Here is a 57,671-nt window from a genome sequence, read left to right as displayed (position 1 = left end):
GACGAAGAAGAACGCAAAGATCCAGAAACTTTAATTTACATGAATAATGCCCTTTTGAAGGCCCAAAAAGCTGATTACTACACCCTGGCAGTTGCCGTTCCCATCAGCAACACCGAAGGAGGTACTGTCAATTCTGATTTGGCTAGAGAAATGTTGCGCGGCATTGCCCAGGCCCAAACAGAAGTCAACCTAGGACTGTTTAATTCCGATCGCAATAACTACTTTCCCGGTCAAGGTTTTTTAGCAGGGAAAGCCATTAATGGCAAGGGTATTAGAGTCATTATCGCTGACGATGCCAACCTCAAAACAGAAGCAAAAGCTAGGGCCTCTTCACTCGTGAAGCAAACCGAGATATTGGGCGTCGTCGGTCACTATACTAGCGAGATGACTGTGCATGCAGTCGATACTTATGACAAAAATCATTTAGTCTTAATTTCGCCTGGGACTACAACGGAACAATTAACAGAAAAACCTCGGAAGTTTTTCTTTCGCACTGTCCCTAGACATCAAATTACTGCTGAAAACTTCAAGAACTATCTGATTGAAAACGCAGGTCAGAAAAAAGCGGTGGGTTTCTACTGTCCGGAGATTCAAGCTACTTCTTCATTGTGGGAAGAATTCAGAAAACAGTTTAGACAAGCAGGAGGAAATATTTTAAGTATCACTGAATACAATGTGTGTAAGAAAAATTTCAACGTTGAACTAGCATTACAAGAAGTCGAACGAAGCGAGAAAACAGCGATCGTCTTAAGTACGAGTCATGTCCCGGATGCAGTCAAAAATGCGATGGCACTTATTAAAGCCAATGGCGCTCGCAATTGGGTAGTGGGAACCGGGGGCATCTACAGCCAGAAAACCTTAGAAACTGCCTCCCAGTTACCGTCTTTTGAGAAACTGGTGACATCATCCTCTTGGCATCCCTTAGCTGCTCCCAACCGCACATTTGCCGAAAACGCTCGAAAGCTTTGGGGAGGAAACGTCAACCACCGCACAGCTTTAACCTACGATGCAACTTGGACGCTAATTACAGCAATAGAAATGCAACAGCAACCGAGCCGCGAAGGGATGCAGAAAACTATTGCGAGTCCGAATTTTAGCGCCACAGGAGCAACAGGAACTATTGAGTTTGATGCGAACGGCGATCGCCAAAATTTTCAACCGGATTTAGTGCATATTGTCAAGTGTCGAAAAGAACAGTTCGGTGTAGCTTTTGTTCCCGTCAAATATCGGACGGCAAAATCGGCAGGTTTAAAGTGCGATTGAACTCGTTTTTGACGGTTTCTGTGCGTTATTCCTGACTTATTTACCTAATTCTTGAGAACGCAAACAAGCTGCTTTCACGGCTTCGATTAGCGCAGAACGAAAGCCGCTACTCTCTAATTTAGCAATTCCCGCAATAGTTGTACCGCCGGGACTCGTAACTTGATCTTTCAATTGTGCCGGGTGCATTCCCGTTTCTTGCATTAGCTTCGCTGTACCGAATACTGTTTGTAAAGCTAATTGAGAGGCGATCGCCCGTGGCAAACCTGCACAAACTCCGCCATCTGTCAAGGCCTCTATCAAAATTGCTACATAACCAGGCCCGGAACCCGAAAGCCCTGTCACCGCATCCAGCATACTCTCAGGCACTTCTACCACTTCTCCCACGGCCTGAAAGATGCGCTTTACTAATTCTAAATCAGCCGGTTGAACAAGTTTTCCCGGAGCGATCGCGCTCATTCCCGCCCCTACCGTTGCCGGAGTATTCGGCATCACCCGCAGCACTCCCCGCCCCGGAAAAGCTGGTTCGAGCTTGCTCAGTGGCACTCCTGCCAAAATCGACACTACCAGCGCTTGTGGCTGGGAATTAGCCGTTTCTCCATTATTTCCCTGTTGGCGATCGGCCGCCACCGCCAACTCCAAAGCTACCGTATCAAAAACTTGGGGTTTAATTGCCAAAAACAGCACTTCTGTAGCGGCAGCAACTTCTAGATTGCTGGCTGTTGTTCCAATCCCGTATTTCTCAGTCAAAAAATCGCGGCGCTTTACCCCAGGCTCGCTCACCAATATTTCTGAAGGCAAATAAACTTTTTCTGCTATTAAGCGGGATAAGAGAGCTTCTCCCATTACCCCGCCGCCGATCGTACCAAATTTTATGTTAGTCATCAGTCATTAGTCATTAGTCATTAGTCATCAATCCTCAGTCATCAGTCATCAGTCATCAGTCAACAGTCATCAGTCAACAGTCAACAGACTGATTACTAATGATGACTGCTGACAAATAACTACTGAGCTACTGGAGCTTGTTCTGCCGGCCAGACTGTCGGTGCAGGAGCAGCAGCACGAGGCCGTCCTTGGGCTGGAGGCACTTCGTGAACCACACCAGACTGAGTTCTCACCTGCACGCAGCTAGGCGTAAACAAGAAAATACTTTCGCCAATTCGCTCTTGATGACCGTCAAGGGCATAAGTACCGCCCGCCACAAAGTCCACAGCTCTTTGCGCTTGGTCTGGGTCCATCACCGTCAGGTTCAAAACCACAGACTTGCGTTCCTTAAGGGCTCGAATTGCTGCCGGCATCTCTTCAAAAGTGCGCGGCTCCATTACTACTACTTCCGAAATCCCGTTCATAGCTCCAGGCATTCCAATCACGTTATTCATTACTGACCCTACTCCGCCGGTTGGTGCAACGACATCCATACCTGTCGATCCTACTACTGACCGCTCTCGCATTCTACGATTTTGACGACGTTCTTCTTCTGCGGCTGCGACTGCAGCGGGGTTCGGTTCAGGCGCTTGGTAGAAGTTCTGATAGCGCTCCCCTTCCGTTTCGTCGTAAACGTCATCGTACTCAGGCTCATTGTTGATGCCTACAAAATCTCGCAGTTTAGAAAAAATATTCATGATTCACGCTCCTTCACGACTTGGCTGCCCCGACTATACTCGCGTTGCGCGTTAGTCGCGGGTAGCTCACTATTCTATATTTAACCCAAATTGTCTTTATCAGAAGATTTCAATTATTTATCCCCTCCTAGAGCCAAATAAGGTTTGTCCTAGCCGTACCATAGTAGCACCTGCTTGAATTGCCAAATGATAATCTCCCGACATCCCCATCGAGAGCTGCTGCATTTGAATGCAGGGCAAATTTTGGTGCTGGATTTTCTGTGCAAGTTCGCGAGTGCTGTTAAATAATTCGAGGATTTGCGAGTCATCTAATCCCAGCGGAGGAATTGTCATCAAACCTTGAATTTTGATATGCTGACATTTGTTGAGTTCTGGAAGGTCGGCCAGCAGTTCTGGAACGCTCCAGCCGTATTTGTCCGGGTCGGGCAACATTTTGACTTGCAGGCACACTTGTGGAGAGGAGGACATTTCCCCCGCCAAGCGCGAAAGTCGCTGAGCGAGTTTTAAATTGTCGAGAGAGTGAATCCACTGGAAAGGCTCTAGGGCTTTGGCGACTTTGTTAGCTTGCAAGTGGCCGATCAAGTGCCAGTTGATATCCGGTAAATCTTGCAGTTGGCTTTGTTTTTCGGCAGCCTCTTGAACCTTACTCTCGCCAAAATCCCGGATACCGGCGTCGTATGCTTCGCGGATAGCATCAGTCGGTACCTGTTTGGTAACGGCAATTAACCGCACTGAGTCCGGCAAGTGTTGGCGAATGCTTTTAATTCGAGAGGCTATGGTCATGGGTACTCAACGCTCTTGACGGGAGGGAAGGAAAATTAAGACAGTTACCAATTACCAAATTACTGATTTTCGTTATTGAAATGTGCGCTGGTGAATGGTCTGCAATTGGTCGTACTCGTGATATTGACCGCTGCGACGCAGGGTTCGCAGGCGAATTTCGACCATGAGGCGAGCGTCGGAGCGGCTAATTGGTTCAAATCTCAGCCCGCCAGGGCCGTTTGTCACCAAAAAAAACAGGCGCTGGGCGTATAGGGTGGTAAATAATTCTTGGCTGTCTTCAACCTGGGATACCCTGAAGAGGAGGCCAAAGTTTGGATGATTCAGGTAAGTTTCGGTAGTCATTCACGCTCACAATCGATCAATTTTAGATTAAAGATTTAGATTTTAGATTTTAGTTTCGCTCGATCGCCCGACGGTGTTGTTTGACGGCGGGCTACAAAGGGCGATAGCCGTAGCCGTGCAGTAGTCTCCGTCGTGGCTGAGGCTTAATTGCCACTGGCAATTTCCCCAAACAGAGGCTTGTGCTGCTGCGGTTCCGTGCAGTTGCACATTGGGAGCACCGTTTTCGGAGCGCCGAATTTCCACATCTGCATACCGTATTCCCCGCCATCCCGTGCCTAGAGCTTTGACAACGGCTTCTTTTGCTGCCCAGCGGCCCGCTAGTTGGTTGCAGGAAACTCGATTCATTTTACCTTTAATGCTGCTGTGTTGAGAATTTAGTTGCCCGCAATCCCTTTGTTCGGCGGGTGTGTAAACTTTTTCGAGGAAGCGATCGCCAAACCGATCTAATGCGGCTTGTATGCGCGGAACATATACAATATCTGTCCCAAGATAGATGTTCAAGGTCTTGGTTCTCTAAATATTTGTCTCCATTACTTTAGCAGGACTGTCGCGCACCAGACAAAACTTACTCAAATGTAAGTCGGTGTTCCAAACCCCGCTCGAATCAGTCATTCCCAATTCTTCAATATTATTCAATCTAAAATCTAAAATCTAAAATCTAAAATCTCAACTGTCCCAGCCCCAAACGAAGCGGGCGCTCCAGAGGACGAGCAAGCAGCCGAGGGCGATCCAGTCTCGGATTTTCAATTGCAACTGGTGCCATTCTACCCGGTGTCGATCGGGACTGGTGAAGCCGCGAACTTTCATGGCGCTGGCAATTTGTTCAGCTCGCAGGAGCAAGTTTTCTAACAGCCGCTCTGCTATCATCAACCACACTTGAGCTGCGCTGCGAAATCCGAGTTTTTTCCAGTTTATCGCTCTGGTTCTGACCGATCGCACTAAATTTTGTATTTCTTCCAATACTAGGGGAATGAATCGCAAAGATAAAGTTAATGTTAAGGCTATTTCGGTAATAGGCCAGTTCAAGCGGCGCAAGGGCTGCATTAAGTTTTCAAGGGCGGCGGTAATTTCTTCGCTGGCTGTGGTGAGGAGGTAGAGGTTGGTGCTGTAAATTACTGTGAAAAATAGGGTGCTGACGTTGATAGCTAAATCTAGGGATTTGCGAGTGATTTTAATCGGGCCTTGTTTGAATACAACATAACGGTAGTTTGTGGGTTGGGGGAGTTGATTTGGGCTTTGGGCTTTGGGATTGAGGATTGGGGAGTTTGAGCCTAAGTTAAAAGATTGGTACCAGGGTTTGGGCTTTTGAGGGGCCCGAAGAGTTGCCGGCTGTTGGGAAAAGGTTAATTCGTCGGCGGGGATGCGGGGCTGGTGTTCTGCGGGGAGTCCGTCGGGGGCGATCGCGCTGAGGCCAAATACTAATAAACAGAATAACAGCAGCAGTCCCATTTGCTGTTTCCAAACGCGCAAGGGAATTGCTGCTGTTAGTGTCAGTATGATTAACATTCCTACTAGCATCAACCGCCAGATGGGATTGGCGAGTATTGGTGCAATCAGAAATGTCATCAACCACGCTAGTTTAACGCGGGAGTCTAGCCTGTGAAGCCAGGTTACGGGTTGTTCTAGGTAGAGTCCAATGGGGAGCGATCGAAGTAAGTCCATCTTGGGATTTTAGATTTTAGATTTTAGATTTTAGATTTTAGATTTTTTGATTGGGGATTGTTTGATTGTTTGATTGGGAATTATTTGATTGTTTGATTAGGGATTTTTTGATTGCTTGATTGATTGCTTGATTGATTGTTTGTTTAATTGGTTGTTGGCAATTTTTGTTTGTGGGATTTGAAATTTTTTTATTTGCGATTGGCTGTTGGGTTTTTAGAAATTAAAGTTTTGATGGAGGCAACTGTCATCGCTAAAATTTCATTCGTTTCTGACATAATACTCCTCAAATTAGTGGCATCTACTAATTTAGCTTCAACTATCAGCTCCATCCAGTAAAGACATTCATCTGCTTCTTCTTCCACTATTCTGAGTTTGGCAATTAAGTCTGCTGTTGACCTAGCACGACAAGCTGCTCGATAGTTAGCCCCTACAGAGGTTCCTGAACGAATTAACTGCTTGCCAATTACCTAGGAAACGGTATTTTTTGGCAGTGAACTTACTAGCTTCATAACTCTTAATGCTAGCTGCTTGGTTCTTTCTTTAAAGTCTTGTTCGTTCATCCGATATTTAGATTTTAGATGAAAAAATTTGCTGTAATTGGCAAGCAATTATATCATCTAACCGCCTTTTTTCTTCAATCTAAAATCTAAAATCGAAAATCGAAAATTACTTGACGCGAAGTGCTCTGTTTGTTGTGCTCATTTCGGTGGCACGAACTTTTTTGCCTCTCCAAAGTAGCCGCATTGGTGTACCGGTAAAGCCGAGGTGTTTGCGGAATTGGCTTTCCATGTAGCGGCGGTAATTTTCGGTAAAGCGTTTGGGATCGTTGACGAATAGGGCGATTGTCGGTGGCTGCGATCGCACTTGAGTACCGTAATAGATTTTGCCTTGTTTTCCTTGGCGGGTAACTGGGGCTGAGTGCCAGGTTGTGGCTTCTTCTATGACTTCGTTAATGACGGCGGTAGGGACGCGACGTTTGTGCTCGTCGGAGGCTTTGTCTACTAATTCAATAATTTTTTCAACTCGCTGTCCACTCATGGCGCTAACAAAAATCATTTCTGCCCAGTCGAGGAAATAAAGTCGGGTTCTGACTTCTCTTTCGTACTCGTAGATGGTGTCGGAGTCTTTTTCTACGGCATCCCATTTGTTGACGACTATGATGCAGGCGCGACCTTCTTGGCTGATGCGATCGGCTAATTTTTGGTCTTGATCTGTAACGCCGTCTATTGCGTCAATTACTAACAGTATGACGTTGGCGCGGCGGATGGCTTTGAAAGCGCGGTTGATCCCGAAAAATTCTGCGCCGTATTCGACGTTTTTCTTTTTGCGAATTCCCGCTGTGTCAATCAGGCGGTAGGTTTTACCGTTCCGTTCTACTAAGGTGTCGATCGCGTCGCGGGTTGTGCCGGAAATCGGGCTGACTATGGCGCGATTTTCTCCGAGAAATGCGTTTAACAAACTCGATTTTCCGACGTTGGGACGACCGATAATTGCTACTTTAATTTCCTCAACTTCTGGTAATACTTCCGTGGGAAGGTAAGTTATTAATTTGTCTAGCAATTCGCCGGTGCCGTTGCCATGAATGCCGGAAACTGGGAAAGGTTCTCCGAGTCCCAATTGCCAAAAGTCGGCTGCTTGGGTGAGTCCTGTATTTTCCGATTCGCATTTGTTGACGGCGAGAATGACTGGGACTTTTTGCAGTCTCAGCCAAGATGCGATCGCTTCGTCGCCGCCAGTGAGTCCAGTTTTTCCGTCTACTACGAAAATGGCTGCGCTGGCTTCTGCGAGGGCCGCCATGGCTTGTTCGCGAATTAAAGGCAGAAATTCTGTCTCGTCGTCAAATACTAGCCCGCCGGTGTCTACGACTTGATATTCCCGATCGCCCCAGTATGCTGGTCTGTAAGTGCGATCGCGCGTGATTCCTGGTTCGTCGTGGACGATGGCGTCTTGGGAGTTGGCTAAACGGTTGACGATCGTCGATTTGCCTACATTGGGGCGTCCAATAATAGCAACTATAGGTAGAGACATAAAAGTAGCAGCAATGAGGCTGCGCCGTAATTTTGAGCTTTAGTCTTGTATTGTAAGCTAATCTGACGAGATTTTTATAGATTGAGGCTGTGTTTCTGTCTTTTCATGCTGTAAGCGGTGTTTTACCGATCGCCCGTTTAAACATCGAACCCTAAAAAATAGCCACAGCCTATGGATCTGCATTCCCAGCCCCACTCTGAGAATTAGAAATAAAACTTAAATAACTCAACAAATCATCTCATCTGTGGTAATTCTTTGATGATTATGAAGGTAGATATAGGATTTTAGCGATCGGCTATTATTGAAAAAAAGCAGGAGTTTAGTTTTTGACGAAAGCTTAAAACAGCAGCTTAAAAATGGAAACTAAATTTCCCTCAAAGCTCAAAACATTAGGTGGTAATATGGCTGTTCTGCAACTAGAAGACGGTAGAACATATACGGATATCCGGGGGATCGCGAGTCAACTGGCCGTTTTAAATATTGAGATCGATTCCCTGCCCACAAACAAAAATCCGGCGTTTCAGGAACTGCTAGTTCAAGACATTCTCAATGTTACAGAAAAACAGCAGATTCTCGGAGCATTTAATAGCGAGTTTGAAGAGTTTAAGCGCGCCAGCGGATATAAGTGGTGCGACTTGAAAGTGCTGCATCCAGGTTCGCAGCAGATTTACGCGCTGATGACTCAAAGCGATCGCACTCACACCCACACAGATGCAGAATTTCTTCACATTTTAGCTGGGGAATGCGTTTTTGGGTTTGTGTATTCTAACGGCTCTCAGGTACAATTAATGCTGCAAGCTGAAGAATACATTAAAGTGCCTGCCAATACCGAACATTGGTTTTATCTCACTCCGTCGCTGTACTTGAAAGCCTTGCAGTATTACACCAGTGCTCAAGGCTGGGTTCCTCAGTATACTAACAGGAAACTAAAAATTAAAAATTAAGAGCCAGAAGAAGAGGGGAAATTTGTAGAGGAGGAAGAAGAAGATGAAACAGAATTGGGTGACTTACTATCAAGCGGTGGAAGGTCGCCCGCCGCATGAAACTTTGCTGAAAGCTTTGTCAATTTTTGACACGGAACCGTTGCTAGATCGTCCTCGATTCGCTGTAGATTTAGGCTGTGGCGATGGACGAGATACGGTGGAACTCCTGCGTCGAGGCTGGCGGGTTTTAGCGATTGACAGGGAACAAAATGCCTTCGATCGCTTGCTGGATCGTCCGATTCAACGCGATCTGCTCCAAACTCAATTGATGCGTTTTGAAACCTTAACTTTGCCTCAATCGATCGATCTAATCAATGCCAGTTTTTGCCTTCCTTTTTGTCAGCCCGCCGATTTCCCCCATCTTTGGGAAACGATCGTGACATCGCTAAATCCAGGAGGATATTTCTGCGGTCAATTGTTTGGCGATCGCGACTCATGGGCTGTTTATCCCGATCGCACTCATCATACTCGCGAACAAATTCAAGTGCTGCTAAAGTCCTTGCAGATTGAGTGGTTTGATGAAGAAGAGCATCCTGGAGTAACGGCGCTAGGCGAGGAAAAACACCGGCATATTTTTCACATTGTTGCTCGTAAGAGAGATTAATATATAGTGCCGACTGCTTAAAGAAGTCGGCACTCTCTTGAAGTCGGAGTTCTGGAAAAGTTGCAGCTCGTTTTTACTGAATTTTTCGGAATTTACCGTTAAATTAGCTTCCTAATTGCTAAGGAATGAAAAATAAAGAAGGTGACTAATAGAGCAATAGTTTACCTTGGATCAAAGCTTCTGGGGTTTAATTGTGCAAGTTATTGATTTTTCATTTTTTAGTCTCGAACCTTTCTGATTTTTTAAATGCTCTCAGCTTCATTAGGTGTCGCCATTTCAATTTCTTCGCAACGCTGCAAAAGCGCTTCTATTTCCTGAGCTAAAAAAATTACTTCCGGCCAAGAAGAACCGTTAATTAAATCTTGAGCGTGAGCTAATTTGTTTCTCAATGCTTCTGCTGATTTTAAAAAACGCTCCCCGTAGCGTTTGGATTTGAGCCCCAGCCGATCGACTATTTCAGCCGAACTCAGGATTAAATCTCGCTTGTCGCAGAATTGCAGGTAATCGATTAAGTCAATTGCTTCATTTCGCGATCGCCCCAATTCCCAAAGGTATTTTGCGGCTAAGATGCGATCGCCCTTAAGCAATTTTTGCCAAGAATCTTGGGGAAAGTAAATCCGCAAGATCCGCAATAAATTCATTTCCAGAAGCGTCACCAATCCAAACAGCAGCATCCGCACCGGTGCTTTTTGCAAATCGCCGCAGGTAACAATCCCGTTGATCCTGTTGCTTTCTAATACAAATAATCTCGGTTTTTCTCGCAGCAGCGGCAGCAATTCCATTAAAGGAGTGGCAGCGGCAATTAATTGGGAGGGGTGAAAAATTTGCTGGTAGTCGCTGCACTTGCCTGTCTTTAAGTGCGATCGTTCTACATAGCCGCAAACCGTGCCATTTTCTTCAATACCCAGTACGTCAAAATCGCGGGCCTCCATCCACGATCGCAATGTGGCTGCGTCTTCGCAAGCGGGGACAGCTTTCAGCGGTTCCGCCAGGTATTTAACTGTAATGCTGTCTTTGAATAAATCCCGCAAGTCGGCGGAACTAGATTTTAAATGTTTCATCTCATGTCCGGTAATTTCATCGATCGTTGCGCGACAAGAGGACAATTCATATTGTAGCTGCAAGTGAAGACGCCGTATTACCGTGGGAGAATCTCAGTTTTGTAAAAAGGGTTTTTTAGAAGTGCGATCGTCCCCCTTGCACTCCTGTAAAATCCAAACTGAGATTTTCCCTTACCGTGTCCCTACAGATTTCATGATATTACTTACTGGCTAATTCCGGGCAATAATGATTGGCGGCAAGGGTGGTAATAATATCGGCATCGGCGAGAAAACTTTCTTTGGCCGTTGGGTTTTCGATACTGACAGCTTGCCCGATCGCTCTTAATTTAACTTCCGGCAGAGAAACTCCCGATTTTGCTTCCGCACACATTCTTTTAGCGGCCGCAATTTTTTGACCAGGGGCCCTTTGGATGGCTTGCAGTAAATTATCCGTTGCTTCGGGAGAGTAACTTTTTGCTAAGCGTTTGTAGTCTTCGAGAAATTTCCCATCGTTTCCTGTCAGCTTAATGTCGGATTCTTGAGGCGAGCACAACAAATTTAAGTTAATTACTTCTCCCACTGAATTAACAAGAAAACATCCTTCGCGTTCTTGGGCGATCGCGCTTTGGTTGCTGGGTACAAATTGTATAATAACGGCGGACATAACAGCAGTTAAGCGCGAGTAATTTAGCATGAAAATTATGTAATATATTGGCATTTTTAACCGCAGAATGCGGAGCAAGGCGGGTGTTTTTGAGTGAGAGCGTGTCTGGTAAATTAACCAAAATAATTGTAGGGTCTGGTTTCACCAACAATCTGTAATTCTAACTAAAAATCTACATAAGCCCGCCCTCCAAGCTGTCGGTAGTTCAACAAACATAATATCAGACGAGCATTTCGTTGTCTATGGAAGTTTTCATTAACAGCAAACATCCCCCTTGTGTGAGGGAGGAATGTATGGAACCGGGAACCGATCGAATGTAGTCGCCTTGATGGCAAATTTCCCCTTCTACAATTAAGTCTCCTTCTAATACAAACACTTCCTCCGAGGCAGCGTGTCGGTGCAGGGGAAATGTTACTCCCGGTTCAAGTCGCAGCAAGCAGGTAATTTGGCGATTTGTTTTGTCAATATAAAGCTTGCCCAATGAGACTCCCGCAACTCCATAAGATTTCCATTTGACATCATTCGATCGCACGATTAAAGATGGAGCATTGTTCTCTGTTGGGGAGGTAACAATTGGGTTGATATTTACTGATTCTGCCTGGGTTGGCGGCAGTTCGGCTATGCGCTGTAACAGGCGGTTTTTGAGGTCGGGGGCGACTGGAAATGGGGGGGCTGTGTAGGCGATCGCGGCAATTGTTGATTCCAAAGCAGCTAATTCACTTGTAAGTTCTGCGGACTCTTTCAATTTTTCTGCAAATGCGCCGCGTTCTGACTCGTCGAGGATATCGAGAGCTTGAAGGGCTGCAAGGATTTTATATTCCTCGTCTGGCATCATTTCCATCTGTTTTCCGCCATTAATTGTAATTCAGCCTAGGTTGATTTTAAACTGGAAATTGGTCTGCTGCCCTCGCACTCAAGATGGATGATTGGAGAGCCCATAATTTTAGATTGAGGTTAAACAACTTAAATTTTGTTTTTTGACCATCTAAAAAAAATGTTCGCTCAAAGCTTGACGCAATTTAGAAATACCCAACCGAATTCTGGTTTTAATTGTACCTGTCGGGATACCAGTTTTAGCTGATATCGCCGCGCAAGTCAGCCCTTGATAGTAGGCGAGTTCGATCGCCTCTTGCTGTTCCTTTGGCAGTTTTTCTAAGGCTGCTTTGACTTGTTCCCTGCGTTCTTTAAACATTGCATCTTCCATCGGTTCTGCAACGCTAGAGATGGGTATTTTAGCATCTTCCAGACAAGCTTCAGCAGCCCGGACTGTTCGCTGAATCGCTCGGAGCCGATCGAGGGAACGACTGCGGGTCAGCATGAACAACCACGTATCTGCTCGACTGCGAGAAGGATCGTAAGTTGCTGCTTTTTGCCAAATTTGGGAAAAAACATCGATTACCACTTCTTCAGCTTCTTCTACCGAACCCAGGATTTTGTAAGCGAGAGCGTAACTTGGGCGACCGTAGCGATCATAAAGTTTAGCTAATGCCGTTTGGTCTTTCCGGGCAATCTGCACTAAAAGCAGCGATTCATCGCCTGACTTCTGGCCTGTCATTTCAGTGTACCCAAAATTTTTGTTTTGACGGCACAGATCCAAAATTAACAATTCGGCGTATATCACTACAGAACATAATTGTAAGTTTGAAGTCGGGGGTACAAGCTGGAGGATGCCTTTTCAGGCTAATTTTGTCGTGCTTTGAATTGTAAAAATTCCAAGTCATCTTGGATTTTACCACCTAATTAGTGATTTTTTGGAGACTTACCAATCCGCTTTATGCAGAACGAAAAAATCCCTGAGCGTGAAGAGTCAAAACCGCGCCATTCACTCGTTCCCAAGCTTTGTTCGATCGCTCCCAAGAAGAGTCTGGAAACCCATATAAGCGATCCTCTGTTTCTTGTAGAGCGAGGGAGGATGTGTCTCCGATCCGGGCATTTCCAAGAATAGTCCGGGAACGAGTAAATCCTTAATTACCCACTTTTTTACATAAATTAGTCTGGCCGCACAGATCCAAAATTGCCAAACCTTCGTATACCACCAATAGGAGAAGGCTCAGCAATAGCGCAAAAGCCCGACAGGTTGACAGATTTCAACCTGTTGCTACAAAAGTAAAACCTGCGAATGCGGGTTATTTACCATTGATTTGTGCAAAAATTTCATTGAAATAAAGGTGCTAACTGTGAAGCTCACAAAAAAAATTCGCCGAACCATACTAGCTATTGAAGTAGCTCTAATTGCTCTATTAACTCCAGGGATAATTGTCGCTTCTGACCACGACGACGGCGAAGTAGATATCAAAGGTCGCGCGGTCAATTTAACTGACCTGTATGTATATCGCGAAAAAGACCAAAACTCCGGGGCAGCAGACGGGGATTTAGTATTTACCATGAATTCAAATCCCAGGTCTGTAGCCCGTTATCAATATTATTTCAGCACTACAGCCCTCTACCAATTTCACATCACGCAAGTAGGTGACGTGAATTCTACACCTACTGGACGTTCGGATATTATCTTGCGGTTTGCCTTCAGTCCGCCTAACAATCAAGGTATGCAAGCGGTAGCTGTAACTGTTGTTCGCAACGGCTCGGAGACAACTACTAAGGCTACAGTTAACGGCGGGCTAATTGCAACAACTCCGCTGAATTCTAATGCTGTTTTGAATACAGTACCTGTGGGCGGTTCTAACTTGACTGTATTTGCGGGTTTACGGGAAGACCCGTTTTTCTTTGATGTAGAACAATTTTTCCGAGTTCGCGCCGCAGCTTTGGGAACGGGGCCGCGCACTGCTTTTAAAGAACCGAGTCAAGCGATCGACTTTACTAAAGGTTACAACGTCAATACAATTGCTGTCCGCATTCCGAAAGCATTTTTGCAAGCAGGAAGTGGGGCGAATACTTTTGATGTTTGGTCAACTGTTTCTATCAGAGACGGAGCTGGCGGTTTCAAACAATTCGAGCGTTTGGCTAGGCCTGCAATTAATGAGGGTTTGATAGTTTCTCCCGCTTATCTGGAGGCATTTAATAATATTCCTCCGAGATTGGATTTGAGCGGTGCTGCTGCTCCGGTGCGGCAGGAAGCTGTTGCTACTTTGAATGCTGTCGATCTTTTGGACGGTCGGGATAATGTCGATCCAAATGCGATCGCCGGAGCTTTCTTACCCGATGTCATGCGGATTGATACCACAAAAACCAGCGGCTACGCTAGCGCTACAAATGCTCAAGGAAGCTTGATCGGAGGTCGTATGCTGATGGACGACGTTATTGATATTACTCTGGGAGCTTTGGTGGGTTCTCCGGTTGGCGATAATGTTTCATATAACGGAACTCCGGGGAATCCGGCTCAGGGACACAAACCTTTAGAACGGAATTTTCCTTATTTGGCTTTGCCTAATTAGTCAGTTGACAGTTGACAGTTGACAGCTCTATGAATGTAGGGTGCGTCGCTATGAGATTTTTAATGAAACTTGCAGATTATAGATGGCGACGCACCTTACCACAATAGAAAAGACTTTTTTTGACCGCAGATGAAGGCGGATTAACGCAGATGAACGCGGATGTATGAAAACTAAAACTAAACAGGAAATAAAATCGGATATTTTCTCGTGGGGGCTGCTGATAGTAGTTCCTTTTGTTGGGATTGTAGTAGTGAATTTACCTCCTAATTTGCGTTTTTTTTCAGAAAATTTTTCTAACAAAAACCCCGAAAATCTAGATACTAATTACCGCTATCATTTTTCGGAAACTTTGAGAAATAATCCCAATCAAAAGGAAGCAATTCAGCAAGAGATTGCTTTTTACCAGCAGCGGTTGGCTGTTGATTCCCGCAGCGGTTTGAACCGGGCGGCGCTGGCGGGATCTTATTTAAAAATGGCTCGCGCAACAGGGGAGGGAGGTTGGTTTTTATTGGCGGAACAGGCTGCTCAAAGGTCGATCGCCGATTTGCCTTTTGACAACAAAGGTGCGCTGTTAGTTTTAGCTCGGATTGCTGAGGCGAGACACGATTTTGCTACTGCTTTGCGCTTTGCTAAACAGGCGGGTTCTGATAATGAAGATGCGATCGCCCTTTCAGTTACATCTCACTTAGCGATGGGTAAAGTGAGCGAGGCAAATGCAGCCGCAGAAGCCTTAGTTAACCGGATTCCTAACTTGGGTTCTCTCACTTTGAGAGCTTTAGCGAGAGAGTCTCAGGGCCGAGATGCTGAGGTTTTGCAGGATTACCGGCAAGCAATGGCGGCGGAGGAACCGGGAGAGGTTGCTGGTTCGGCGCGGGCCCGATCGCTCTTGGGTCGATTTTACGCGCGTCGCGGGCAGTTTGTGCAGGCGAAAGCGCTGTTTTTGGAGGCGCTGCGGTTGGTGCCGCGATACCCGCTGGCGCTGATTTATTTGGCGGATTTGGAGACGCGGCAGGGCAATTATCGGGAGGCGGAGGGCTATTACAGCAAGGTTTCGGCCTATTCTGGCTCCGTTGCGACTGTGTTCGATCGCATTGTCGATCGCGGTATGGCGAGGGTGAAGGATTTGCAGGGAGATGCGATCGAATCCCGGCGACTTCGCGACAAAGCAGAAGCGGGGCTGCGACAGGAACAGGTTTCTGGATCTGGCGGTTTTGGGCACCGGCGCGATTTGGCAAGTTTGCTGCTGGAAAAAGGTCGATCGCAGGATGTTGCGGAAGCGCTGGCGTTAATGCAGGATGAGGTGAAAATTCGGCGGGATGCTGTGACGTTGGATACTTTGGCTTGGGCGCTTTCCGCCGCTGGGGAATGGCAAAAGGCCGATCGAGTGATGGCGGAAATAGTGCGATCGGGCATTCGGGATGCGGGTATGTTTTACCGGGCTGGTGCGATCGCCCGTACTTTAGGTAAGGATGCTGAATCTCGCGCTTATTTTCAAAAGTCCAAGGAAATTGACCCGAGTTTTGACGATCGATCTCGCCAAGCATTAGGTTTGGGAAGTTATGAATTTTGAGATTAGCTAATAGCAGCCATTCGGCAAAGTTCGCTATTCCGTCAATCCGCCAGGGGTTGAAACCTCTGGCTAAAAGCTTAAGTCCTATCAAGAGGACTAAAAGATTTCACTAAAAAGTAAAAAATCTTTTAGTCGGTTTCAACCGACTTTCGCTATGAGACAGGGGTTTCAACCCCTGGCGGACTGTGAGACTCACGAAAAGATTGATCGCCTCAAAAATCCCAACAAACACAAATAATTCACAAACAAATTACCTAAAAACGAAGGTATTTATGCACTATAAGTTGAACCAATTACTAAGGTTTTTCCTCCTATTCTTCCTGACACTTTCCTTGTTACTAACAACCTCAGCCAGACCAGTTTACTCGCACTGGTCAGACTTATCCGTAGCAGAAATAGTAGTCAAAGATTTGCAAACCGAAATAACATTAACTTTCCCAACCGGTTTAACAAACTTCGCCGACGACAATCGAGACAGCCAGCTACAACCTGCTGAAGTTCGCAAGCACCAAACACAGCTAGAAAAGTTTTTTAGCCAACAAATCCGCATCGCCAACAGTAGCAATATTCAAGGCTCCGTAGCAGTAAACCCGCTAGAAATAGCAGCTAAAACCGCCATTTCAATCCAGCAGCCGAATACCCACAGCACCTTAATTTTAGACTACACCTGGCCCGCACTTTCTCAAGATAAAACCCCCGCTTTGCCTGACTCAATTTCCATCTCCAAACCAGAGAAATTGCGGATTAATTACAATCTGTTTTTGCCCGAAGTTTCGACAGCTAGCTGCCAAGCCACGATTGTGCAAGCGGGTGCTGTAAAAAGCTTTGTATTTACGCCGCAAAACCGCGACTTTTTGTTAGCCGGAAATGAATCTCTCTGGGATTCAGGTTGGAGTTTTTTACTAGCAATAGCGGGAGCATTTGCTTGGGGATGCGTGCACGCGATGTCGCCCGGACACGGAAAAACCATAGTCGGCGCTTATTTAGTGGGTTCGCGGGCTACTCCCCTACACGCTTTATTTCTAGCAGCAACCACTACAATTACTCACACTGCCGGCGTGTTTGCGGTGGGCGGAATTACTTTGTTTGCTTCTAACTTAATTGATCCAGAAAAATTAGATCCTTGGCTGAGTTTAATCTCTGGTTTATTAGTAGCCTTCATCGGGCTAAATTTACTATTAAAAAAACTCAAGACTAGGTTAGTCGTGAAAACTGAATTTATCAAAAAATTTAAGACTAAATTTTTCAATAAAAACTGTTTTTTAAGAACGGAACTCCTTAATATAAACCGTGAGGAACCAGTAAACCTTTTAAATAGAGGAAGTTGGGAGAGAGAATTTACACCTGTAAAACCAGATATATCTCACCACTACCACCATCACGGAGACGGCCGGATTCATTCGCATTTGCCTCCCGGTGCTGACGGTTCTGCTATTACTTGGAAAAGCTTATTAGCTTTGGGGATTTCCGGCGGTTTGTTGCCTTGTCCTTCCGCTTTGGTGATGCTGTTGAGTGCATCGGCTTTGGGCAATGTTGCTTTGGGAATGACGTTAGTTGTAGCGTTTAGTGTGGGATTGGCTTTAGTGCTGAGTGCGATCGGATTAATTTTAGTTTATGCCAAACGAAATTTTGATAAACTGCCCAAACAGATCACAGCAGTCAAATTTATGCCGGCGATTAGCGCGATGTTTGTAATGTTATTGGGGTTGGGAATTACCGGACAGGCGATGTTGAAAATATTGGCTGCCAATCAATGGGTAGTTGGCAATGGATAAGCATAAAATTAGGACTCTCCCTCCTAACTACAAACTTACGAATAAATCTGATTTGAGATACCCGATTTCTTGAAGAAGCCGGGTATCTGGGTATTCTGTTTTTTAGCCGTTGCTCACTTATCAGGCCGCACTATGTTTATTAATAATTTCGGCTAAATCCGGTACTCCGTTTTCCACGTAAGTCTTAGCTGAGGGGCGGAGTTTGGCATAGGCACCTTTAACCATCGATCTTGTGCTTTTCTCGACCCTTTTGTCACTTATCTGGAGCAATTCGTCTGCTACTTCACCTTTTCTTTGGGCTAGATATTCTACTGGGTTGCCATTGTTTACGGCTTCAGTCCACATCGGATCGAGTGCGATCGAGATTTCTGGCAGAAGTTGATCGACGACTTGGGCGCAATAGTCAGCCCGTATCCCCTTGACAGTAGAGTAGGCAGCTTTCAGAGCCATACCACCCAATCCTGACGCTGCTGCAACTTGTTGGTCTATCAACTTTACACAGTCATCAACAAAAGTTTCTCTGTGGTTTTCATTCAAGAGAATATCGCTAAGTCCCATTTTCACTTTCCTTGATTTAATAGTCAATGTGCTTATTAGCTTTAAGCTTAATTTGACATCATATATCTATTTTGAGCCTTTACTCAAGGTTTCCCAAGTTTTTTAAGGTTTGAATGCCTCTATAAGACAGCCTGATGTTGAGATTAGTTTAGTATTTTATGGGGATTAATGTTCTATCTACTACTAATTATTGGCCTACGGTTTGTAGTAAAGGCTTTAGTCCTTATTAGGTGATATTAATGAGGACTAAAGCCCTGAGTACAAACTGATGAGTTGTGAACACTCACATAAAGAGAAGAACTCGAAAAAAATATTAGAAAGGCTCTGCCTAAGTCCGATCGCATTTGCACGTATGAGCTGGCACGTATCATTAGGATTGGACATTCGGCTGGATGCCTGCAGGTACTGCAACGATCGGAAGTTTCTGGGTTTGAGCCGGCCGATCGCTCGATCGCAATACCAAATTTTTCGGTAACGGCGCGGAAGTGCTTAGTCCGGGAAATATTTGAAGCGATAAGGTTAAGCCGGCAGCTAATAATAGTTTTTCTAACATGGCATTGTCTCCCATACATACGCCCTAGGGCATAATTCCTCTTACACCTACAACATATAAACATCCTCAGTCCCTTGGTGCGATCGCACGGGCATAGTTTAAGTGACATCTATCACCACTGAGCAGGGGGTGATGGGAATAGGGGGTGTGGGGATAGGAGGGTGATGGGAATAGGGGGTGTGGGGAAGATTGGGAAATCTTGACTCGCACTTCTGGCGTCAACATCCGTTGAACGTGTTAAATCCTATACACGGCGCATTGCCAAACTTCCCTAAAAATCAAGAATTGTCCTAGAGAAAGAAGCCGTTGAGTCTCTCTCAAAGGTAGAATTAGCGCGTAGAAGTTATTTGACACAGCGGAGGTACCGACAATATGCTTGCATACTTTCTGGCGTTAGCGGTCGGTCTAGGCAGCTTCAGTATTTACATGGCGGCCTTCTTTTTTCCAGAAGTACACCGCAAAAGTGATTTTACCTGGAGCGGGGTAGGGCTTTTTTATGCGTTAATTTTATGGGCTTGTGCGGGACGAATTACTGGTGCTCTCCTGCTTGGTCAAATGGCGGGCGTGGCGATGTTGGGCTGGTTTGCCTGGGAAACTCTGACTTTGCGCCGGCAGGTGACACCGGTTGCTGAGCAAACGCCGATTCCTGAGTCGGCGAATTTGGCTGCAGGAGGCGTGCCGTTTGCTGGCTTGTTTGCCAAGAAAAAAGAACCTGCAGCAGCGAAAAAACCTAAGTTTGTTCGATCGCCCAAACCGAAAACTGATGTGGTTCCACCACCCACTCTGGATAAGGGCGAGGTAAAGCTAGAGGAACAGCCGGCGATTGCCCCCATAGCTGAAAGTATTGCTGAAAGTTCGATCGCCCCAGACTTGAAAATTCCCGACTCGAAACCACCTGCAATTGCAGAAATACCAGTGTTTTCAGTCGAAACTCCTGCTGCTGAGACTTCACCAACACCAGCAGAATTAGCCAGCAGCTTCACTCCTCTACCTCTACCTCTAGAAATTTCAGAAATAGCCGTTGCACCAAGTGTGGAGCCAGCAGAGGCTCAGCCAGAACCTCCACAGCAGCCAGAAGCCGATGATTTTGACGAGGAAACAGAATGGAGGACAGCCGTTAAAGAGTCGCAGGCGGCAGCGGCAGCGGTGGCCCCAACTCCTTCTAAACCAGCTAAAAAATCCGGCGGTTTCGCAAGTCTGTTCGGCAATATCAAAAATAGTCTCGGCGGTATGTTGGGACTCGGTGCGGCTAAAAACAAGTCTGATGCAACTCCCCAGACGCCAAAACCCTCAGTGACTCCAGAATCGATCGCACCTAAATCTAAAATAACGGCAACTCCTGCACCGGGTATCGACCAAATTCTCGAATCCGAATTAGCCCAGGCGGCTGCGGAAGTGGCAGCCGAAACCAGCAACACTGCTGTCGAAACCAGCCTGGGAGTGCCTTTTCCCACCAATGTTGAAGCAATGGCCGCGTTGATGGCCACAGAAACCGCGAGTTCTGACAAAATAGGGGAAACTCCGATCGAAGATCGATCGTCCGCCCAAATCCAGACACCTCTGGCTGCAGTTGGTGAACCGGAATCAGCAGCAGACTTACCAGAAGCAGAAGCCCCTGGTGTATCTCTGGAAACTCAGACACCGCTGGCTGCAGTTGGTGAACCGGAAGCAGCAGCCCCTACTTTATCTCTCGAAGCCCAGACACCGCTGGCTGCAGTTGGTGAACCGGAAGCAGCAGGCGTACCAGAAGCAACAGCCCCTGCTGCATCGATAGAAATGACTGTGGTGGAAATGGCAGCGCCTGTAGAGATAGAAATACCGGGAGAACCTGGGTTGAGCGTGCAGGTGGAAACGGTTTCAGTATCAGTGATCTCGATCGAATCTACAGATAAAACACCATCTTCTGAGGGAGAACAACCGGAATTGATTCGCCCGAATCCCCTCCCTTCCACAGATAAAACACCATCTTCTGAGGGAGAACAACCGGAATTGATTCGCCCGAATCCACCCCCTTCGGAGCTAGTAGAAGCTGCTCGTGCGGCCGATGAATCCACGTCTGAGAATGTATCCGGCGAAGATAAGCCGTCATCTTAAGGCAGAAAGCAAAAGGTAGAAACCAGAATTTTTTTGATTCTGCCTTCTGCCTTCTTACTTTTTTCTTCTTACTTCTTACTTCTTACTTCTTACTTCTTACTTCTTACTTCTTACTTAATATTATGAAAGCAATTATGGTCGTGGGGACAACATCTCACGCAGGGAAATCTTTACTCGTGGCAGCTTTGTGTCGAATCTTTTCTCGGCGAGGCTGGCGGGTAACTCCGTTTAAAGGTCAGAATATGGCACTGAATTCCTATGTCACAGCGGCCGGCGGAGAGATTGGTTACGCTCAAGCAGTGCAAGCTTGGGCTGCGGGCGTCGCACCTTGGGTAGAAATGAATCCGATTTTGCTCAAGCCACAAGGAGACATGACTTCTCAACTGATTGTCAAGGGTCGGGCGATCGCTAATGTGCGAGCATCTCAATATTACGAGCAGTATTTCGATATCGGCTGGCAAGCTATTCGGGAATCTTTAGAATTTCTCAGCCAAGAATTTGACATGATTGTGTGTGAGGGAGCCGGCAGCCCTGCTGAGATTAATCTCAAACACCGCGATTTAACAAATATGCGGGTAGCTAAATATTTAAAGGCTCGAACTTTGCTAGTAGTTGATATCGATCGCGGCGGTGCTTTTGCTCACATTATCGGTACTTTGGAATTGCTCGATCCAGACGAACGAGCTTTAATTAAAGGATTCATTATTAATAAGTTCCGAGGACAAAAATCGATCTTAGATCCGGGCCTGACTTGGCTAGAAGAAAGGACGGGAATCCCGGTAGTTGGGGTGATTCCTTGGATAGACGAAGTGTTTCCCTCAGAAGATTCTCTCGATTTGCTCGATCGACGTTCTCCAAATTCTCAAACCGACATAAATATTTCGGTCATCCGCCTGCCCCGAATTTCCAATTTTACCGACTTTGACCCCCTGGAGTCGGAAACTACCGTCACAGTCAAATATGTCAGCCCAAAAGACCATTTAGGCCATCCAGACGCCGTGATTTTACCAGGCTCTAAAACTACAATTTCCGATTTGCAGGTGCTGCGCCAAACAGGTATGGCAAAAGCTATTCAAAATTATTTAGTAGCTGGCGGTACAGTCATGGGAGTTTGTGGCGGCTTTCAGATGCTGGGAGAAAGTATCACGGATAAAGAAGGCGTTGAGGGAGAGAGGGGAGAATTTCCAGGATTGGGGTTGCTGCCTTTGAAAACTGCGATGGCACCGAACAAAATTGCGCGCCAACGAATCGTAACATCTAATTATCCTCAACCGGGTTTGCCAGTTTCCGGTTACGAAATTCATCAAGGAAAAACGCAAATCCTAGAGTCAGATTTGACTCAACCGCTATTTGACGATGCTAGTTTAGGCATTGTCAATACTTCTCAATCAATTTGGGGTACATACCTGCACGGCATTTTTGACAACGGAGCTTGGCGGCGAGCTTGGTTAAATCACTTGCGGCAGCAGCGGGGACTCCGCGCATTGCCTACAGGTATTCCTAATTACCGAGAACACCGAGAAACTCTGTTAGACTCTCTAGCAGATACAGTGGAAAAGCATTTAGATATCAAGCATATTTTAGGTTAATTAGTTAACTGTTGACTGTTGACTGTTGACTGTTGATTATTGTTTATTAGAGTTGAGGTTCAAATTCAATGACAAAAGTTTGTTTTTTACCAGATAACGTGACAGTTGAAGCTGAACCTGGAGAGCTTTTGCTAGATGTAGCTAAACGTGCAGGGGTTTCTATTCCTACTGGCTGTCTCATGGGTTCTTGTCACGCTTGCGAAGTAGAAATTGATGGGGGAGATACAATTTGTGCTTGTATTTCCGGCATCCCTTCCGGGAAAAAGCAAGTGACAATTAATCTGTATGTTGACCCGACTTGGTAATTTGTCACTTAGCAGTTGGTTGTTGGTTGTTGGCATTAGTCATTAGTTAACAGTCAACAGTCAACAGTCAACAGTCAACACCTAATTTTTTTGCCATTCTTGCTGTTTCTTGCGAGCAGATTGCAGCCATTTTTGGGATTCGGGATAAACAGTTGTGCCGGGTTTGACGGATTCTAATTGATTGATAATTTCTTGCAATTGGCCGAGGGCGTAAGCGGGATTTTGACGGGGAGAATTTACATTATTTTGCAAGGAAGCAAACAAGCTCTTAGCCTGGTTCAAAGCTTCCACTGACTCTCTCTCTGCTGTCAGTCGAATCTTTGTAGTGCCTAAATTATTTTGATATTCAGCTAGTTTTGTTTGAGCGTCAAGATAGCCCGGATTATCAAATGTAATTTGGCTGAGTCTCTCAATGGCAGCTTGCCACAAATCTGCTATTTTTTGCCAAGTTTCTGCAGAATGGGGCGGTTTCTGGGATGCGACGGCGGCAGTTAAGGCAAATTCTTTTGCTGCTTCGATTAAGTTGTCCGCACGCACCGATCCGGTGGCTACACCGCCCATTGCTTTAAAATCTCTTTCTGCTGCTGTGAGTGTTTTCTTAGCCGTTTCTCCCGCGAGGGTTTCGGCGGGAATTTGATTGAGTTGGTCGATCGCACTTTGCCAATTTACTGTCGCTTTTTGTCTATCTGCAGCGGTTTTGGCTTCCTGATACTGCTGTTTCGCCGCGTTGAGAGTTTGTTCGACTTGATTTAACTGAGTAAAAGCATTTTTTTGCTGGAAAATCTGAGCCTCCATCCGCCCGACATTTTTGCGGGCAGCTTCAAATTCATCGAATGTAAACTGCCAACTGCAGCGGAAAAAAGAGCAGTACCTCTTTGGGTAATAGCCGAGGAACCACACCGGCAAGGCGTCGAGGTGTTTTTGCGCTTGTTTTGCTTTTATTTCGCCCAAGTCAAAATCAGCAACTGCAGTGGCTTTATTCACCAGTTGATCGGATTGTTCCACAAGGGCGATCGCCTGCCGGTAATTGTGATCCATACTGATAAAACTCGGCAGCAACAATATCGGCATTGTTTTGGCGACGGGCCAGCGAATCATGGGAAAAGGTAGGTTAATCAGCCAAATTATCCCCGCAGCACTTCCCAGCAAACTCCCAGCAAAGATGATTTTACCGAACAATCCGGGCGGGCGGTTGGCTTTGACGGCTGCTTTGAGAGCTTGTTCGCTGAAGTTGGGAAATTCGTCTTTGAATGTATCGCGGATTTCTTCTCTTGAGGCGAAAGTGCCGTTTTGCAAGCGTAACTTCTCCAACCGCTTGATTACCATCCGTCGGTAGACATCACCGGCTAGACTATCAGCCGCCGCGCACTTGTCAACTTCGGCCCGCAAAATTTCAAAAGCTCGATCGGTAAGACGCGCCATAAAACTCACCTATTCCCTTTTAATTATTTTACAGGTTCCCGTGTAAATAATTGTTAAAATATATAAAGCCCACATCAAATATCCGAATTAATTTCATGCCCACTGCTTTAATCACTGGTGCTTCTGGTGGAATTGGTGCAGCCTTTGCCGCCGAATTAGCGAAACGCCAGCACAATCTAATCTTGGTAGCTCGTTCCGAAGACAAATTGCAACAGTTAGCTGCTAAAATGCAACAGGAATTCAATATTTTAGTCGAAATTATCGTTCAAGATTTGACCGCAGCCGGAGCCACAAATGCTGTATTTGACGCGGTTGTTAAAAAAGGTTGGACGGTTGATTTGTTGGTGAACAATGCGGGTTTTGGCGATTACGGTGCTTTTGCCGATCGCCCGCTTGCGAAACAACTAACAATGGTGCAACTAAATATTGTAGCATTAGTTGAACTATCCCACTTGTTTTTGCAGGGAATGCGGCAGCGAAAATCAGGAAGTATTATCAATGTTGCCTCCATCGCAGCTTTTCAACCGATGCCGTACTTGTCAATGTATGCAGCTACTAAAGCCTTTGTTTTAAGTTTCAGTGAGGCACTTTGGGCAGAAAACAAAGATTTAGGAATTGGCGTTTTGTGCCTTTGTCCAGGGCCGACAGAATCGGACTTTTTCGCAGTAGCTGAATTTCCGAAAAGTTTGGCATCCAGCAGTGGACAAAAACTCGTTCCGGCAGCGGAAGTCGTGCGAGATGCTTTGAAAGCTTTAGAGAAAAATGAGTCTAATGTTGTAACAGGGGGAATTCCCAATCAAATCATCGCCAATCTGCCTCGATTAATGCCGCGAGAACTTTTGGTTAAGTCGGTAGAAAAGGTGTTTCGGCGTTAATTTTTTGCAGGAAAGGCCGCCCGGAACTCAAGTTACGGGCTAATAGCGAAAGTCGGTTGAAATTGAGATATTGCACCATTCTCAAGAACCTGTTTGAGCACAGGCAAGATGCCTGTGCCACTAAAAAAATTAGGTATTGTGGGGAGTAGGGGTTGGGCGTCCCGCCGGCCTTTGGAAACTTATTAGCAGTGGTGCAAAATATGAGTTATACCAATTCCCAGAATTACAAATATCGAGTTAACTGGACTCGATAGCGTTCCTTCTTAGTAACAGCAACTTCCCCAATTTCCAATCTTCCCTTGCCGGTAACAGCAATTAAATCTCCAGACTTGACATTATAACTAGCTTGAGTAACGTCTTTCCAGTTAACTCGCACGTCGCCGCTGCCAATTAAATCGGCCATTTTGCTGCGAGACATTGCGAATCCAGCCGAGGCGACAGCATCCAATCTCATGGATGCTTCAACGGTTGTCATTTCTTTCTTTTTGGGTTCTCTAATTTTTAGTTCGCTCAACTCAATGCGCCGCGTTTGTACAGGAACCGATCGCACTTGCTGCAAACTCATCTCCAAATACTCTACCATCTCCGGCATGACAATGGCTTGCGCGCCGCGTTCTCCCAAAACAATCACATCACCAGTTTTCTCGCGGACAATTCCCGTACCCAACATCGCCCCCAAAAAGTCGCGGTGAGAAGCTGTATCGAACAAGAAATTGCCAGCGATTTCTACCGCAGCAACGTTAACGCTAGCAGAGTCGATCGGGATATCCGATCGCGCGATCGCTATTCTTTGTCTTTCAGCTTGCGGGTAGCCGCCCCAAGCCACTAATTCCACGTCTGTTAAGCGCTTAAATACCGTCAGAGTGTCCGCCAATTCTGGAGGCGACAGAAAATCAGTCTGAGTAACTTCCCAAGTTTTAATTGCTTGTTCCGCTTGGTCGATCGCCCGCGCCACACATTCGCGGTTTTCGATGCCTTTTAACAGTTCTTCTCTTTGTAACATCAGTTAATGCTAGATTCTAATTTGAAATTGCCAAAGCTTGCTGTAACTAAAAAGTCTACTTTTTTAACAGTCGCACTAATTTAATTATAGTCTAAGATCATCAAGTAACGAGCGTATGATTTTAGTTGCTGGTAAAGCTGATATGATGAGCACGATTATTGTACCAAATCTATGAAGTCTTCGAGTTTAAGTTTTTGCAAGAGTTCGATCGAGTATGGCAGCAAAATTGTCCACCCAACTACTTATTCTTCTTCACCCGCAAATACAGCTCTTCCATCGCCTCAATAAACGAACCATCCTTGTGCCAAAACTGTGGAAAATCTCCCTGTTTCTTCACCACGATCGCACTTACCCCACTCTGTACCCCCACATCAATCGTCTGCGGTAATCGCTTCGCACCATGCCAAAACTCTTTCAGGCTGACCGTTTGCGCCTCACTGGCGATCGCCTGCGTGTAATAGGAATCCACCGCCACAGGGGCCGCTGCATCAGCCGTCAACTCCGCCGCCAGTGCCAAGCCCAAAGGCGTTTTTGCTAATTCGCGGTGCAGCACTTCCTTAGAAAGCCCCCGTAATTCAAACAGTAAAAAGGGATCTTTGTCCAATTCGGCCGCCACCAAATAATAAACTCCGGCAATATGTTTGCAGGGATTGCTATAGTCTGGGCAAGAGCAAGTGGTTTTAAAGTCCTCACGGCTGCTGGGTAAAAGGTGCAATCCGAGGGGTGCAAAAGCATTTTCAATGTTGTCGGGCATTTCGTTGAGCAGCAGCCGAGAAATGAAGCTGGCTTTTGATGCCATTTGGGCGATCGCCACTTTCCACTTTGCCTGACTAATCGGCTCAAACTCAATTTTAGTTTTGTACAGAGGCTCCTTATAAACCCCAAAATAAGGATTAACCGAGCCTCTTACTTCTGCCATCACTAAGCCATCATTAATCTTAAAGCTTTTTACCTTGTCATTCCGTGCATAGGAACGTCCCCGTCCGAGTCGCCCAGAATCTGTAAATCTTTCCAGCCCCTCGATAAATTTATTGCCCCACCAAGTCCGAGTAAATTGTGACATATTTTTTGGCTTCTCCTAATCTAGAACCGCATTTTTATTGAGCCTAATTAATTTCTTAAATGCCTCATTATCCAACTCAGTCAACCACGACTCATCCGCACCAATAATTGACCCTGCCAATTTCTTTTTGTCTTCAATCATTTGGTCAATCTTTTCTTCCAAAGTGCCAATCGCCACAAACTTATGCACAAACACATTTTTTTGCTGTCCGATCCGAAACGCCCGATCGGTCGCCTGATCTTCCACCGCCGGATTCCACCAGCGATCGAAATGGAACACGTGATTGGCTTTTGTCAGTGTAATTCCCACACCGCCCGCCTTCAGTGACAGAATAAATACCGAAGGTTCAGACTCTGGATCTTGAAACTCTGAAATCATCCGTTCCCGTTTTTCGCGGCTGGTTCCCCCGTGGATGTAGTAAGTGTTGTAATGTAGCGTTTGTTTAATGTATTTTTCCAACGCGCTTCCCAGTTCTGTAAACTGCGTAAATACCAATAAACTTTCGCCTTCTGCTTTGACTTCCTCAATCATCTCGATCAGCCGTTCCAGCTTGTGCGATCGCTCTGGTGTAAACTCACTTTCATCTTGCAAAAACTGGCGCGGATGGTTACAAATTTGCTTCAGCTTCAGCAGTGTCGCCAAAATCATCCCCTTGCGCTTCATCCCTTCCGTCGCATCAATTTCTTGTTCTACCTCTTTGACGATCGCTTCATAAAGCGAAGCTTGCTCGCGGGTGAGATTGCAGTAGAGCTTTTGCTCAACTTTGTCGGGGAGATCCTGAATAATCGACTTATCGGTTTTCAGGCGCCGGAGAATAAAGGGTTCCACTAATTTTTTGAGCGCTGCCGATTGCGTGCGACTCCCATTTTTTTGAATCGGGATCTCAAACAACTTCCGAAACTGCGCCTCTTTACCCAGATAGCCCGGATTGAGGAAATTAAAAATTGACCATAAATCCAGCAATCGATTTTCCACGGGTGTTCCAGTCAGCGCCAACCGATGGGTAGCAGGCAACTTTAAGATCGCCTTTGTTTGCGCCGCTTTCGGATTTTTAATATTCTGCGCTTCATCAATTACCACGCGATGCCACGCTACGCTGCTCAACAGCTTCTCATCTTTTCGCACCAAGGTAAAGGAAGTAATCAACATATCACAATCTTGGACGGCGGCTTTAAATGCTTTGGCATCTTGCAAACGTTGAGGGCCGTGGTGAATCAGCGATCGCAATTCTGGAGCAAATTTTTCCATTTCCTTTTGCCAGTTACCAACTACGGATGTGGGCGCAATGAGCAGCGTGGGTAGAACCGAAGGTGCGATCGCTTTTTCTGTCTCTTTTGTAGTAGATAAGACTTCCCGCTCTTGCAATAATCGAGCAAGTACCTGCGCCGATTTACCCAAACCCATATCATCGGCAAGACAGCCATTTAATCCCAAGCTTTCCAAATAACTCAACCAAGAAACGCCGCGCTTTTGGTAATCCCGTAACTTGCCCTGAAACTTTGCTGGATCGGCAATTAACTCTAAGCGACTCTTATCGTTCAGCTTCTCCAACATATCCGATAAAGCCCGATCGCGCTCAACCTCCAACTGTTCGCTCGCTTCTCCTTCTGCCGTCAACTTCATAAAGTCAATCAGGCTTAAATCGGGGTTTTCTTCGCGATGTTTTTGCCAAAAATTTAGCATCTCCTGCATCTTGTCTTTGTCCAGTTCCATCCATTGTCCTCGGAACTGTACCAGCGGTGTTTTGCTATTTACTAACGCCTGCCATTCTTGTTCGCTAACCCGTTCACCCCCGATCGCCAATTCATATTGATATTCCACCAAGGAATCCGCCGAAAACAATCCTTTGCCCTTGATTGCAGCGCTCTTGCTGCCCTTCCCTTTGACTTGCAGGCGAATCTTCGCCCGTTGTCGTCCCTTCGGCGTCCACCAAGCGGGGACAATCACTTTGTATCCGGCATCTTCTAATACCCAAGCAGACTCGCTGAGAAAGGTGAAAGCATCATCTAAGCTGAGGGTAATGTTAACGGGTTTGTCGGTTTCTAGCCCTTGCCAAAGTTGGGGATAAATGCGGGCAGCGTAGCCGAGATTTGTCAGCAAATGTTGCTCAAAGTTGTCTCCGAATTGTGTTTGCAACTGTTTTTGTTGAGTCGATCGCGATCGCCAATAATCCTGCAACGGCATCCGCAGAGATGGGTCTTTTTTCGCAGCCACCTGAAACTCTAAAACCCAAGGTTGTTCGGGGTTTTCGGGGGATTGTAGTTGAAAGCAAAGGGAGAATGAGTCAGCAGATTGATTGCGCGTAATGCGATCGCGCCAGGTTTGCCATTGCCGGTATTGTTCGAGGCTTACTGGCGCGATTTTTCGTGTTTGGTTGAGGCAGATTTGAAGTAAAGAATCCGCAATCTTATTTTCAAACGATGCTGGGATGGGGGTTTGAGTGACAATTTCCGCGATCGCACACTCGGAAAAATGCCGCAGCAACCGTTCGCGATCGTAGAACTTTGGTGTATCTTGTAGCTGGATCTTCCGAAAACCGGACACACAAACTAAAGGCATCCATTCAACATAGCGTTGTAAATCAGTTTCGTACTGTGTTGAAACAATTTCCCATCCCGGATAAATCTCAAAGCTGGGTTCAATTTTGGCAGGTGTTTTTGGAGTTTTTGCAGTTGTTTTGGTTTTTGTCTCGCCCGCTTTCTTACGCCCGCGCGTGGCTTTCTCAGCGGGTTCGGATGTTTCGATGGGTGCGATCGCGATCGGAGCAGTTTCTCGATAGCGCAACGCCGGAATATAATGATCTTTCAGAACAATTTGCTTAAAATTTTGGGTGTAGTGATACCAAAATAGCAAGTCTGAACCAAACTGAACTTCTGCTAAATCGTAGAGGGCAAAAAAATGCAGATCGTTCAATACTTTAGTCAAAGTGTGGGTGGCGATGCACACACAATCAACTTGCCAATACTCCAACTCAAATGTTTCGGGTAACTCTGTCTCTAAATATCGCGCTAGTTCTAAAGAGGGCAACGGCTGGTTGTCAGCAGTGGGGAGTAAAAAATACCGAGGGACGATCGCGTATTCTCGCCCCATCGCACTTGTATTGCTGACTGCTGACAGTTGAATCCCGGCTTCTTTCGTTAGAAACTCTCTTAACTGTGCCGTCCCCAATTGTCGGGGGTGAACTTTAGCAGGCTGTTTTTTCTTTGCAGTGGTTTCAACCCAAAGACAAAAAGTTCCACCTTGAACAAAACTCTCTTCTGTTTGAGGAATCCAAGTCCCGTGGAGGATTTTCATAGGTCATACCATCAATTAGCGGGAAAAGATAAGACGGCGGTTGAAAGAGACTGTTGGCGAATTCGCAGGGGCTGTTACCCATCACCTCTGGGAGGCAGTATTTCCGTTCACTATTGGTAGTTAATGGCTATATGGTCAATTAGACATTTAGTCTAGAACCACTATTTTTAGGGGTGGGAGGTGAAGCCCTTTATTGATTCGCCAACAGTCTCTAATAATCAATCCTCCACTAGCAGTCCGCTCAAATCTGAAATCCCGGTTGTCTATACACAACTGAAAAAACTGCTCGTCTGTTAATTCGAGGGGAGAATGTAGGGGGATAGTTTGTGATTCCATAACTGCCTCCAAATATTACACGAGTTGAATGTCAACAGTTAACAGTTAACCGTCAACTGTTAACAAACAAATAACTAAGTCTCTGTATAACCTTGGATATTTTCCGGTTTAAACTGCTGCAAAATCTTCGCAGCTTTCCCAGTCAAATCATCAGTACCCTTAACGGCAATCAAAAATTTACCCGCATTCAAACGGTTGCGGTAGGGCAAAGCATCGCCGCTACCAAAAGCCATACCGCCCGCGCCTCCAACAAACACACTGCCCATTGCAGCGGCGATCGCACCGAGTACACCACCGATCGCATGATCGCCAATTTCTCCCGCCCAGGCAAAAGTCTTCAACTCAGTAATCAAGCTGAAAGTAACCCCAGCAATAAAGCCAAAGGGAATCAGCCAAATAGCCATGAGTTTAGCTTGTTTCTTCGCTTGCTGGTTCGGGTCGATTAAGCCAAATTCATCAGCAGTTTTGTAGCCGCGGCCCAAAATACTCACCTGCTTCATAGGCAAGCCTTCTTTTTCCAGAGCACAGTAGGCAGCTTCGGCTTGAATTCGATCGGGCAGTACAGCGATAAGATAATTCATTAGCAAACAATTCCTGATAGTTAGGCTTGAATAGCCAAAGTCTATTATAGACCGAAAAGACATACTAGCTAAGCACTTGGGGGATTTTCAGACGGTCAGAGAGTCTGATCGCCCGCAAAGCTAAAATATTTCATGCAAAAAACGGCCGACCTTGACCGAATACAGATACAATTCAAACTGCACAAAGGCAAGCTTGAGCTGAGCTGTTAGATACTGCTCTAAGTCTAAGTCTCAACTTTGAGCTCGCCAACGCTCGGTCTATTTTTACTATTGCACTCAATTGCTTGCTATGCCTAAAGTTCTAGTATCCGATCCGATCGACCAAGCCGGAATTGACATCCTCTCCCAAGTCGCGCAAGTTGACGTAAACACAGGACTCTCAGCCGAACAACTGGTAAAAATTATTCCAGATTACGACGCTTTGATGATCCGTTCTGGCACCCAAGTTACCAAAGAAATCATAGAAGCCGGGAATTCACTTAAAATTATCGGCAGAGCCGGCGTCGGCGTAGATAATGTCGATGTACCCGCCGCTACCCGCAAAGGAATTGTAGTCGTCAATTCCCCCGAAGGCAACACGATCGCCGCCGCCGAACACGCGCTTGCCATGATGCTCTCGATGTCTCGCCACATCCCGGAAGCTAACGAATCCGTCAAAGGGGGTAAATGGGAACGCAACCGCTTTCTCGGCGTAGAAGTTTACAAAAAAACCCTCGGCATCGTCGGTTTGGGCAAAATCGGCTCCCACCTCGCCGCCGCAGCCAAAGCAATGGGCATGAAACTGCTGGCCTACGACCCCTTCATTTCGACCGAAAGAGCCGACCAGTTGGGCTGCCGCTTGGTAGAACTCGAACTGCTGATGCGCGAATCCGACTACATCACCCTGCACATCCCCAAAACGCCGGAAACCCTGCACTTAATTAACGCTGAAGTGCTGTCGAAAATGAAGCCCACGGCCCGCATCATAAACTGCGCCAGAGGTGGCATCATCGACGAAGCAGCCCTCGCAGAAGCCATCAAAGAAGGCAAGATCGCCGGCGCAGCTTTGGACGTTTACGAACACGAACCGCTGGAAGCTGATTCCCCGTTGCGGAGTGTCGGCCAGAACATCGTGCTGACGCCCCACTTGGGAGCATCCACAGCGGAAGCTCAGGTAAATGTGGCGATCGACGTTGCTGAACAAATCCGCGATGTACTGTTGGGGCTGCCCGCGCGATCGGCTGTCAACATACCAGGAATTTACCCAGACTCGATCGAAAAACTCAAACCCTACTTGCAACTCGCCGAAACCCTCGGCAACCTCGTCAGCCAGCTAGCCGGAGGCCGAGTCGATTACCTCAACGTCCAACTCCAAGGCGAATTGGCCAGCAACCAAAGCCAGCCCGTAGTCGTTGCCGCCCTCAAAGGCCTGCTCTCCCAAGCCCTGCGAGAGCGCGTTAACTACGTCAACGCCAGCATTGAAGCCAAAGAACGCGGAATTCGCGTCGTCGAAACCAGAGACGCCTCAATTCGCGACTACACCGGCTCCCTGCACCTCTCGGCCAAGGGAACTCTCGGCGAACACACCGTGACAGGTGCTGTGCTCGGCGAAAGCGAAATTCGGATTACCAGCGTTGACGATTTCCCGGTCAACGTTTCCCCCACTCACCATATGCTGTTTACCCTGCACCGCGATATGCCGGGGATTATTGGCAAAATTGGTTCCCAATTGGGCAGTTTTAATGTCAATATTGCCAGTATGCAGGTAGGCCGTAAAATCGTGCGAGGCGATGCGGTGATGGTTTTGAGCCTCGATGACCCTCTACCAGAGGGGATACTGGCTGAGATCCTCAAAGTTCCGGGAATTCGGGATGCTTACACGGTAAATCTTTGACGGATTTAGGAGTTTAGATTTTGGATGCCAGGGCTGATAATTGGTAATGGGTAATTGATCATTGGTAATTGGCCTGAAAGCGGGAATTTTTCTATTAGCCAATCCTCATTCCTCACTCCCCAGTTCCCAGTCTCCATTTCCCCTGGGCCAATCTAAAATCTAAAATCTAAAATCTAAAATCGTTATGGCACATAGCTGGTGGGAAATTAGAATTCTTTGCGATCCGGCGCTGGAAGATATCATCTTTTGGCGTCTGGAACGATTTAACTGTCAGGGAACTGCTACGGAGATCAAAAGCAATTCCTGCCTGATGTCGGCTTATTTGCCCGAAGAACAGGCAGGATTGCTGGATTTGGCCGCTCTGTCTCTGTGGCTGCGCCAAGATGCTCTGTGTGCAGGTTTGCCCCTACCTGCGATGCAGTGGGATTTGATTGAAGACGAAGACTGGGGCAGCACTTGGAAGGAGCACTGGCAGCCTCAAGAAGTGGGCGATCGCTTTTTAATTAATCCGGCTTGGCTGCCCTTACCAACCGATACTGATCGCGTCATTTTGCGTTTAGATCCGGGTGTGGCCTTCGGTACTGGTGCTCACGCTACTACTCAACTTTGTCTGGAGTCGCTGGAAATGCGGCTCGGTTTTGATGACAAAGAGTGCATCGTTGCTGATATCGGCTGCGGATCTGGTATTTTGTCGATCGGCGCGGTGTTGTTGGGCGCTACAAAAGTTTATGCTTTGGATACTGATCCTTTGGCAGTGCGATCGACTATTAGCAACAGACTACTCAACCGCGTTAATTCTCACCAGTTGGTTGCAGAACTCGGCAGTATCGATCGCTTGAAGGAAATGGTCGATGAGCCGATCGACGGTTTGATCTGCAACATTTTAGCAGAAGTAATCATTGATTTAATCCCGCAGTTCACGGCAATTAGCAAACCGACTACTTGGGCCGTGCTCAGCGGCATTTTGCTCGAACAAGCTAAGCCAATTGCTGACACTCTCGAACAGCACGGCTGGATTGTGGCTACTCTATGGAAGCGTCAAGATTGGTGTTGTTTTAATATTCGTCGGAGTTAACAATATGGTAATTGCTAATTCCTAACTGCTAATTGGTAATTTTGAGTTCATGTTTCATCTTTGGGAAGTGAATTTAAATAAATGTCGCACCTGAAAATAAACCGCGCCAGCCCAGTAAAAACCATTCACCAAAATCAACAACGTTTTTCCAGTATAAGAATTAACAAAACCAAAAACGCGGTAAGTTGAGATCAGCACTAACAACATTTCCACTAGAGAAACAATTGACCCATAGTGCTTCCTATCCCAATAAGAAAACGGACTGATAAAACGGTAATTGCTGAACGGAAAAAAGTGCCGATGAGCGTCGTCATTGTGGACAGGCAAATCTCCCAGAGAGTGTAGTATCATGCTGACAAACAGAATTTGCACACTTTGCCAGCCAAAGTAATAAGCAATTAGCAAACCAATAACCGCCAGGGGAATTGAATGAAACAGAGCCACAATATCTTGCACAAAAGGCTCATAATATGCTTTTGACCAAATTGTAGCTGCGGGCAAGCGAGCAATGTATTTGGCCCAAAAGTAAAATAGAAATATTGGGATGTCGGGTAAGATTCCGCCGATCGCAATAATGAGATTAGCTTGCGGCAGTTGCGGTTTGCCGAGAATAGCGAGATTGATAATAGCGTGGCTGGGAGTCTTCATAGGTAGGGTGCGTCAACTAGGATTATCTTATTCATAATGAATCAGATATGAGCTGACGCACCCTACGTGTGAGATAATTGGCTCGTGCTACAAGAAAGGTTGCACTCGATCGATCAACTGCGCCGGTTGCATAACTCCCTCAATGCGATCGACCTCAGCGCCATTTTTGAACAACACCAAAGTCGGCAAAGCATAAATGTGATACTGCGACGCCAACTGTTCGTACTTATCCGTGTCAATTTTGACAACCATCAGCTTGTCTTTCATCTGACCACTCACTTGTTCCAAAATCGGTGCCATCATCTGACAAGGCCCGCACCAAGTAGCGTAAAAATCTACCAACACCGGCAAGTCAGAGCCCGATAGTAACTCCTCAAAACTGCTGAACTGTTTTTGAACTGCCATAAGACAAAATAATTTTTTGGGTTCTGGCTCGATTTTAGTGCAAAATTCTCTGGTAGATTGCGAGGATACAATTATGGAATTATTACCAGAGACTTTTCAGAGATTGCGGGGTCAAGTTGCTGTCGTGACCGGTGCGTCGCGGGGAATCGGCCGCGCGGTTGCTTTAGGGCTAGCGGCAGAGGGCGCTAAAGTCGCCGTCAATTATGCGAGTTCGAGTGCTGCTGCTGATGAGGTGGTAGCAGAAATAGTCGCTGCTGGAGGAGAAGCTGTCGCACTTGCAGCAGATGTCTCGAAAACTGACCAAGTAGATTTACTCACCAGTAATGTCATGGAAAAATGGGGACGAATTGACATTTTGGTGAACAATGCCGGCATTACTCGCGATACTTTGCTGCTGCGGATGAAGTTGGAAGATTGGCAAGCGGTAATTGATTTGAATCTAACTGGCGTGTTTTTGTGTGCGAAAGCTGCCAGTAAAATCATGCTGAAACAGCGAAGCGGCCGAATTATTAATATTGCTTCGGTTGCTGGGCAAATGGGCAATCCCGGACAAGCTAATTACAGTGCGGCGAAGGCTGGGGTAATTGGGTTTACTAAAACTGTGGCGAAAGAGTTGGCCAGTCGCGGGATTACTGTGAATGCAGTTGCACCGGGTTTTATCACTACAGATATGACTAAGGATGTCAAGTCTGATGAGATTTTGAAGTATATTCCGCTGGGGAGGTATGGGGAAGTTGAAGAAGTTGCGGGGATGGTGAAGTTTTTGGCGGCAGATGCCGCAGCGGCTTATATTACGGGGCAGGTTTTTAATGTGGATGGGGGGATGGTGATGGCTTAAGATTTGGGGATTTTTTTAACCGCAGATATCGCCCAGGCAAGATGCCTAGGCCACGATGAAGGCGGACATCTGCGGTTAAATTTATGTCTGTTAGCGTATTTGAACTGAAATTAATTAGTGGAACTTAAACATTTTATAGCCCATTTAAGATCCCAAACCCCCTCGCTGGCAATGGAAAGAGGTCGATGACCTAAAAATGCCTGAAACCATTTGTATAAATAGATTCATGCCCATTTGAGCTAAAAGTATTTCTCTATTTGGGTTTGAAGCCAAAATGGCTTCAGTTTTGGTCTAAGTCCCGTTAGCAAGGCATCCAAAATCCTTCCCAATATTCATTTATGATGGCTGCCCACAGTTGTGAATAGGGAGGTTGGTTACTAAAGACACTTAATAAAACACTTCTTGGAGTTGCATCGCCAGTGCGGTAATTGTCAATGATTAGTGAAGCGGTTTGCAACTGAGCAGATTCATAAAATCCTAGAGGGCGGTTTATTTTCAAAAGCTGCTCACTAGAAACCGATGGATAGATTTGCCCCTCGACTTCTTGCAAATTAGGCCGCCAATCATCACGCGGTTTGAAATTAGGCCCATCATCCCACCGCATACCCTTAAGAGCATATATCTTAGTGACTTCTCCAGTAATTAGATTAATCTGATAAGCTGCTGACTCCTCATGGGACGGGCCAGGAGTTCCTCGCACCTGAACACGAAGTAGAGCGATCCGCAAGCTTTGCTCAGATAAATCACACCGTGAGTCAGTAACCTCACCAGGTAGCCACAACTGATTCGATCGCATAAGCAGTTGACCATCAATTGTGGAATATGCGGCGATTGCATCACTTTGCAGCGCCCAAAGGATTTGATCTGTTACTCGTAGGGGAGAGCCCGATTCTTCAGATTGCCACTCAATTGCGCCAGAAACTAATGATCGGCTCACAATTTTTCCCTCAACCGAGCGATAAAACAAGCTCGATTCTAGCGGATCAACTGCAAGCTTATACAGTGGATTGTCATTGAATAATTTTTTAGCAACAGTTTTTCTGGGAGCTGGGTGAAGAAATGTTTTAGGAATTTCAGGAGAAGGCGCGGGTTGCTCCTCCACAGCAGGCTTCAGTATGCTGAGCGCTTGGCGCCAATTGTTCAGCCATTTCAACATCTTATAGACTTCTGTCCATTTGGATAAGATAATACCCTATTAAAACCTTAAATTTGCTCTTATGGGGAGTTACTATAAAATGTTTAAGCCCCATTCGGCAGAATTGACATATTTTCACTTTATTAAAAATAATTATTTTAGGGCGGCACGCAACTGACTGAGGACTTTTTTGTATTTTGCAATGCGTTGAAAATCTGCCTCTGTCGGATTGGCGATGCGACGCAGATCGAGATTATGAGTAACATCAGCGATTTTGACGGCCAATGCGATCGGGTTGGCAATCACACGCTCTAAATAAGCTGGATAAGCTTCTCCTTCTATTTTGGTAATCGCCTCGATCGCCGAGACGATAACTTCAGGAAAACCTTCGCTTCTAAGTTGCTCAAGTTTAAGTTCCGAATCTTCGACCGCATCGTGTAAAACCGCTACGATTTTCTGTTCTATAGAAGTTACATTTTCCATCACAAATAGCGGATGAGCGAGATAGGGATTGCCTGCCTTATCAACCTGCCCCTCATGAGCTTTTGCTGCAAGCGCGATCGCCCGCTGTAGTAATAATTCGTACTCTGAATTCGTATTTGACAGCATCGTAAAAGAAGTTCTCTATTAAAGTTTCAGTCTCCTCGTGGGCAAAACTTAGTGTGGGAGTTTTTATTTTAAATATTCCTGCAACAATGTCCAAGCCATTTGAGTACCTTCCCCGGCGTTTACTTTTTCAAAATCTACATCTTTTCTCAAAACTACCAAACCCACACCTTCTTTAATTTCTATTTTATCACAATCGCTAACTCTAGCCAAAAAAAGGTGGTTTTTTTGTAAAATTTTTCTCTCTTTTTGGGTCTTTTGGTGAGTAAAAGTTGTGATAAATTCCATTGTGTAATCATTGATTGTGAGGCAAGTTTCTTCCTCCATTTCTCGCACTGCTGCCTGCTGTGGAATTTCTCCAATGTCCACGCCACCACCAAAAGTAGAAAGCATTCCTTGACTGGCAATACCGGGAATATTATCTCGCAGTTGTGCCCCAATCTGACCGTTGGGGAGCATAAGAAAAATGCGAACTATTGACTGAGGAATATTCATTTGATCGAGGTAATAATACAACTAAAAAAACTTGCTCTAGAGTTTTCTAATTTGACTCCAAATTTTCATAATCCAATTGTACACGGCAGCATACAAAGCCAGTAACTTATTGACAAAACTTTGCCAAATAGAACCTTCCCTTATCTCAGAAACTTTTTCAATTTCCACGGGCAGCGGCGGCATCCCGACTACTTCATACAGCGGATATTCGCCACTTTTCCCCGGAATTTGCACGGATACGCACTGATTGACGATCGCCAATTTCTTAACTTCCTGATAAGTCTCCTCGGAAATCAGTAAACTGGTTCCCACTTGCTTATTAGCAGCCTCGATCCGGCTGGCAAAATTCACCGCATCTCCGATCGCCGTAACTGTCTGACTCTTCGATGCCCCCAAATTCCCCACAACCACCCACCCGTAATGTATACCAATTCCAATCCGCAATCGGTGACGGTATAGAGTCTCAAAATAGGGATTGAGTTTCTCTAGTTCCTCCAGCATCTGCACCCCAGCCCTCACCGCTTGTTCCGCTGCCCTGTCTGAATTTTCCAACCCAAACAGCGCCATAAAACCATCTCCCATATAATTATTAATCATCCCGCTGTTGCGGTTGATTGCATAACCCATTTTTTGGAAATAGCGATTTAAAATATAAATTACATCGTAGGGCAATAGCGATTCTGCAAAAGGCGTAAACCCTCGAATATCGGCAAACAAAATTGCAATTTTCTTCTCTTGACCCACAGGAGCAGAAATTGACTTTCCTGCCATTTCGTCGTTAAAGGATTCCAAGTCTTCAGAATCGATCGCCAATCGACGCAAAATCACCTTGCCGCCCGCAACCTGTGTCTGACAAGCCAGTCTAATTTCCGGTTCTAAACGCAATTTTTGGGCAAGTTCCTCTTCCGGCGAAGTGCGCGGAGAGCAAAATTCCAAACCTTCGACAATCAATACCCGGCAAGTCGAACATCGGGCGCTACCGCCGCAGATGTGGGTGTGGGGAATGTCGGCACGCAGAGAAGCTTCGAGAATTATATCGTCGTCGTCTATCTCGATCGTGCGATCGTCCGGCAGATAGTGAATCTGTGGCATATGTGGCGCGTCTAGCTAATTAGCGAGGAATCTCGCGGACATCTGTTATTGCAGCGAACCTGTATGCAAACCCGGTTTCTCGGCATTTTTTCTGTATCCCTGATTCCTTAACTATAAGTCGCGATCGGCATTTGCTTCTCGTTTCATCAGCTCAACCGCCCAATTGACACCAGTTTAAAAAAAGAATGCAACTCTAGGCAAGAGTCCACCTCTTAGCTCATCATTCATTCTCAATTCTCAAATCTAAAATGGTATAACTGAACACTACAATTTTCATCTCACGGTAAAAATACCCCAATTCAAGCTGTGGAGTTAGTCTAAAATCTAAAATCTAAAATCTAAAATGAACTGACATAATTCTTAATAAAATTAATCTCGCCCAAAGCCCTATAAATCCGTTATCAAATCCCCTTCAACAGCCATATATTTTTAGAATTTGGGAAAGTTTTGCTGTGCAAACCTTACTTGGCAATAGTTTCAGCTTTTTTGCTCTGTAACAACCAGCTAATTTTGGTGAGATAGAATAGCAGCATCTTTAAAACCAGTATAACCATGACTTCATCAACAGCCTTACAAAACATCGAAAAGCACATTCCCATAGTGGGAGATGTACATATCAAAAGTCCGATCGCCTACGCAGCAACCCGCCTCGCAGTCAGTGCAGTTAACACGGTGCAAATGGCAGTAGCAGAGTCTTACATCAACGGATTAGAAGTCCCAGATTCAGTATTGCGATCGCTTTTTGATACCTGTATGCCCGTCTTTTTTAAGCATTTCCCGTCCCTGCTTGCACCCTACGAATGGGTACTAACAGAAACAGATCACACAGCCGAAGGGTCGCGGGATTTAATGAAGATTCAGTACGACTTACCTCAAGCTATGCTGAATCCGATGTTAGGTGACGGAAAACTCATTTACCCTAAATACAGCATGGGATTATGGGAAAAAGGAGCCACCAACCTTGAACAATCGCAAATGCAGATGATTGATGATGTGATTGAGAAGCTAGAAATTCAGGATGGCGACAATATTTTAGACTTTGGCTGCGGTTGGGGTTGCGTTCCCAATTACATTCTTTCCAAATTTCCCAATGTCACTTTTACGGGGATTAACCTCAGCCACCACCAATGCGAGTATATGCGTCAGAAGATGCAATACCCCGAAAGCTACCTTAGTTCAGGTCGATTTACCCTATATGAAGGCGATTTGAACGACGCCAACTTCGAGACAAAATTTGACAAAATTCTCTCCATCGGAGTTTTTGAGCATGTAGGCAATTTAACGAAAGCTTTCCAAAAGCTGGCATCTTTCCTGAAGGATAACGGCAAAGCTTTCATTCACATCATCACAGTTCGCACTCCGAACAATATATCCAGCGTTTTCACCCACAAATACATTTTCCCCCACGGCCGTTACTGGAAATACGATGCTGTTCCCAGTCACAACAAAGACCTCAAAACAATTCAAAGATGGTATCTCAACGGATACAATTACTCCACAACCTTTGCTAAGTGGCTGAAAAACTTTGACGATTCTCAGGCAATAGTCAAAGATTTGGACTACGGCATCGACTATGCCAAATTTCGTCGCATTTGGCGGTTTTACTTGATTTGGTTTGTGTCTAATTTCGCGAGTTGCGACGGCGAATATAACGGCAACGGTCAATATTTAATGACTCATGCCTAATCGCTCATCAGTAGACCAAGCTCAAAAAACCGAACACCCCGAACCCCGACTTCTTTGAGAAGCCGGGGTTCTCAAGTGCGACCTACTTCTCTGGATAATGAAACCGCCCTATGTGGATTGAGGGCGATCTAGAAGTGTTGCATTCTTTTGAGAAATTTGTGTGAGTTTATAAAAGTCCGGAATCAGATGATCGATCGGTGAATAAGACCTATATCAAGCATGAACCCGCACAATACTTTTTAAATTCCATCCTCGATCAGTAGTGATGATGTCCGATATTTTACTACCAAAAAAGCGTTAATTTATACAATGGTACAGAATATGAAACCTTCTCTTCCTCAAGACGATCCGAACCAAGAACAGCGCCGCGATTCCTTAAATCGTCAGCAACAAGCTTATCAGTTTGACCATGACAGTTTATCACCTTTGGCATTATTGAAAGATCTGCCACCAGTCGAGAACTTTTCGAGCAAGTATATTGGAGAGCGGATACTAGCAACATCGGAACTTCCCGGAAATATGCTGGCAGCCGATTCTAGAAGTTTTCTCGATCCTCTCGATGAGCTCCAAGACTATGAAGATTTCTTTACTCTGTTGCCGCTACCTGCTGTTGCCAAAATCTACCAAACCGATCGCTCTTTTGCAGAACAGCGCCTGTCTGGGGCAAATCCCATGGTGCTTCGTTTGTTAGATGCCGGCGATCCTCGGGCGCAAACACTGGCACAAATTTCCAGCTTTCACCCATTATTCGATCTGGGTCAAGAGTTGCAACAAAAAAACATTTACATTGCCGATTATACGGGTAGCGACCAACACTATCGCGCACCTTCAAAAATTGGAGGCGGCAGCTATGAAAAAGGCAGAAAATTCTTGCCAAAACCGCGAGCTTTTTTTGCTTGGCGGTGGACGGGAATCCGCGATCGCGGTGAACTGGTGCCGATCGCCATTCAACTAGATCCGACGCCAAATAGCCATCTTTACACCCCGTTCGATCCTCCTGTGGATTGGCTGTTTGCGAAACTCTGCGTGCAAGTAGCAGATGCCAATCACCACGAAATGAGTTCGCATTTAGGTCGAACTCATTTGGTGATGGAACCAATCGCGATCGTCACCGCCCGACAGTTGGCTAAAAATCATCCTCTTAGCCTGCTGCTGAAACCGCACTTTCGGTTTATGTTGACTAACAACGAGCTGGCACGTTCTTATTTGATCGCTCCGGGCGGGCCAGTCGATGACTTGCTAAGCGGTAGCTTGCCAGAGACAATGGAAATAGCTAGAGAGGCTTGCAGTAACTGGAGTCTGGATCAATTTGCCTTCCCAACCGAACTGAAAAATAGGGGCATGGACGATCCAAATCAACTGCCTCACTATCCTTACCGAGATGATGGATTGCTGCTGTGGAATGCGATCGAAACCTTTGTATGTGGCTATCTCAAATTCTTTTACCCGACAAATGAAGCACTCGTCCAAGATGTGGAACTGCAAACTTGGGCCCAAGAATTAGCCTCGAATGAGGGCGGTAAAGTCAAAGGAATGCCCAGCAAAATCGACACAGTTGAACAATTAATTAAAATTGTCACAACCATAATTTTTACCTGTGGCCCGCAGCATTCAGCAGTCAATTTTCCCCAGTATGAATACATGAGTTTTTCTGCCAATATGCCTTTGGCAGCCTACCGAGATATTCCCAAAATTACTGCTGCGGGAACTCTTGAAGTGATTACGGAAAAGGACATTTTACGGTTGCTTCCTCCGTACAAGCGAGCGGCTGAACAACTGAAAATTATGTTTATTTTGTCAGCTTATCGATATGACCGTTTAGGTTATTACGATAAATCTTTCCGAGAACTCTACCGGATGAGCTTCGATGAAGTTTTTGAGGGAACGCCGATCGAATTTTTAACGAGACAGTTCCAGCAAAATTTGAATATGGCAGAACAAAAGATTGATGCTAACAATCAAAAACGAGTAATCCCTTATTTTGCTCTCAAGCCTTCGTTGGTACTCAATAGCATCAGTATGTAGAATTGTATTTTTTGGGGCGGGCGAGACGCCCACCCCACACGAAAATTCATTCTTTGTGGAACAGGCCCAAAAGCCTGTTCTTCAGCGTGGTTCAAGATGTGAGTTGCAATACGAATTCTCAGCTTTTATAGTCTTCAACAATCGAGCAATTCACGCACATTGTACCAGAGGAATCAGAGAAGGTGACTTCATCTTGATAATGCCGGGGTGTTTGCATCAGCAACCGCCAAGCTTTGCCAGCATCGATTAAATTCAGGCGTCCAGGATAGTGAGTTTGCAACAACTCTTGCACCATCGGATAATAATCTGAGTTGATGCTGGGGAAAATATGATGCTCTGTGTGGTAAGCAAAATTTAAGTGCAGCAGGTCAAATATTTTAGGAACCCGCACTGACATACTGTTGATCAGCGGGTCATTAATGACGGTCATCCGGCAACCCATGTGGTTGGTATAGATGTAAAACATGGCGCCTGCATGACCAATTGCGATCGGCAAAAAGTAGGCAAGAGCGATTTTGAGCGGATGAAATCCCAGGTAGAACAAAATACTCGCATGAATCCCTAAAATTCCCAGACATTCAAATGCGATTGTCAATCTATCTTTAGGACTAACTGTAAAGGCAGCCGGTACGTAATCGACAGATTTATCGTTAAAGAACAGTACCGAGGTGAGATTGCGGAAATTATGCACTAACCACGAACCGGCCATCCCTACAATTAACCACAGCGGATTGACTTCCACCGACGGTACAAACAGATTTTGAATCCATTTTCCCCAAGTATCTGGTTGCTGGTACAGATAGTTGCGATCGGGGTCTGCCAAAGAATTCGTGTTATTGTGATGTACGAGGTTGTGCAGATTTTTCCACTGAGTAGCCGGCATAAACAGCATACTTAGTCCCAAAAAGGCGATCGGATAAGTCAGGCGCGACTTTTTCTGAACGCTACCGTGCATCAAATCGTGGGAGCTAAATAGCAAAACTATGATACTATTGCCCATGATAACGGCTAAAGGTAAGTAAAGCACTAAAAGATAGACAGACCAGCGATCGAGATTAGCAGCAATTCCCCATCCCAGCAATAAAATAGCAGCGTTGATGAGTAGTATTGCTAACTTGCTAGGATCTGGTTCAAAGGCATCCGACGGCAGCAGCGGACGCAATTTTTTAACATATACCGAGTGGTGAATTAGCGTTTCTTCGCCGCCTAAATTCGGCGTTGCCGCCTTGTCTAGAGTATTGAGTGATTTTTCTGATTTCATGTGATCGCTAAGAGTATTTTCATGTGAGTTAATAAGTTTCTAAATTTAATTAGATCCCGTACCCGATTTGAGATTGAACCCACACATAAATCCGGCGGCTTATTGTTAGGATGCGGAGATTTTATCTGTCTCCACTGTGGCTATCCGAGAACTGGCGATCAAATTGCTTTAGATCAAGGCTGCCTGATTGTTCTACGAAGATATTATATCCCATAAAGAAAATTTTAGAAACAACTATTAAAGGCTTACGCATCGATAATAGTCTCCCACTTTTCAGTTTTGTTTAATCCCAATAACCAATCCTAAATAACCTATAAGATTAAAAAAGTCCGTTTCCCTGAACAATTTCTTTAATTGTTGTCAGCGTATCTAACCCGATCAATCCCCGGCGATAACCTTTTTGGTTGGACATTCCCAAAAATATCGCATCTCCCCGATTTTGATAACGCCAAAACCGAGGTGAGGCATTTATAAAAGTTGAGGCGCTGTTAACATCCAGAGCAAATTGGCGACTTTCTAAGTAAGATTCAGTGGCAATGCAGTCAGCGTGACCGCTGCTGTAGCGGTTGATCCAGCCGATCGCAATCTCTAAACTATCGACAACTTTAAACGCGATGGTTTTGTTTAAATACGGTTGAGTCCACTCGTATGGTTCCGCCAGCTTCAACTCTGGGAAATCTGCAACAAGATCCGCATCGCCGCTAATTTGAAAGCCTTTTTCTTTTAAACTGTTCCACAGCCTGACTAGGGAAGAAGGCTTTTGGTTGCGATCGATCAGCACTTTCTCGATCGCATTAACAGGATCGGGAACGCTTTGATGGCTGTCCAAAATCATCCACCTTGCCATCTCCAAACTACCAGTCGGCGACCAATAAAGGTAACAATTTCCCATCGCCGACCTCAAAACTGGTGCTGTACACAGCCTAACCACCTGCTGCACCAAACTTGGTCTACCGTAGGGAATAATTAAATTGAGATATTGGTCTTGAGTGACCAATTCTCGGATCGAAGCGCCCCGATCCGGCGGCAGTATCTGCAAACATCCCGATGGCAAACCGACCTCATCGATCGCCGAAACCAAAGCTTCTCCAATTACTGTATTAGTTTGCCAGCTTTCGCTGCCGCCTTTAAGAATCAAACTGTTAGCACTTTTGAGAGACAAACCAGCAGCGATCGCCCCCAACTCTGGAAATGCCTCGTAAATTAGAGCGATCGCCCCCAGTGGTAGCGACTGACAGTAAACCTGACAGCGATCGACCTGATAAGAAGCATTGATCACCCTACCGATCGGGTCTGGCATTTCCCCCAACCGTTGCAGAATTTGCACAGTTGTCTTGATCCGTTCCGGCGTCAGCTTCAGCCACTCCACAATCAACTCGGGAATCGCCATGTCCCGACTCGCTTCTAGATCCAGAGTATTTGCTTCTAAAATGTCATTTTGCCGCCGTTTCAGCGAGCCCGCCATCGCCTGCAAACCTGCAGCGCGATCGGCACTCTTTGTCGCAGCCAACTCCAAAGAAGCTTGATAAGCGCGACGCGCGACATTTGCGGCATCTGATGAATGGGTAAAATCCTCTATTATCATCTAGCTAACGCCTATAAGCCAGCCATACCATCAGCGCCGGCAGCATTGCTAGCAGCACCGCGACCATTGCCCACAGAATAATATTCGGGCCCGGCGAGTGTAGCGCCAAGGGCAACCAAATCACTAGCGGCACCAATATCATACCCAAAGCCAGTGGCAAGTAATAAGCCTTCAAACCCGGATGCGCTCTGTTCCACTGGTTGCCCGTCCACCGCCAAGCCTGCTTGTAAGGATAGTTCGTTGATAGTTGCTCGATCACGTATCCACTTTCGTCCAATACAAATATTTGTTGACAGCGGTTGCAGCCCAAGGCTTCTGTCAACGTTATGGGAACTAGACGACCCCGGCGTCGGCAAGGACAGGGGTACTCATCGTTTAAGTCAATCTTGGGAGCTTTTTGAGAGGGCACTAGCGATCGGATAAAAAAAGCGTTTTTACAAAAATAATCGTTAACATATCCACTTAATCAAACTTGTCAATTCCGCCAAAGCGAGGCTTTCAACTGCCTGTTCCGAGATCTCGCCCGATCGGCAATTTTGACTTGCAAGTTCTGCATTCAATCTTACCACTAACTTAGGTATTTTCAACCATCCTTCATTAGGAGGATACCGAAAACTTTCTTGATCTACTTTCCGGTTTCCTTGATTTTTTTATCTTCTAAAGCGGGTGACGCGATTCGAACGCGCGACATTCACCTTGGCAAGGTGACGCTCTACCACTGAGCTACACCCGCATTTCCTGCGGTATTAACAATATTGTCTCAATTCTCGAAATTTGTCAAGTCTTTTTAGTAAGTTTTTTTTCAGACACCCTGTAAAAACCCCCAAAGCCTATCCCCACCGGAAATTTCAGCAGCCAGATCATTAACCAAATCAGTAATTGCCGTGAAAATTGACCGCCATCCGCCGACGGCAAAGCTACAATCAAGCTGGAATTGTGGGAGAACACTGTCATGTCAGATTTAAATCGCGGAATCATGAAGTTCAAGGGAGCTGACAGTCCTATAGCGATCGCCATTTCGGCGATTGTCATTGCCGGCGGAATCGGCTTCTTGATCTGGTGGGCGCTGCAATCAGCCTACACCTTCAGCTAACAGACTACTCAAACGTAAAACTTATCAGGTCTTGCTCAGAAGGCAGAATTTAAGAAAAATTCTGTCTTTTGCATTTTTTTGCCGTTAGCCTGGAATTGATGGCCCTGGAATCCGGATCGATTGCGGACGATCCAATGATTGCCATAAATCACCCGATCGGGCGACTCGCTAGCATGAGCCGAGATGACTCCCCGATCAACTACTTTTGTAGTACACTTGTAAACAAAGCGCGCCGAGAGCGCAATTTTAGATGCAAGTGTTTGCAAGGGTTGTATCTCAACAAGAATTTATGGCAAGCTTTCAGGACATCTTCAAATACTACAGTCGCTACTGGAAAATCTCAGTTTATAGCATAGGCGCATCCAGCGTTTTGGCACTAACCGATTTGCTTGTACCTTACGCGATCGGTCAAATATTAAACGTATTGTCGGGTCAACCTACAGATACAGTAACGCAAAAACTCATAACAGCGATCGCCTCCGTTACCCAGCACTCACCCAACAAAATATTATCGCTATCCGTCTTGCTGGGCATAATTTTTCTGGTAACAGTCGCCAAAGCACCGGTACAGCCTTGGGTGGGAAATTGGTTCCACTGGGCGATACCATTGAGGGCAAGGCGCGATCAAATGAGAAGTGCGATCGGCAAAATCCTCACCTTACCCCTAGAATTCTACGACGAAAACAACGCCGGACGGATTGCCAGCCGCATCGCCAAAGGCATCGCCAACCATACTTGGACTTACCCAGAAATTGCCGGCGAATTCATCCCCGAAGTCGTTCGCTTAATCGGCATTTTTGCCGTTATCTGCTTAATTGAGTGGCGGATTGGCTTATTAATTTTGGTTTCATTTCTATTTATCCTCAGTTTCACCTTAAAGGGCCTGCAACAGGTGACGGCGCAGGAAGAAAGTCTGGATGAATACATCGAAGATACCGAAAGCCGCAACTCGGAAATTATCACCAACATCAAAACAGTCAAAGCTTTTGCGACAGAAAGCCATGAACTCAAAAGGCAAACAACCAGACTCGATCGCGAATCAAAAGTCGTGATCCACCGCATTCACAAAGGATACGTCATCCTGGGGACATACCAGCAGACGATCGTCCAGTTGTGTTTGTTTTCAGTCCTCGGTTTTAGCCTAGCAGCCACGGTTGCAGGCAAAATTTCCCTCGGATATTTTGTTACCGTCTACACCCTGGCAAGCATGGCATATTCCCAACTGCGTCCGATTAGCGTTATCGCCGAATTATTGGCACGGCGTTATTCTTCAATGATCCGGTTCCACGAGTTTATGCAAACGCCAGACGGTGTGGATGCGGTCAATTTAGCAGAAAATGCTCGATCGGCACAGCCACCTTATAAATTTACCGGCAAAGTTGAGTTCAGCGGTCTGACATTCGGGTACGACAGCCAAAAACCCGTTTTGCAAGATGTGAATTTATTGATTCATCCCCGTCAGACAGTAGCTTTAGTCGGGCGATCGGGTTCCGGGAAATCGACTTTAGTTAAACTTCTGTTTCGCTACTTTGAACCAAACTCCGGCCGCATTCTGATCGACGGCGAAGACATTCGCAGCTTAGACGTGACTTGCTACCGCCAGCGTTTAGCCATTGTCCACCAAGAAGTAGACGTTTTTAACGGTACTTTGCTGGAAAATTTGACTTACGGAAACAGAAATGCAACTTTCGAGCAAGTTGAGGATGCTTGTCGCATTGCCAAAGTAGAGGATTTTGTGCGGCTGTTGCCCCAAGGTTACTATACCGTTGTCGGGGAGAGAGGAATGCGGTTGTCCGGCGGTCAGCGGCAGCGGTTGGGGATTGCCAGGGCGCTATTGGTGGAGCCTGATGTGTTAATTTTTGATGAGGCTACTTCTAGTTTGGACTATGAAAGCGAGCGATCGATCCAGATAGCCATGCGAAATATCCTCGGTACGCGCACCACCATAATTATTGCCCACAGACTGAGTACAATTCGCGAAGCCGATGCGATCGTCGTACTCGACGGCGGTAGAATCGTCGAAGTTGGCAGCCACGAAGAACTTTTGAGTCAACAAGGTATTTATCGTCGTCTGCACTCCCTGCAAGAAACCGGGGAATTAGTGAATTAGGGATTTCCTCTTAGTCTAGACTTAGGGTGCTCCGGGCGGGCACCCAGCCTAGACGTAGCAATGCACACCTTAAACAGTGTTCAATTTTCCCGTCTACCGCTAACTCACTTATGTTTTCTCAACTGAATGATTAGAGTTTCAAATATAATGTTGCAAATAAAGATTGTGGTGCTAGGATATATAACTGTGATGGAAATGGGTCGATGCCCGAGCGGTTAATGGGGGCGGACTGTAAATCCGCTGGCTACGCCTACGCTAGTTCAAATCTAGCTCGGCCCACCTCAATTTAATAAACAGTTAAAATTTAAGAATTAAAAATTAATTTTTTAATTGGAGATTCTTAATTTTTTATGCCCGTGTAACTCAGTGGTAGAGTACCTCCTTGGTAAGGAGGAAGTCACGAGTTCAAATCTCGTCACGGGCTTCCTAATTTATAGTATATCCACCAAGGGTTTCAGCTTCAATAAATCAGAAGAAAATCCCGGTAGTCCTGCATAGTCAGGATTTCAACCCCCGGCGGACACGGGAGCATATCATATTTGTAAGAACACTCCTTCCTTCTTCCTCTGTCCTCCTGGCTCCTGGCTCCCAACTCCAGTTTCTAACTTTGCTGCTTTCCTTGAGATGCTCCCGGCGGACAGTGCCACAAACTCATCAGAATATTGTACCCGTATCGAAATCCCCAACTTGTTCAAGAAATCGGGAATCTAATCATCCTCATCCAATCCCAGCGGCACAAAATATTGACTGTAAACCACACTATTCGGCTCCCAAAGCGGCCGCCAATAAACATTTTGGATCACCGCTTTCTCCCCATCACTATCCGCAGGCCACTGAAAACTGACGATCGCAATATTGCTATATCCCACAATCTCATCACCCTCTTGCAGCCAGCGATTGCGCCACAACAGCGATATAAAATTCCACAACCTACGCAGGAATGACAATTGTTTATTTTTATGTGTTCTATCTGACGGAGTTCCCTTTTCTAGCAGCAAAAACACCCGAGCTCTTTGCCGTTTAATCCAGTCAATCCGATAACCCCAATCAGGCAGAGATTGTCTATTCCTAACAGCAGCCTCCAGAGCTTTCTTTCTGCTACTCCTGGGGATTTTCATTAATTCCAGCGGCTCATTCCATCCCAAACATTCGTGCGATCGCTCAGGAAGCAGCGACTTAATCTTAGTATGAATTAAATGCGTTTTCCACTCTTCATTGATAAAAGCACTAGCAGTCAACTGCGCCAACACAGAATAGTGACAATTTGATTGATAATTCGCCAGATGCAAAGGCTCAATATTCGATCGAGAATCGCCAAAATGACAATCAGACCAATAACTCAGCCGCACAGCAGCAGCATAGTGAATATCCCCGCTCAACACAATCACCCGATCGCGCTGCTTAAAAAACTCCGACAACAGCTTCACAAAAGCCAACTCGTGAAAATTCCAAGCATCCCCCGCATCGCTATTAAAAACCTTCCCCTGTTCCACATCCCGCTTTTGCACCGCATCAATAATCCACAAACCAACCAAATTTGTCGGCACAACTACTAGCGTCGCCTCAATCTCAAACTCCCCAGTTTTATTCAGCAAATTAGTTTCTTGCAAAGGCTGCTGAATTTGCTCCTCAAAACCTTTGTGAGTCAAAAGCATCGGCGGATCGATCGCGCTTTTCACCGGATACCCCCGCCAACTCCGCGTATCCAGCACAATCACCTCATGCTTAAAACTTCTCACAATAAAATGCCAATTCAAAACCTCATTTACACCCTCGTCATCTCGATCCAAAATAAAAACATCTTCATCTAATTTCAACTTAGGCAAATGAGTTTTCGGATCGAGTTTTGGAATTCCCAAATACGAAGCCGCCTCCTCCCAAGCAGAAACATCAGTCCCCGCCGAAGCCGACCATTTTTCAGCCGCCTTTAATAATTTATCTCCCGGTTTTTCGCGATCGAACTGTGCAGGCGTATTTCCCCAAGCCTGAAACACAGCGTAAGCAAGCAAAGCATTCTGCACCACCCGCCGGCCCAGTGGCTTTCCCAGCACCCGGTAACACCACTCTCGATTCAAATAAAAATCGTCGCTAACATCATGGTCATCGCAAATCATATAAGTAGGAATATTCGCTAGCGCCCTCCTCACTCTCCACAAATTGCGAGCAAAACCGTCAAGTTCAACAACTTCTCTATCCCAGACTTTTGCCTGCTTAGAATTTGGGCAAATATCCTTACCCTTCGGAAAACTCGTACACCAGAGTACCGGCGACCAAACTAACAAATACATCGCATAATATTCGCCCAAGCTAAATAAGTGACTTTTAGCATTGGCGGGTTTATTTACCAACATCGCCGTAAAGCCGCCAAAATCTCTGGCAATATCGCTGCGAGTCCCCGGTTTTAACTCAATTGGTTTTTTGGACTCATATTCAGCATCAGATGGTTTCTGAATAGGGGACTCTCTAAAAATTTCCCTCTCTTGGCCACCTGCATTTTCGTTTGCCGAATTTTTAGGTATACTGATACACAAATTCTTTTTAATTTGGGCATCATCCATCAGGGGTAGACTCTCTTCCCAGCCCAACAGGGTATCGCCAGCATCCGTCAAAGCCCACAGCATCGCATCGGCCACGTCGTCGCCGTAAATTTGGTCGCCGGTTAAAAACAGTTGGTGGGGCCTGCTATTTGCCGTACCTGCAAACTGTTCGATCGAATTATCCAAGATTGGCAGCGCATCTCTGCCGTCTCCGTGGGGCTTGCGACAAGAACCGTGAACGATACGCAAATAGTTTAAATCCTGTGGCGGCAGGGCAAAAGTGGGCAACTGGTGAGCGAAATAACTAATCGTCTCCGGCCCCAAAGCCGATAAATCAGGAGTGGCAGGCCACAGGCAAGAAATGAGATTTTCTTTCTCATTTTCTGGGACTGCACCCGCCGACGGCGACTCGCTACTCCCCGCAAACTTGATGTCATAAGCATAAATTTCCCCAGATGTCAAGACATTGCTATTAATTGGTTTAGCAGTCACCGCGACTACGTGCAGGTATTTGCCGAGCTGTACGGTAGAGTTCGCACCTTGCAGCAATGGCCGATCGACAATTTCGCCGGTTCCGCCCTCCGTCGAATAAACCTTGAGTTCGACTTGGCGGGGTGCTTTCAGAGCCAGCCAAACTGTCACGGCCCGACTTTCAGTCCGGCGCAAAATCGGGCCCGCAAGGATCAGCGGCAAGTGATGAATTCGATGACTTAAGGGAGTCCACGACATAGGATTTAAAAAATAAAAATTAAATAAGAGTGTTCTAGCAATCAGATTTTAGGCGATCAAGCATCTGTCACTCGCTTAATTAATGCTAAGTCTGCCAACCCAAGTCTCCAAAATTGTAACAACTCATTAAGTAAAATTAATAATCATGCTACAAGAAGAACAATTACAACATTTCCGAGATTCAGCCCCGCACTTGTCGGTAATTACATCATCAGAACCCGCTGGACGGCCCAACAGCCGGCCAATCTACTCCTCGCCCTTAGATAGGGCGATCGACCGCCACCCCCTCACCGTGGCTCCAGAAACCCCGATCGCCCAGGTGTTGGCTCTCATGAACCCGATGCGCGTCTCCTGTCACCTTTGTGGCGAAAAACAAAACGCTGTTGCTAGCGCAGCCAAGCGCAGTTGCGTATTAGTCGTCGAAGATAATCGCCCGATCGGCATTTTTACAGAACGGGATATCGTCAAGCTAACTACCGTCGCAGCTTGTACAGTCGGACTGACAATTGCTGACGTAATGACTCGATCGCCCATTACCCTCAAACAATCCGAGTCTCAAGATATTTTCACAGCTATGTTCACGTTGCGCCAGCACTCCATCCGGCATTTGCCCGTAGTGGACGACGACTCGCGACTTATCGGCATCATCACCCGCGAAGCCATTCACGAAGCCCTGCAACCGATTAACTTGCTAACCAATTTGCGCTGTGCAGCAGATATCATGACCAAAGAAGTCATTTCTGCCCCAACAACTGCCTCAGCGCTCGATTTAGCCCAGCTCATGGTCAAGCATCGAGTTAGTTCCGTCGTCATTGTCCAAGAGCAAACTCAGCATCCCGATCGGGCGATCGCACCAACACAAAATTATCAAATTCCGATCGGCATTGTCACCGAGCGCGACATCGTGCAGTTTCACGCCCTCGAATTAAACCTCTCGGAAATCCCAGCAGCAAGGGCCATGAGTGCGCCTTTATTTTGCATATCTCCCGCCGATTCCCTCTGGAGTGTCCACCAGTCCATGCAGCGCCACTGCGTCCGCCGTTTGGTAGTAGTTGGCAACCAGGGAGAACTTTTGGGCGTTGTGTCTCAGACAAATTTGCCCCAGGTTTTTAACCAATCTGAAATGTATGGGACGATCGAGCTGTTGCAACAAGCAGTGGACGATCGAGCCACCCAATTGCAGAAAGCCAACGAACTTTTGCAGCAAGAAATTTTAGAGCGGCAGCGGGCCCAAGAAGCTCTGCGCCAAGCTCACGACGACTTAAAACAACAAGTTGAAGAACGCACCGCTCAACTTTTAGAATCAAATGAATTGTTGAGACGGGATATTATCAAGCGCCAGCGAGTTGAAGAAGTCCTGCGGCGAAAGCAAACTTGCTTGAAAAATCAAGCGCAGCAATTAGAGGAAACTGTGCGAAAGTTGCAGCAAACTCAAACTCAATTGGTGCAAACCGAAAAAATGTCTTCTTTGGGACAAATGATTGCCGGTATCGCTCACGAAATTAACAACCCTGTTAATTTTATCTACGGCAACCTTTCCCACGCCAGCCACTACATCAAAGAATTGCTCCAACTGTTGCAACTTTACCAGCAGCACTATCCCGAACCCATCTCGGAAATTCGGAAAGCAGCAGCAGATATGGAAGTCGATTTTTTGGTAGAAGACTTATCTAAGATCCTGTCTTCTATGCAAGTAGGAACCGAGCGCATCCGCCAAATAGTTGTGTCGATGCGTAATTTTTCGCGATCAGATCAATCTAACATCAAGCTCGTTGACATTCACGAGGGACTTGAAACCACTTTGTTGATTTTGCAGCACCGGCTCAAAGCCCACGGCGCACATCCAACTATTCACATTATTAAAGAATACGGCAATTTGCCCAACATCGAGTGCTGTGCCGGTCAGATCAATCAGGTGTTCATGAATATTATCGGCAATGCTATTGATGCTTTGGATGAAGAAATCCAGAAAGGGGAATGGGCGGCGAGAAATGCGAAAAATTCACCCCCGTCAAATCCTAATTCTCCATTGACTGTTCCCACAATTAAAATTCGTACTGAAGTTGTTGGCGGCGATTTTGTCGCGATCCGCATTTCCGACAACGGGCGGGGCATACCGGATGAGATTCGCCACCAATTATTTGACCCGTTTTTTACTACCAAACCAGTCGGCAAGGGCACTGGGTTGGGACTGTCGATTTCTTACCATTTAGTTGTCGAACAGCACGGGGGGCGACTCGATTGCGTTTCGGAAGCTGGACGGGGCACTGAATTTGCGATCGAGATTCCGATCGTTAGTGGTCATTAGTCAGCAGTCATAGGATTTTAGATTTTAGATTTAAAAATTGAAGAATTGAAGAATTGAAGAATTGGAAATGACTCATTAAGCTCGTGGTTTGGATCACGGGCCTACAGTTGCATTCTTTTTTTCAACTGGTATCAGTAGTCATGGGGAAGACATGATATTATCCCAATCCCCCACTCTCCCCATCCACTCTCCCTCTTCCCGACTCACTCCCCCACTCTCCAACTCCCCACCATTTCCTAAAAATTCACAATTTTTTACAAAACACCCGAAACCCCAGCAAAGTCAATGTTTGCCAATCTAAAATCTAAAATCCCATAACTTTCTCCCTCTTCCCGACTCACTCCCCCACTCTCCGACTCCCCACCATTTCCTAAAAATTCACAATTTTTTACAAAACACCCGAAACCCCGGCAAAGTCAATGTTTGCCAATCTAAAATCTAAAATCTAAAATCCCATCACTTTGCTCTCCCCTGACCCAACTGATCCGAACTCACTTCGAGTTTGCCTCATCCACTAGCGCGTTTATGACCGTTCCACTTACCCGCACAAGCCATCAACTGCCTGCATCCTAGCCCCAAAGCCAAAAGCCCAGATTGTTTGAGAAGTTAATTTTTGTTTTATTTTTGTACCTCTTTATATTAAGAAAGTATTCTAAAATTAACTTAAAATCTAAAAACAATCTAAAAATAGATTTTTATATCAAAAAACCAGTTAAGATTCCCAAAGATGCAAAATAAACAAATTTACTAGCATTTTCATTTAGACGCCCCCTTTCTTTTCATCGCAAGTTAGCTAATAATGCTTTCAACGAGGTGACTAAGGGCCGAGTCCAAAATTGGCTTAACCCAAAGACGGATACAAGCCCCAAACAAAAGTCGTCGAGATAGAAAATTTTAGTTAGAGAGAAGCCCCAGATTCATCTGTGGAGTCCATTCTTTAATCTCAAATTTGAAATCTCAAATCGACTGACAGTAAGGGAATTGCAATTGGGCTATTGCAATTGGGCTATAACAATTGGGCGATCAAAAAAAAGCATGAAAACCCAGCCCTCATCGTTTTGATAGAAACCTATAGGAGAACCAAGAGTGAAACTAGCAGTTTACGGAAAAGGTGGAATTGGTAAATCGACAACAAGCTGCAACATCTCCGTTGCCCTAGCCAAGCGCGGCAAAAAAGTTTTGCAAATCGGTTGCGATCCAAAGCACGACAGCACATTTACCCTCACTGGCTTCTTGATCCCCACAATTATTGACACCCTTCAGCAAAAGGACTATCACTACGAAGACGTTTGGCCTGAAGATGTCATCTACAAAGGCTACGGCGGCGTTGACTGCGTAGAAGCAGGCGGCCCTCCCGCAGGAGCTGGCTGCGGCGGCTATGTAGTCGGCGAAACCGTAAAACTGCTCAAAGAACTCAATGCCTTCGACGAATACGACATCATCCTGTTCGACGTACTCGGTGACGTAGTGTGCGGAGGTTTTGCAGCCCCCTTAAACTACGCGGATTACTGCATGATTGTTACCGACAACGGGTTCGACGCTTTATTTGCAGCCAACCGCATCGCCGCCTCAGTCCGCGAAAAAGCCCGCACTCACCCGTTGCGGCTCGCCGGTTTAATTGGCAACCGCACCTCAAAGCGCGACTTGATCGACAAGTACATTGACTCTGTACCGATGCCTGTGCTGGAAGTGCTGCCCCTGATTGAAGATATCCGCGTTTCTCGCGTCAAAGGCAAAACATTGTTTGAGATGGCCGAAAGCGATCCTTCCCTCAACTACGTCTGCGATTACTACCTCAACATCGCTGACCAGATTTTGGCAATGCCCGAAGGAGTAGTGCCCAACGACACGCCAGATCGCGAATTATTTGCCTTACTTTCAGATTTTTATCTAAATCCAGTGCAACCGGTGGTCAAGAAGGAGGAAGATGAGCTAGACCTGATGATGGTTTAATAGGTCTAGCGATCAGGATGAGGATAAAGAGGTTATGGCTTTTTTTGATACTTTTTCAGTTGCTCTCAAACAGAAGTGGTTGGACTACTACCAGGTAAATCGGGCTTGGCTGCTCCTGCACATGACGGCTGAGAACACGGTCGCCACACCCGACGGCGGGAAAAGGCCTGTTTCTTACCTCATCCTGGGAATTGCGGCTGCCCTGGAGCCGGAACTCCAGCAATTAATGCTGCCCTTCTCAAAACTCAAGCCGGATGCAGACAGCCTAATCGAAGTGTTGGGACTCAATTTTGACCCGGACATCGCGCTGGGTATGCCCTCAAATATTGCGCCGCAGACGGCCGGTAAATCTCCAACACCCACAGCAGCTCAAACTGCAACTGCGGCACCCGCCGCAGCTCGAACTGCCACTGCAGCACCCGCCGCAGCTCAAACTGCCACTGCAGCACCCGCTGCAGCCAAATCTAATAAATTGGGCGGTGCTGCCTTGGCAACAGCCGGAGTAGTCGCCGGAGTCGCCGGAGCAGCAGGTCTGGCAGCAGCAGCGTCAGCACTGAGCTCAGAGGAGGAATCCTTCGATGAGTTTGAGGAAGAAGCGGTCTCCGACTTCGACATGGGCGATGACGAGGAAGAGACGGTCTCCGACTTCGACATGGACGATGACGAGGAAGAAGCGGTCTCCGACTTCGACATGGACGATGACGAGGAAGAAGCCTCGGCTTTGGACGGTCTCGGTCTCGAAGACGATGAGGAAGACGCCGTATCTGACTTTGATATGGGCGACGATGAGGAAGACGCCGTATCTGACTTTGATATGGG

49 protein-coding genes, 3 tRNA genes and 1 pseudogene (1 of these 53 running past the window's edge) are annotated in these 57,671 nt (G+C 46.2%); 22 read left to right on the top strand and 31 right to left on the bottom strand.

The window, feature by feature from the left end:
- On the top strand, positions 1 to 1,263 hold the 3' portion of the coding sequence (locus QUA24_RS02685; RefSeq protein WP_333226985.1) for a bifunctional serine/threonine-protein kinase/ABC transporter substrate-binding protein. The gene continues 1,161 nt to the left of window position 1, outside the view; the window shows 1,263 of its 2,424 coding nt (coding positions 1,162-2,424); the start codon falls outside the window, past its left edge; it ends in the stop codon at positions 1,261 to 1,263.
- Positions 1,264 to 1,299: 36 nt separating this feature from the next.
- On the opposite strand, the gene proC is transcribed toward QUA24_RS02685, so the two are convergent.
- From proC to der, 8 genes are all read right to left on the bottom strand, one after another.
- Positions 1,300 to 2,145 (bottom strand): pyrroline-5-carboxylate reductase, encoded by an 846-nt coding sequence (gene proC / locus QUA24_RS02680; RefSeq protein WP_333226983.1) that lies wholly within the window; start codon positions 2,143 to 2,145, stop codon positions 1,300 to 1,302.
- 119 nt (positions 2,146 to 2,264) lie between these two features.
- Positions 2,265 to 2,882, bottom strand: a complete 618-nt coding sequence (locus QUA24_RS02675; protein ID WP_333080778.1) for a cell division protein SepF — start codon at positions 2,880 to 2,882, stop codon at positions 2,265 to 2,267.
- Between the two features lie 117 nt (positions 2,883 to 2,999).
- Positions 3,000 to 3,665 (bottom strand): YggS family pyridoxal phosphate-dependent enzyme, encoded by a 666-nt coding sequence (locus QUA24_RS02670; RefSeq protein WP_333226981.1) that lies wholly within the window; start codon positions 3,663 to 3,665, stop codon positions 3,000 to 3,002.
- A 72-nt stretch (positions 3,666 to 3,737) separates the two neighbouring features.
- Complete coding sequence (gene pipX / locus QUA24_RS02665; RefSeq protein ID WP_333058020.1) at positions 3,738 to 4,007, bottom strand: transcriptional coactivator PipX; 270 nt, start codon at positions 4,005 to 4,007, stop codon at positions 3,738 to 3,740.
- Positions 4,008 to 4,049: 42 nt separating this feature from the next.
- A complete protein-coding gene (gene acpS, locus QUA24_RS02660; protein ID WP_333211847.1) occupies positions 4,050 to 4,508 on the bottom strand; it encodes a holo-ACP synthase in 459 nt (152 codons plus the stop codon).
- A 165-nt stretch (positions 4,509 to 4,673) separates the two neighbouring features.
- Positions 4,674 to 5,669 carry an energy-coupling factor transporter transmembrane protein EcfT gene (locus tag QUA24_RS02655; RefSeq protein WP_333226979.1) on the bottom strand — a complete coding sequence of 332 codons (996 nt, stop codon included), beginning with the start codon at positions 5,667 to 5,669 and terminating at the stop codon, positions 4,674 to 4,676.
- Between the two features lie 188 nt (positions 5,670 to 5,857).
- Entirely contained in the window at positions 5,858 to 6,133 is a 276-nt protein-coding gene (locus QUA24_RS02650; protein WP_333227221.1) for a four helix bundle protein, read from the bottom strand.
- Between the two features lie 202 nt (positions 6,134 to 6,335).
- Complete coding sequence (gene der / locus QUA24_RS02645; protein WP_333226977.1) at positions 6,336 to 7,697, bottom strand: ribosome biogenesis GTPase Der; 1,362 nt, start codon at positions 7,695 to 7,697, stop codon at positions 6,336 to 6,338.
- 356 nt (positions 7,698 to 8,053) lie between these two features.
- Between der and QUA24_RS02640 the strand changes: the two genes are divergently transcribed.
- On the top strand, positions 8,054 to 8,641 hold the full coding sequence (locus QUA24_RS02640) for an acireductone dioxygenase (protein ID WP_333226975.1): 588 nt from the start codon (positions 8,054 to 8,056) through the stop codon (positions 8,639 to 8,641).
- Positions 8,642 to 8,684: 43 nt separating this feature from the next.
- Complete coding sequence (locus tag QUA24_RS02635; protein WP_333226973.1) at positions 8,685 to 9,284, top strand: class I SAM-dependent methyltransferase; 600 nt, start codon at positions 8,685 to 8,687, stop codon at positions 9,282 to 9,284.
- Between the two features lie 242 nt (positions 9,285 to 9,526).
- Here QUA24_RS02635 and QUA24_RS02630 read toward each other — a convergent pair whose 3' ends face one another.
- The 4 genes from QUA24_RS02630 to QUA24_RS02615 all read right to left on the bottom strand — a co-directional run bounded on the left by QUA24_RS02630 (position 9,527) and on the right by QUA24_RS02615 (position 12,543).
- Complete coding sequence (locus tag QUA24_RS02630; RefSeq protein ID WP_333226971.1) at positions 9,527 to 10,345, bottom strand: hypothetical protein; 819 nt, start codon at positions 10,343 to 10,345, stop codon at positions 9,527 to 9,529.
- Between the two features lie 199 nt (positions 10,346 to 10,544).
- Positions 10,545 to 10,988, bottom strand: coding sequence for a DUF732 domain-containing protein (locus QUA24_RS02625; RefSeq protein WP_333226969.1), 444 nt, complete (start codon positions 10,986 to 10,988; stop codon positions 10,545 to 10,547).
- A gap of 220 nt (positions 10,989 to 11,208) precedes the next feature.
- Positions 11,209 to 11,823, bottom strand: coding sequence for a cupin domain-containing protein (locus QUA24_RS02620; RefSeq protein ID WP_333226967.1), 615 nt, complete (start codon positions 11,821 to 11,823; stop codon positions 11,209 to 11,211).
- Positions 11,824 to 11,973: 150 nt separating this feature from the next.
- Complete coding sequence (locus QUA24_RS02615) at positions 11,974 to 12,543, bottom strand: sigma-70 family RNA polymerase sigma factor (protein WP_333211863.1); 570 nt, start codon at positions 12,541 to 12,543, stop codon at positions 11,974 to 11,976.
- A gap of 622 nt (positions 12,544 to 13,165) precedes the next feature.
- On the opposite strand from QUA24_RS02615, the gene QUA24_RS02610 reads away from it, so the two are divergent.
- From QUA24_RS02610 to QUA24_RS02600, 3 genes are all read left to right on the top strand, one after another.
- Positions 13,166 to 14,380, top strand: coding sequence for a DUF4331 domain-containing protein (locus QUA24_RS02610; RefSeq protein ID WP_333226965.1), 1,215 nt, complete (start codon positions 13,166 to 13,168; stop codon positions 14,378 to 14,380).
- Between the two features lie 163 nt (positions 14,381 to 14,543).
- A complete protein-coding gene (locus QUA24_RS02605) occupies positions 14,544 to 15,950 on the top strand; it encodes a tetratricopeptide repeat protein (protein WP_333226963.1) in 1,407 nt (468 codons plus the stop codon).
- Positions 15,951 to 16,222: 272 nt separating this feature from the next.
- Entirely contained in the window at positions 16,223 to 17,725 is a 1,503-nt protein-coding gene (locus tag QUA24_RS02600) for a HoxN/HupN/NixA family nickel/cobalt transporter (protein WP_333226961.1), read from the top strand.
- A gap of 120 nt (positions 17,726 to 17,845) precedes the next feature.
- Here the strand turns inward: QUA24_RS02600 and QUA24_RS02595 are convergent, their stop codons facing one another.
- Positions 17,846 to 18,283, bottom strand: a complete 438-nt coding sequence (locus QUA24_RS02595) for a DUF6918 family protein (protein WP_333226959.1) — start codon at positions 18,281 to 18,283, stop codon at positions 17,846 to 17,848.
- A 370-nt stretch (positions 18,284 to 18,653) separates the two neighbouring features.
- Positions 18,654 to 18,836 (bottom strand): hypothetical protein, encoded by a 183-nt coding sequence (locus QUA24_RS02590; RefSeq protein WP_333080764.1) that lies wholly within the window; start codon positions 18,834 to 18,836, stop codon positions 18,654 to 18,656.
- A gap of 372 nt (positions 18,837 to 19,208) precedes the next feature.
- Between QUA24_RS02590 and QUA24_RS02585 the strand changes: the two genes are divergently transcribed.
- The 3 genes from QUA24_RS02585 to QUA24_RS02575 all read left to right on the top strand — a co-directional run bounded on the left by QUA24_RS02585 (position 19,209) and on the right by QUA24_RS02575 (position 22,824).
- Positions 19,209 to 20,930 (top strand): Ycf66 family protein, encoded by a 1,722-nt coding sequence (locus QUA24_RS02585; RefSeq protein ID WP_333226958.1) that lies wholly within the window; start codon positions 19,209 to 19,211, stop codon positions 20,928 to 20,930.
- Between the two features lie 122 nt (positions 20,931 to 21,052).
- A complete protein-coding gene (gene cobQ, locus QUA24_RS02580) occupies positions 21,053 to 22,519 on the top strand; it encodes a cobyric acid synthase CobQ (RefSeq protein WP_333168137.1) in 1,467 nt (488 codons plus the stop codon).
- A 68-nt stretch (positions 22,520 to 22,587) separates the two neighbouring features.
- A complete protein-coding gene (locus QUA24_RS02575; RefSeq protein ID WP_006634188.1) occupies positions 22,588 to 22,824 on the top strand; it encodes a 2Fe-2S iron-sulfur cluster-binding protein in 237 nt (78 codons plus the stop codon).
- 81 nt (positions 22,825 to 22,905) lie between these two features.
- On the opposite strand, the gene QUA24_RS02570 is transcribed toward QUA24_RS02575, so the two are convergent.
- A complete protein-coding gene (locus tag QUA24_RS02570) occupies positions 22,906 to 24,246 on the bottom strand; it encodes a hypothetical protein (protein ID WP_333226955.1) in 1,341 nt (446 codons plus the stop codon).
- Positions 24,247 to 24,341: 95 nt separating this feature from the next.
- Between QUA24_RS02570 and QUA24_RS02565 the strand changes: the two genes are divergently transcribed.
- On the top strand, positions 24,342 to 25,121 hold the full coding sequence (locus tag QUA24_RS02565) for an SDR family oxidoreductase (protein ID WP_333226953.1): 780 nt from the start codon (positions 24,342 to 24,344) through the stop codon (positions 25,119 to 25,121).
- A 223-nt stretch (positions 25,122 to 25,344) separates the two neighbouring features.
- Here QUA24_RS02565 and QUA24_RS02560 read toward each other — a convergent pair whose 3' ends face one another.
- From QUA24_RS02560 to QUA24_RS02540, 5 genes and pseudogenes are all read right to left on the bottom strand, one after another.
- Entirely contained in the window at positions 25,345 to 26,124 is a 780-nt protein-coding gene (locus tag QUA24_RS02560) for a photosystem II S4 domain protein (protein WP_333226951.1), read from the bottom strand.
- Between the two features lie 238 nt (positions 26,125 to 26,362).
- Positions 26,363 to 27,187: an SWIM zinc finger family protein gene (locus QUA24_RS02555; protein WP_333226949.1), complete on the bottom strand. Its 825-nt coding sequence runs from the start codon at positions 27,185 to 27,187 to the stop codon at positions 26,363 to 26,365.
- A gap of 15 nt (positions 27,188 to 27,202) precedes the next feature.
- Positions 27,203 to 30,481 carry a DEAD/DEAH box helicase gene (locus QUA24_RS02550; protein WP_333226947.1) on the bottom strand — a complete coding sequence of 1,093 codons (3,279 nt, stop codon included), beginning with the start codon at positions 30,479 to 30,481 and terminating at the stop codon, positions 27,203 to 27,205.
- 213 nt (positions 30,482 to 30,694) lie between these two features.
- Positions 30,695 to 30,817: pseudogene (locus QUA24_RS02545) on the bottom strand (Uma2 family endonuclease); the annotation flags it as partial.
- 74 nt (positions 30,818 to 30,891) lie between these two features.
- Positions 30,892 to 31,398, bottom strand: coding sequence for a hypothetical protein (locus tag QUA24_RS02540; RefSeq protein WP_333084683.1), 507 nt, complete (start codon positions 31,396 to 31,398; stop codon positions 30,892 to 30,894).
- Positions 31,399 to 31,687: 289 nt separating this feature from the next.
- On the opposite strand from QUA24_RS02540, the gene serA reads away from it, so the two are divergent.
- Positions 31,688 to 33,271 (top strand): phosphoglycerate dehydrogenase, encoded by a 1,584-nt coding sequence (gene serA / locus QUA24_RS02535; protein WP_333211887.1) that lies wholly within the window; start codon positions 31,688 to 31,690, stop codon positions 33,269 to 33,271.
- Positions 33,272 to 33,455: 184 nt separating this feature from the next.
- A complete protein-coding gene (gene prmA, locus QUA24_RS02530; RefSeq protein ID WP_333226945.1) occupies positions 33,456 to 34,346 on the top strand; it encodes a 50S ribosomal protein L11 methyltransferase in 891 nt (296 codons plus the stop codon).
- Between the two features lie 54 nt (positions 34,347 to 34,400).
- Here prmA and QUA24_RS02525 read toward each other — a convergent pair whose 3' ends face one another.
- Entirely contained in the window at positions 34,401 to 34,994 is a 594-nt protein-coding gene (locus tag QUA24_RS02525) for a hypothetical protein (RefSeq protein WP_333226943.1), read from the bottom strand.
- Between the two features lie 87 nt (positions 34,995 to 35,081).
- Positions 35,082 to 35,399: a thioredoxin gene (gene trxA, locus QUA24_RS02520; protein ID WP_333105192.1), complete on the bottom strand. Its 318-nt coding sequence runs from the start codon at positions 35,397 to 35,399 to the stop codon at positions 35,082 to 35,084.
- 73 nt (positions 35,400 to 35,472) lie between these two features.
- Between trxA and fabG the strand changes: the two genes are divergently transcribed.
- Entirely contained in the window at positions 35,473 to 36,237 is a 765-nt protein-coding gene (fabG, locus tag QUA24_RS02515; RefSeq protein WP_333226941.1) for a 3-oxoacyl-[acyl-carrier-protein] reductase, read from the top strand.
- A 301-nt stretch (positions 36,238 to 36,538) separates the two neighbouring features.
- Here fabG and QUA24_RS02510 read toward each other — a convergent pair whose 3' ends face one another.
- The 4 genes from QUA24_RS02510 to QUA24_RS02495 form a co-directional block, all read right to left on the bottom strand.
- Positions 36,539 to 37,393 (bottom strand): hypothetical protein, encoded by an 855-nt coding sequence (locus QUA24_RS02510; RefSeq protein ID WP_333226939.1) that lies wholly within the window; start codon positions 37,391 to 37,393, stop codon positions 36,539 to 36,541.
- A 132-nt stretch (positions 37,394 to 37,525) separates the two neighbouring features.
- Positions 37,526 to 37,981: an HD domain-containing protein gene (locus QUA24_RS02505; RefSeq protein WP_333226937.1), complete on the bottom strand. Its 456-nt coding sequence runs from the start codon at positions 37,979 to 37,981 to the stop codon at positions 37,526 to 37,528.
- A 63-nt stretch (positions 37,982 to 38,044) separates the two neighbouring features.
- On the bottom strand, positions 38,045 to 38,473 hold the full coding sequence (locus QUA24_RS02500; RefSeq protein WP_333226935.1) for an NUDIX domain-containing protein: 429 nt from the start codon (positions 38,471 to 38,473) through the stop codon (positions 38,045 to 38,047).
- A gap of 36 nt (positions 38,474 to 38,509) precedes the next feature.
- Positions 38,510 to 39,565: an adenylate/guanylate cyclase domain-containing protein gene (locus tag QUA24_RS02495; RefSeq protein WP_333226933.1), complete on the bottom strand. Its 1,056-nt coding sequence runs from the start codon at positions 39,563 to 39,565 to the stop codon at positions 38,510 to 38,512.
- Positions 39,566 to 40,117: 552 nt separating this feature from the next.
- Here QUA24_RS02495 and QUA24_RS02490 point away from each other — a divergent pair.
- On the top strand, positions 40,118 to 41,251 hold the full coding sequence (locus QUA24_RS02490; protein WP_333226931.1) for a class I SAM-dependent methyltransferase: 1,134 nt from the start codon (positions 40,118 to 40,120) through the stop codon (positions 41,249 to 41,251).
- 321 nt (positions 41,252 to 41,572) lie between these two features.
- On the top strand, positions 41,573 to 43,276 hold the full coding sequence (locus QUA24_RS02485; RefSeq protein WP_333226929.1) for a lipoxygenase family protein: 1,704 nt from the start codon (positions 41,573 to 41,575) through the stop codon (positions 43,274 to 43,276).
- Positions 43,277 to 43,394: 118 nt separating this feature from the next.
- On the opposite strand, the gene QUA24_RS02480 is transcribed toward QUA24_RS02485, so the two are convergent.
- The 4 genes from QUA24_RS02480 to QUA24_RS02465 form a co-directional block, all read right to left on the bottom strand.
- Complete coding sequence (locus QUA24_RS02480; protein ID WP_333226927.1) at positions 43,395 to 44,537, bottom strand: fatty acid desaturase; 1,143 nt, start codon at positions 44,535 to 44,537, stop codon at positions 43,395 to 43,397.
- 319 nt (positions 44,538 to 44,856) lie between these two features.
- Positions 44,857 to 46,122 carry a glutamate-5-semialdehyde dehydrogenase gene (locus tag QUA24_RS02475; RefSeq protein ID WP_333211906.1) on the bottom strand — a complete coding sequence of 422 codons (1,266 nt, stop codon included), beginning with the start codon at positions 46,120 to 46,122 and terminating at the stop codon, positions 44,857 to 44,859.
- A gap of 4 nt (positions 46,123 to 46,126) precedes the next feature.
- Positions 46,127 to 46,531 carry a hypothetical protein gene (locus QUA24_RS02470; protein WP_333084666.1) on the bottom strand — a complete coding sequence of 135 codons (405 nt, stop codon included), beginning with the start codon at positions 46,529 to 46,531 and terminating at the stop codon, positions 46,127 to 46,129.
- Between the two features lie 252 nt (positions 46,532 to 46,783).
- A tRNA-Gly gene (locus tag QUA24_RS02465) sits at positions 46,784 to 46,855 on the bottom strand.
- Between the two features lie 219 nt (positions 46,856 to 47,074).
- Here QUA24_RS02465 and QUA24_RS02460 point away from each other — a divergent pair.
- From QUA24_RS02460 to QUA24_RS02445, 4 genes are all read left to right on the top strand, one after another.
- A complete protein-coding gene (locus QUA24_RS02460) occupies positions 47,075 to 47,215 on the top strand; it encodes a hypothetical protein (protein ID WP_172188980.1) in 141 nt (46 codons plus the stop codon).
- A 289-nt stretch (positions 47,216 to 47,504) separates the two neighbouring features.
- Positions 47,505 to 49,325, top strand: a complete 1,821-nt coding sequence (locus tag QUA24_RS02455) for an ABC transporter ATP-binding protein (protein WP_333226925.1) — start codon at positions 47,505 to 47,507, stop codon at positions 49,323 to 49,325.
- A 197-nt stretch (positions 49,326 to 49,522) separates the two neighbouring features.
- A tRNA-Tyr gene (locus QUA24_RS02450) sits at positions 49,523 to 49,604 on the top strand.
- A gap of 73 nt (positions 49,605 to 49,677) precedes the next feature.
- Positions 49,678 to 49,749: transfer RNA gene (locus tag QUA24_RS02445), tRNA-Thr, on the top strand.
- A 283-nt stretch (positions 49,750 to 50,032) separates the two neighbouring features.
- On the opposite strand, the gene QUA24_RS02440 is transcribed toward QUA24_RS02445, so the two are convergent.
- Complete coding sequence (locus QUA24_RS02440) at positions 50,033 to 52,591, bottom strand: PhoD-like phosphatase (RefSeq protein ID WP_333226923.1); 2,559 nt, start codon at positions 52,589 to 52,591, stop codon at positions 50,033 to 50,035.
- A 145-nt stretch (positions 52,592 to 52,736) separates the two neighbouring features.
- Between QUA24_RS02440 and QUA24_RS02435 the strand changes: the two genes are divergently transcribed.
- From QUA24_RS02435 to QUA24_RS02425, 3 genes are all read left to right on the top strand, one after another.
- The gene (locus tag QUA24_RS02435; RefSeq protein ID WP_333226921.1) at positions 52,737 to 54,899 is read left to right on the top strand and encodes a CBS domain-containing protein; all 2,163 of its coding nucleotides are present in this window, start codon (positions 52,737 to 52,739) and stop codon (positions 54,897 to 54,899) included.
- 1,086 nt (positions 54,900 to 55,985) lie between these two features.
- Positions 55,986 to 56,852, top strand: a complete 867-nt coding sequence (gene bchL, locus QUA24_RS02430; RefSeq protein ID WP_006634709.1) for a ferredoxin:protochlorophyllide reductase (ATP-dependent) iron-sulfur ATP-binding protein — start codon at positions 55,986 to 55,988, stop codon at positions 56,850 to 56,852.
- A 34-nt stretch (positions 56,853 to 56,886) separates the two neighbouring features.
- Positions 56,887 to 57,671, top strand: a 785-nt coding sequence (locus tag QUA24_RS02425) for a DUF5331 domain-containing protein (protein ID WP_333226918.1), incomplete at its 3' end; no start/stop codon positions are given.

Origin of the sequence: Microcoleus sp. Pol12B5 (assembly GCF_036701335.1) — a bacterium.
GTDB lineage: Bacteria > Cyanobacteriota > Cyanobacteriia > Cyanobacteriales > Microcoleaceae > Microcoleus.
Note: the sequence above shows the minus strand (reverse complement) of the source record. Positions and strands in the feature narration are given on the sequence as shown.

Excerpts from the sequence above, each read along its gene's own strand:
- proC (WP_333226983.1), bottom strand. The coding sequence starts at position 2,145 with ATGACTAACATAAAATTTGGTACGATCGGCGGCGGGGTAATGGGAGAA.
- QUA24_RS02675 (WP_333080778.1), bottom strand. The coding sequence starts at position 2,882 with ATGAATATTTTTTCTAAACTGCGAGATTTTGTAGGCATCAACAATGAG.
- QUA24_RS02670 (WP_333226981.1), bottom strand. The coding sequence starts at position 3,665 with ATGACCATAGCCTCTCGAATTAAAAGCATTCGCCAACACTTGCCGGAC.
- pipX (WP_333058020.1), bottom strand. The coding sequence starts at position 4,007 with ATGACTACCGAAACTTACCTGAATCATCCAAACTTTGGCCTCCTCTTC.
- QUA24_RS02655 (WP_333226979.1), bottom strand. The coding sequence starts at position 5,669 with ATGGACTTACTTCGATCGCTCCCCATTGGACTCTACCTAGAACAACCC.
- der (WP_333226977.1), bottom strand. The coding sequence starts at position 7,697 with ATGTCTCTACCTATAGTTGCTATTATTGGACGCCCCAATGTAGGCAAA.
- QUA24_RS02640 (WP_333226975.1), top strand. The coding sequence starts at position 8,054 with ATGGAAACTAAATTTCCCTCAAAGCTCAAAACATTAGGTGGTAATATG.
- QUA24_RS02635 (WP_333226973.1), top strand. The coding sequence starts at position 8,685 with ATGAAACAGAATTGGGTGACTTACTATCAAGCGGTGGAAGGTCGCCCG.
- QUA24_RS02630 (WP_333226971.1), bottom strand. The coding sequence starts at position 10,345 with ATGAAACATTTAAAATCTAGTTCCGCCGACTTGCGGGATTTATTCAAA.
- QUA24_RS02625 (WP_333226969.1), bottom strand. The coding sequence starts at position 10,988 with ATGTCCGCCGTTATTATACAATTTGTACCCAGCAACCAAAGCGCGATC.
- QUA24_RS02620 (WP_333226967.1), bottom strand. The coding sequence starts at position 11,823 with ATGATGCCAGACGAGGAATATAAAATCCTTGCAGCCCTTCAAGCTCTC.
- QUA24_RS02615 (WP_333211863.1), bottom strand. The coding sequence starts at position 12,543 with ATGACAGGCCAGAAGTCAGGCGATGAATCGCTGCTTTTAGTGCAGATT.
- QUA24_RS02605 (WP_333226963.1), top strand. The coding sequence starts at position 14,544 with ATGAAAACTAAAACTAAACAGGAAATAAAATCGGATATTTTCTCGTGG.
- QUA24_RS02600 (WP_333226961.1), top strand. The coding sequence starts at position 16,223 with ATGCACTATAAGTTGAACCAATTACTAAGGTTTTTCCTCCTATTCTTC.
- QUA24_RS02595 (WP_333226959.1), bottom strand. The coding sequence starts at position 18,283 with ATGGGACTTAGCGATATTCTCTTGAATGAAAACCACAGAGAAACTTTT.
- QUA24_RS02590 (WP_333080764.1), bottom strand. The coding sequence starts at position 18,836 with ATGTTAGAAAAACTATTATTAGCTGCCGGCTTAACCTTATCGCTTCAA.
- QUA24_RS02585 (WP_333226958.1), top strand. The coding sequence starts at position 19,209 with ATGCTTGCATACTTTCTGGCGTTAGCGGTCGGTCTAGGCAGCTTCAGT.
- cobQ (WP_333168137.1), top strand. The coding sequence starts at position 21,053 with ATGAAAGCAATTATGGTCGTGGGGACAACATCTCACGCAGGGAAATCT.
- QUA24_RS02575 (WP_006634188.1), top strand. The coding sequence starts at position 22,588 with ATGACAAAAGTTTGTTTTTTACCAGATAACGTGACAGTTGAAGCTGAA.
- QUA24_RS02570 (WP_333226955.1), bottom strand. The coding sequence starts at position 24,246 with ATGGCGCGTCTTACCGATCGAGCTTTTGAAATTTTGCGGGCCGAAGTT.
- QUA24_RS02565 (WP_333226953.1), top strand. The coding sequence starts at position 24,342 with ATGCCCACTGCTTTAATCACTGGTGCTTCTGGTGGAATTGGTGCAGCC.
- QUA24_RS02560 (WP_333226951.1), bottom strand. The coding sequence starts at position 26,124 with ATGTTACAAAGAGAAGAACTGTTAAAAGGCATCGAAAACCGCGAATGT.
- QUA24_RS02555 (WP_333226949.1), bottom strand. The coding sequence starts at position 27,187 with ATGTCACAATTTACTCGGACTTGGTGGGGCAATAAATTTATCGAGGGG.
- QUA24_RS02550 (WP_333226947.1), bottom strand. The coding sequence starts at position 30,481 with ATGAAAATCCTCCACGGGACTTGGATTCCTCAAACAGAAGAGAGTTTT.
- QUA24_RS02540 (WP_333084683.1), bottom strand. The coding sequence starts at position 31,398 with ATGAATTATCTTATCGCTGTACTGCCCGATCGAATTCAAGCCGAAGCT.
- serA (WP_333211887.1), top strand. The coding sequence starts at position 31,688 with ATGCCTAAAGTTCTAGTATCCGATCCGATCGACCAAGCCGGAATTGAC.
- prmA (WP_333226945.1), top strand. The coding sequence starts at position 33,456 with ATGGCACATAGCTGGTGGGAAATTAGAATTCTTTGCGATCCGGCGCTG.
- QUA24_RS02525 (WP_333226943.1), bottom strand. The coding sequence starts at position 34,994 with ATGAAGACTCCCAGCCACGCTATTATCAATCTCGCTATTCTCGGCAAA.
- trxA (WP_333105192.1), bottom strand. The coding sequence starts at position 35,399 with ATGGCAGTTCAAAAACAGTTCAGCAGTTTTGAGGAGTTACTATCGGGC.
- fabG (WP_333226941.1), top strand. The coding sequence starts at position 35,473 with ATGGAATTATTACCAGAGACTTTTCAGAGATTGCGGGGTCAAGTTGCT.
- QUA24_RS02510 (WP_333226939.1), bottom strand. The coding sequence starts at position 37,393 with ATGTTGAAATGGCTGAACAATTGGCGCCAAGCGCTCAGCATACTGAAG.
- QUA24_RS02505 (WP_333226937.1), bottom strand. The coding sequence starts at position 37,981 with ATGCTGTCAAATACGAATTCAGAGTACGAATTATTACTACAGCGGGCG.
- QUA24_RS02500 (WP_333226935.1), bottom strand. The coding sequence starts at position 38,473 with ATGAATATTCCTCAGTCAATAGTTCGCATTTTTCTTATGCTCCCCAAC.
- QUA24_RS02495 (WP_333226933.1), bottom strand. The coding sequence starts at position 39,565 with ATGCCACAGATTCACTATCTGCCGGACGATCGCACGATCGAGATAGAC.
- QUA24_RS02490 (WP_333226931.1), top strand. The coding sequence starts at position 40,118 with ATGACTTCATCAACAGCCTTACAAAACATCGAAAAGCACATTCCCATA.
- QUA24_RS02485 (WP_333226929.1), top strand. The coding sequence starts at position 41,573 with ATGAAACCTTCTCTTCCTCAAGACGATCCGAACCAAGAACAGCGCCGC.
- QUA24_RS02480 (WP_333226927.1), bottom strand. The coding sequence starts at position 44,537 with ATGAAATCAGAAAAATCACTCAATACTCTAGACAAGGCGGCAACGCCG.
- QUA24_RS02475 (WP_333211906.1), bottom strand. The coding sequence starts at position 46,122 with ATGATAATAGAGGATTTTACCCATTCATCAGATGCCGCAAATGTCGCG.
- QUA24_RS02460 (WP_172188980.1), top strand. The coding sequence starts at position 47,075 with ATGTCAGATTTAAATCGCGGAATCATGAAGTTCAAGGGAGCTGACAGT.
- QUA24_RS02455 (WP_333226925.1), top strand. The coding sequence starts at position 47,505 with ATGGCAAGCTTTCAGGACATCTTCAAATACTACAGTCGCTACTGGAAA.
- QUA24_RS02440 (WP_333226923.1), bottom strand. The coding sequence starts at position 52,591 with ATGTCGTGGACTCCCTTAAGTCATCGAATTCATCACTTGCCGCTGATC.
- QUA24_RS02435 (WP_333226921.1), top strand. The coding sequence starts at position 52,737 with ATGCTACAAGAAGAACAATTACAACATTTCCGAGATTCAGCCCCGCAC.